At 71.3% G+C, this 55,006-nt stretch carries 53 protein-coding genes and 3 pseudogenes; 24 read left to right on the top strand and 32 right to left on the bottom strand.

The genetic code is table 11. The features are described from left to right. The first annotated feature begins 705 nt into the window (after positions 1–705). From ACWBNA_RS03660 to ACWBNA_RS03670, 3 genes are all read left to right on the top strand, one after another. Complete coding sequence (locus ACWBNA_RS03660) at positions 706–1,671, top strand: zinc-binding dehydrogenase (RefSeq protein WP_482702200.1); 966 nt, start codon at positions 706–708, stop codon at positions 1,669–1,671. A 109-nt stretch (positions 1,672–1,780) separates the two neighbouring features. After that, positions 1,781–1,990, top strand: coding sequence for an HTH domain-containing protein (locus tag ACWBNA_RS03665; RefSeq protein ID WP_004925761.1), 210 nt, complete (start codon positions 1,781–1,783; stop codon positions 1,988–1,990). Then, positions 1,990–2,565 carry a Clp protease N-terminal domain-containing protein gene (locus ACWBNA_RS03670; RefSeq protein WP_482702202.1) on the top strand — a complete coding sequence of 192 codons (576 nt, stop codon included), beginning with the start codon at positions 1,990–1,992 and terminating at the stop codon, positions 2,563–2,565. The genes ACWBNA_RS03665 and ACWBNA_RS03670 overlap by 1 nt, the downstream gene beginning before the upstream one ends. A gap of 87 nt (positions 2,566–2,652) precedes the next feature. On the opposite strand, the gene ACWBNA_RS03675 is transcribed toward ACWBNA_RS03670, so the two are convergent. Together ACWBNA_RS03675 and ACWBNA_RS03680 are read right to left on the bottom strand one after the other, a co-directional pair. Next, the gene (locus ACWBNA_RS03675) at positions 2,653–3,702 is read right to left on the bottom strand and encodes a helix-turn-helix transcriptional regulator (RefSeq protein WP_482702204.1); all 1,050 of its coding nucleotides are present in this window, start codon (positions 3,700–3,702) and stop codon (positions 2,653–2,655) included. Position 3,703: 1 nt separating this feature from the next. Continuing rightward, entirely contained in the window at positions 3,704–4,660 is a 957-nt protein-coding gene (locus ACWBNA_RS03680) for a DUF4097 family beta strand repeat-containing protein (protein ID WP_482702206.1), read from the bottom strand. A 147-nt stretch (positions 4,661–4,807) separates the two neighbouring features. On the opposite strand from ACWBNA_RS03680, the gene ACWBNA_RS03685 reads away from it, so the two are divergent. After that, a complete protein-coding gene (locus tag ACWBNA_RS03685) occupies positions 4,808–5,659 on the top strand; it encodes a hypothetical protein (protein ID WP_482702208.1) in 852 nt (283 codons plus the stop codon). A 60-nt stretch (positions 5,660–5,719) separates the two neighbouring features. Here the strand turns inward: ACWBNA_RS03685 and ACWBNA_RS03690 are convergent, their stop codons facing one another. The 6 genes and pseudogenes from ACWBNA_RS03690 to ACWBNA_RS03715 form a co-directional block, all read right to left on the bottom strand. After that, positions 5,720–5,905, bottom strand: coding sequence for a DUF6104 family protein (locus tag ACWBNA_RS03690; RefSeq protein WP_007266501.1), 186 nt, complete (start codon positions 5,903–5,905; stop codon positions 5,720–5,722). Between the two features lie 46 nt (positions 5,906–5,951). Further along, positions 5,952–6,047, bottom strand: a pseudogene (locus ACWBNA_RS03695) (DUF6104 family protein); the annotation flags it as partial. 85 nt (positions 6,048–6,132) lie between these two features. After that, on the bottom strand, positions 6,133–9,954 hold the full coding sequence (locus ACWBNA_RS03700) for a multifunctional oxoglutarate decarboxylase/oxoglutarate dehydrogenase thiamine pyrophosphate-binding subunit/dihydrolipoyllysine-residue succinyltransferase subunit (protein WP_482702211.1): 3,822 nt from the start codon (positions 9,952–9,954) through the stop codon (positions 6,133–6,135). Positions 9,955–10,235: 281 nt separating this feature from the next. Then, positions 10,236–11,342 carry a HAMP domain-containing sensor histidine kinase gene (locus ACWBNA_RS03705; protein WP_482702213.1) on the bottom strand — a complete coding sequence of 369 codons (1,107 nt, stop codon included), beginning with the start codon at positions 11,340–11,342 and terminating at the stop codon, positions 10,236–10,238. After that, entirely contained in the window at positions 11,339–12,076 is a 738-nt protein-coding gene (locus ACWBNA_RS03710; RefSeq protein WP_383874191.1) for a response regulator transcription factor, read from the bottom strand. Before ACWBNA_RS03710 ends, ACWBNA_RS03705 begins: the two co-directional genes overlap by 4 nt. A 124-nt stretch (positions 12,077–12,200) precedes the next feature. Continuing rightward, complete coding sequence (locus ACWBNA_RS03715; protein ID WP_482702215.1) at positions 12,201–12,878, bottom strand: spermine/spermidine synthase domain-containing protein; 678 nt, start codon at positions 12,876–12,878, stop codon at positions 12,201–12,203. 146 nt (positions 12,879–13,024) lie between these two features. Between ACWBNA_RS03715 and ACWBNA_RS03720 the strand changes: the two genes are divergently transcribed. Beyond that, positions 13,025–13,303, top strand: coding sequence for a hypothetical protein (locus ACWBNA_RS03720; RefSeq protein WP_482702217.1), 279 nt, complete (start codon positions 13,025–13,027; stop codon positions 13,301–13,303). Here the strand turns inward: ACWBNA_RS03720 and ACWBNA_RS03725 are convergent. Next, positions 13,300–13,467 carry a hypothetical protein gene (locus tag ACWBNA_RS03725; protein WP_482702218.1) on the bottom strand — a complete coding sequence of 56 codons (168 nt, stop codon included), beginning with the start codon at positions 13,465–13,467 and terminating at the stop codon, positions 13,300–13,302. The genes ACWBNA_RS03720 and ACWBNA_RS03725 overlap by 4 nt on opposite strands. Before the next feature lie 82 nt (positions 13,468–13,549). Between ACWBNA_RS03725 and ACWBNA_RS03730 the strand changes: the two genes are divergently transcribed. Beyond that, entirely contained in the window at positions 13,550–13,780 is a 231-nt protein-coding gene (locus ACWBNA_RS03730) for a TetR family transcriptional regulator C-terminal domain-containing protein (protein WP_482702220.1), read from the top strand. Positions 13,781–13,886: 106 nt separating this feature from the next. Further along, positions 13,887–14,747 (top strand): rhomboid-like protein, encoded by an 861-nt coding sequence (locus tag ACWBNA_RS03735; protein WP_482702222.1) that lies wholly within the window; start codon positions 13,887–13,889, stop codon positions 14,745–14,747. A 109-nt stretch (positions 14,748–14,856) separates the two neighbouring features. On the opposite strand, the gene ACWBNA_RS03740 is transcribed toward ACWBNA_RS03735, so the two are convergent. Further along, complete coding sequence (locus ACWBNA_RS03740; protein WP_482702224.1) at positions 14,857–15,477, bottom strand: GNAT family N-acetyltransferase; 621 nt, start codon at positions 15,475–15,477, stop codon at positions 14,857–14,859. Positions 15,478–15,610: 133 nt separating this feature from the next. Here ACWBNA_RS03740 and lon point away from each other — a divergent pair, with 133 nt between their 5' ends. Then, positions 15,611–18,034 carry an endopeptidase La gene (lon, locus tag ACWBNA_RS03745; protein WP_482702226.1) on the top strand — a complete coding sequence of 808 codons (2,424 nt, stop codon included), beginning with the start codon at positions 15,611–15,613 and terminating at the stop codon, positions 18,032–18,034. A 111-nt stretch (positions 18,035–18,145) separates the two neighbouring features. Here the strand turns inward: lon and ACWBNA_RS03750 are convergent, their stop codons facing one another. Then, entirely contained in the window at positions 18,146–18,913 is a 768-nt protein-coding gene (locus tag ACWBNA_RS03750; RefSeq protein WP_482702445.1) for a lysozyme, read from the bottom strand. 342 nt (positions 18,914–19,255) lie between these two features. Between ACWBNA_RS03750 and ACWBNA_RS03755 the strand changes: the two genes are divergently transcribed. Next, positions 19,256–19,768, top strand: a complete 513-nt coding sequence (locus ACWBNA_RS03755; protein WP_482702228.1) for a MarR family winged helix-turn-helix transcriptional regulator — start codon at positions 19,256–19,258, stop codon at positions 19,766–19,768. A 25-nt stretch (positions 19,769–19,793) separates the two neighbouring features. Here ACWBNA_RS03755 and ACWBNA_RS03760 read toward each other — a convergent pair whose 3' ends face one another. Further along, the gene (locus ACWBNA_RS03760) at positions 19,794–20,582 is read right to left on the bottom strand and encodes a hypothetical protein (RefSeq protein ID WP_482702230.1); all 789 of its coding nucleotides are present in this window, start codon (positions 20,580–20,582) and stop codon (positions 19,794–19,796) included. 366 nt (positions 20,583–20,948) lie between these two features. Between ACWBNA_RS03760 and ACWBNA_RS03765 the strand changes: the two genes are divergently transcribed. Genes ACWBNA_RS03765 through ACWBNA_RS03785 form a run of 5 tightly spaced genes read left to right on the top strand, consistent with a single transcriptional unit; the run spans position 20,949 to position 26,598 of the window. Beyond that, complete coding sequence (locus tag ACWBNA_RS03765) at positions 20,949–23,783, top strand: sensor histidine kinase (protein ID WP_482702232.1); 2,835 nt, start codon at positions 20,949–20,951, stop codon at positions 23,781–23,783. Next, positions 23,780–24,289 (top strand): roadblock/LC7 domain-containing protein, encoded by a 510-nt coding sequence (locus ACWBNA_RS03770; protein WP_482702234.1) that lies wholly within the window; start codon positions 23,780–23,782, stop codon positions 24,287–24,289. Before ACWBNA_RS03765 ends, ACWBNA_RS03770 begins: the two co-directional genes overlap by 4 nt. Beyond that, positions 24,286–24,705, top strand: a complete 420-nt coding sequence (locus ACWBNA_RS03775; protein ID WP_482702236.1) for a DUF742 domain-containing protein — start codon at positions 24,286–24,288, stop codon at positions 24,703–24,705. Before ACWBNA_RS03770 ends, ACWBNA_RS03775 begins: the two co-directional genes overlap by 4 nt. Beyond that, positions 24,686–25,321 carry a GTP-binding protein gene (locus tag ACWBNA_RS03780; protein ID WP_482702238.1) on the top strand — a complete coding sequence of 212 codons (636 nt, stop codon included), beginning with the start codon at positions 24,686–24,688 and terminating at the stop codon, positions 25,319–25,321. The genes ACWBNA_RS03775 and ACWBNA_RS03780 overlap by 20 nt, the downstream gene beginning before the upstream one ends. A 14-nt stretch (positions 25,322–25,335) precedes the next feature. Beyond that, entirely contained in the window at positions 25,336–26,598 is a 1,263-nt protein-coding gene (locus tag ACWBNA_RS03785; protein WP_482702240.1) for a styrene monooxygenase/indole monooxygenase family protein, read from the top strand. Here the strand turns inward: ACWBNA_RS03785 and ACWBNA_RS03790 are convergent. The 4 genes from ACWBNA_RS03790 to ACWBNA_RS03805 all read right to left on the bottom strand — a co-directional run bounded on the left by ACWBNA_RS03790 (position 26,562) and on the right by ACWBNA_RS03805 (position 29,818). Further along, positions 26,562–27,707, bottom strand: coding sequence for a C40 family peptidase (locus tag ACWBNA_RS03790; protein ID WP_482702242.1), 1,146 nt, complete (start codon positions 27,705–27,707; stop codon positions 26,562–26,564). The two genes, ACWBNA_RS03785 and ACWBNA_RS03790, sit on opposite strands and share 37 nt — an antisense overlap. 103 nt (positions 27,708–27,810) lie before the next feature. Continuing rightward, positions 27,811–28,104 (bottom strand): hypothetical protein, encoded by a 294-nt coding sequence (locus tag ACWBNA_RS03795; RefSeq protein WP_482702244.1) that lies wholly within the window; start codon positions 28,102–28,104, stop codon positions 27,811–27,813. A 12-nt stretch (positions 28,105–28,116) separates the two neighbouring features. Continuing rightward, a complete protein-coding gene (locus ACWBNA_RS03800; protein WP_482702246.1) occupies positions 28,117–28,770 on the bottom strand; it encodes a TetR/AcrR family transcriptional regulator in 654 nt (217 codons plus the stop codon). A 109-nt stretch (positions 28,771–28,879) separates the two neighbouring features. Further along, positions 28,880–29,818 carry an AurF N-oxygenase family protein gene (locus tag ACWBNA_RS03805; RefSeq protein WP_482702248.1) on the bottom strand — a complete coding sequence of 313 codons (939 nt, stop codon included), beginning with the start codon at positions 29,816–29,818 and terminating at the stop codon, positions 28,880–28,882. Between the two features lie 153 nt (positions 29,819–29,971). Here ACWBNA_RS03805 and ACWBNA_RS03810 point away from each other — a divergent pair, with 153 nt between their 5' ends. Further along, on the top strand, positions 29,972–30,775 hold the full coding sequence (locus ACWBNA_RS03810) for a hypothetical protein (protein ID WP_482702250.1): 804 nt from the start codon (positions 29,972–29,974) through the stop codon (positions 30,773–30,775). A gap of 33 nt (positions 30,776–30,808) precedes the next feature. Here the strand turns inward: ACWBNA_RS03810 and ACWBNA_RS03815 are convergent, their stop codons facing one another. Then, positions 30,809–31,315 (bottom strand): DUF3291 domain-containing protein, encoded by a 507-nt coding sequence (locus tag ACWBNA_RS03815; RefSeq protein WP_482702252.1) that lies wholly within the window; start codon positions 31,313–31,315, stop codon positions 30,809–30,811. A gap of 251 nt (positions 31,316–31,566) precedes the next feature. Here ACWBNA_RS03815 and ACWBNA_RS03820 point away from each other — a divergent pair, with 251 nt between their 5' ends. Then, positions 31,567–33,444, top strand: coding sequence for a sensor histidine kinase (locus ACWBNA_RS03820; protein WP_482702254.1), 1,878 nt, complete (start codon positions 31,567–31,569; stop codon positions 33,442–33,444). 54 nt (positions 33,445–33,498) lie between these two features. Here the strand turns inward: ACWBNA_RS03820 and ACWBNA_RS03825 are convergent, their stop codons facing one another. The 6 genes from ACWBNA_RS03825 to ACWBNA_RS03850 form a co-directional block, all read right to left on the bottom strand. Next, complete coding sequence (locus ACWBNA_RS03825) at positions 33,499–34,974, bottom strand: peptidoglycan D,D-transpeptidase FtsI family protein (RefSeq protein WP_482702255.1); 1,476 nt, start codon at positions 34,972–34,974, stop codon at positions 33,499–33,501. Next, positions 34,971–36,332 carry an FtsW/RodA/SpoVE family cell cycle protein gene (locus ACWBNA_RS03830; protein WP_482702257.1) on the bottom strand — a complete coding sequence of 454 codons (1,362 nt, stop codon included), beginning with the start codon at positions 36,330–36,332 and terminating at the stop codon, positions 34,971–34,973. The genes ACWBNA_RS03825 and ACWBNA_RS03830 overlap by 4 nt, the downstream gene beginning before the upstream one ends. A 43-nt stretch (positions 36,333–36,375) precedes the next feature. Continuing rightward, positions 36,376–37,695, bottom strand: coding sequence for an SH3 domain-containing protein (locus tag ACWBNA_RS03835; RefSeq protein ID WP_482702259.1), 1,320 nt, complete (start codon positions 37,693–37,695; stop codon positions 36,376–36,378). A 184-nt stretch (positions 37,696–37,879) separates the two neighbouring features. Beyond that, positions 37,880–39,115, bottom strand: a complete 1,236-nt coding sequence (locus ACWBNA_RS03840) for an ATP-binding protein (protein WP_482702261.1) — start codon at positions 39,113–39,115, stop codon at positions 37,880–37,882. Further along, complete coding sequence (locus ACWBNA_RS03845) at positions 39,112–39,900, bottom strand: hypothetical protein (protein ID WP_482702262.1); 789 nt, start codon at positions 39,898–39,900, stop codon at positions 39,112–39,114. The genes ACWBNA_RS03840 and ACWBNA_RS03845 overlap by 4 nt, the downstream gene beginning before the upstream one ends. A 78-nt stretch (positions 39,901–39,978) precedes the next feature. Then, positions 39,979–40,485 (bottom strand): protein-tyrosine phosphatase family protein, encoded by a 507-nt coding sequence (locus tag ACWBNA_RS03850; RefSeq protein WP_482702264.1) that lies wholly within the window; start codon positions 40,483–40,485, stop codon positions 39,979–39,981. A gap of 136 nt (positions 40,486–40,621) precedes the next feature. On the opposite strand from ACWBNA_RS03850, the gene ACWBNA_RS03855 reads away from it, so the two are divergent. After that, positions 40,622–41,425, top strand: coding sequence for a nuclease-related domain-containing protein (locus ACWBNA_RS03855; RefSeq protein WP_482702266.1), 804 nt, complete (start codon positions 40,622–40,624; stop codon positions 41,423–41,425). A 32-nt stretch (positions 41,426–41,457) separates the two neighbouring features. Here ACWBNA_RS03855 and ligD read toward each other — a convergent pair whose 3' ends face one another. Further along, entirely contained in the window at positions 41,458–42,339 is an 882-nt protein-coding gene (gene ligD, locus ACWBNA_RS03860) for a non-homologous end-joining DNA ligase (RefSeq protein ID WP_482702268.1), read from the bottom strand. Between the two features lie 81 nt (positions 42,340–42,420). Between ligD and ku the strand changes: the two genes are divergently transcribed. Next, positions 42,421–43,452, top strand: a complete 1,032-nt coding sequence (gene ku, locus ACWBNA_RS03865) for a non-homologous end joining protein Ku (protein WP_482702270.1) — start codon at positions 42,421–42,423, stop codon at positions 43,450–43,452. A gap of 63 nt (positions 43,453–43,515) precedes the next feature. On the opposite strand, the gene ACWBNA_RS03870 is transcribed toward ku, so the two are convergent. Together ACWBNA_RS03870 and ACWBNA_RS03875 are read right to left on the bottom strand one after the other, a co-directional pair. Beyond that, positions 43,516–44,016: a peptidylprolyl isomerase gene (locus ACWBNA_RS03870; RefSeq protein WP_482702273.1), complete on the bottom strand. Its 501-nt coding sequence runs from the start codon at positions 44,014–44,016 to the stop codon at positions 43,516–43,518. 92 nt (positions 44,017–44,108) lie between these two features. Beyond that, the gene (locus tag ACWBNA_RS03875; RefSeq protein WP_482702275.1) at positions 44,109–45,407 is read right to left on the bottom strand and encodes an acyltransferase family protein; all 1,299 of its coding nucleotides are present in this window, start codon (positions 45,405–45,407) and stop codon (positions 44,109–44,111) included. A gap of 236 nt (positions 45,408–45,643) precedes the next feature. Between ACWBNA_RS03875 and ACWBNA_RS03880 the strand changes: the two genes are divergently transcribed. Continuing rightward, complete coding sequence (locus tag ACWBNA_RS03880) at positions 45,644–45,826, top strand: hypothetical protein (protein WP_482702277.1); 183 nt, start codon at positions 45,644–45,646, stop codon at positions 45,824–45,826. 103 nt (positions 45,827–45,929) lie between these two features. On the opposite strand, the gene ACWBNA_RS03885 is transcribed toward ACWBNA_RS03880, so the two are convergent. The 3 genes from ACWBNA_RS03885 to ACWBNA_RS03895 form a co-directional block, all read right to left on the bottom strand. Next, positions 45,930–46,478, bottom strand: a complete 549-nt coding sequence (locus tag ACWBNA_RS03885) for a phosphatase PAP2 family protein (RefSeq protein ID WP_482702279.1) — start codon at positions 46,476–46,478, stop codon at positions 45,930–45,932. 9 nt (positions 46,479–46,487) lie between these two features. Beyond that, positions 46,488–47,537, bottom strand: a complete 1,050-nt coding sequence (locus ACWBNA_RS03890; protein ID WP_482702281.1) for a YihY/virulence factor BrkB family protein — start codon at positions 47,535–47,537, stop codon at positions 46,488–46,490. A gap of 65 nt (positions 47,538–47,602) precedes the next feature. Next, complete coding sequence (locus ACWBNA_RS03895) at positions 47,603–47,926, bottom strand: hypothetical protein (RefSeq protein WP_482702283.1); 324 nt, start codon at positions 47,924–47,926, stop codon at positions 47,603–47,605. A gap of 103 nt (positions 47,927–48,029) precedes the next feature. Here ACWBNA_RS03895 and ACWBNA_RS03900 point away from each other — a divergent pair, with 103 nt between their 5' ends. Continuing rightward, positions 48,030–48,236 (top strand): hypothetical protein, encoded by a 207-nt coding sequence (locus tag ACWBNA_RS03900; protein WP_482702285.1) that lies wholly within the window; start codon positions 48,030–48,032, stop codon positions 48,234–48,236. 242 nt (positions 48,237–48,478) lie between these two features. Here the strand turns inward: ACWBNA_RS03900 and ACWBNA_RS03905 are convergent, their stop codons facing one another. Continuing rightward, on the bottom strand, positions 48,479–49,135 hold the full coding sequence (locus ACWBNA_RS03905; RefSeq protein WP_482702287.1) for a hypothetical protein: 657 nt from the start codon (positions 49,133–49,135) through the stop codon (positions 48,479–48,481). A 686-nt stretch (positions 49,136–49,821) separates the two neighbouring features. Between ACWBNA_RS03905 and ACWBNA_RS03910 the strand changes: the two genes are divergently transcribed. Together ACWBNA_RS03910 and ACWBNA_RS03915 are read left to right on the top strand one after the other, a co-directional pair. Beyond that, on the top strand, positions 49,822–50,385 hold the full coding sequence (locus ACWBNA_RS03910) for a hemerythrin domain-containing protein (RefSeq protein ID WP_482702289.1): 564 nt from the start codon (positions 49,822–49,824) through the stop codon (positions 50,383–50,385). 325 nt (positions 50,386–50,710) lie between these two features. Beyond that, positions 50,711–51,782 (top strand): annotated as a pseudogene (locus ACWBNA_RS03915) (DNA topoisomerase IB). Between the two features lie 20 nt (positions 51,783–51,802). Here the strand turns inward: ACWBNA_RS03915 and ACWBNA_RS03920 are convergent. Both ACWBNA_RS03920 and ACWBNA_RS03925 read right to left on the bottom strand, forming a co-directional pair. After that, positions 51,803–52,090, bottom strand: a complete 288-nt coding sequence (locus ACWBNA_RS03920) for a DUF5133 domain-containing protein (RefSeq protein ID WP_482702291.1) — start codon at positions 52,088–52,090, stop codon at positions 51,803–51,805. A 645-nt stretch (positions 52,091–52,735) separates the two neighbouring features. Then, positions 52,736–53,425, bottom strand: coding sequence for a hypothetical protein (locus tag ACWBNA_RS03925; protein WP_482702292.1), 690 nt, complete (start codon positions 53,423–53,425; stop codon positions 52,736–52,738). A gap of 26 nt (positions 53,426–53,451) precedes the next feature. On the opposite strand from ACWBNA_RS03925, the pseudogene ACWBNA_RS03930 reads away from it, so the two are divergent. After that, positions 53,452–54,098: pseudogene (locus ACWBNA_RS03930) on the top strand (tyrosine-type recombinase/integrase); the annotation flags it as partial. A gap of 166 nt (positions 54,099–54,264) precedes the next feature. Further along, positions 54,265–54,561: a GYD domain-containing protein gene (locus ACWBNA_RS03935; RefSeq protein WP_482702294.1), complete on the top strand. Its 297-nt coding sequence runs from the start codon at positions 54,265–54,267 to the stop codon at positions 54,559–54,561. The last annotated feature ends 445 nt before the right edge of the window (positions 54,562–55,006 follow it).

Consider the following 55,006-nt stretch of genomic DNA (forward strand, 5'->3'; position numbering starts at 1 on the left):
GGGTCGGGGCCGTGTCGGGGGGTGTCCGTCCTCGGAACGGCGCGGAATCGGTTCCTTGGAGAGGTGCCGGCGTTGACGCGCCAACCGCTGCGGGCGGACACCCCCCGACACGGCCCCTTGCCGCCGTACGCGGGTGCGGGTGCGGGTGCGGTGCGGGGGCGGGTGCGGAGCGAGCGCGCACCTTGCGACGTCGGTGACGCCGGCTGAGGCCACCTCGCGACCGAGCGACTGACCGAGTCGGGCGGGCCCTCGACCTCCTGCTGGGGGTGCGGCCCGGTGGCCGTTGCGGCTCGTTGACCGGGCGGATGGGTGGAGGCCGTCCCGAGTCCTCACCTGCTGGGGGTGCGGCCCGCGCGGCGAGGGTCACCTATCGATCCACCGGGTCGGGTGATAGGTGAAGGCCATCCCCAATCCTCGTCCACCTGTTGGGGGTGCGGCCCGCGTGGCGAGGGCCACGTCTTGACCCACCGGCTCCGGCGATAGGTGGAAGGCCATCCCAATCCCCGTCCACCTGCTGGGGGCGCAGGCCCACGGCGAGGGTCACCTTTCGGCCGACCGAGTCGGGTGGTGGGTGGGCGTGGGGCGGGGGTTTGGGGGCGGAGCCCTCAGCAGGGCCGCGGGCGGTGCCGGGGGTGTTGGCAAGAGGGTGTGTGTCACAGGGGGCAACGGTTCCACCCGCTCGCACTCGGCCCTATCGTCAAGGTCATGTTCGCTGTCTACGCCGCCCGAATCGACCGCGACCAGCCGCTCTCCGGCCTGGAGTCGGGGGAGCGCCCGGCCCCCGATCCCCGCCCCGGCTGGAGCGTCGTCGACGTCAGGGCCGCCTCCCTCAATCATCACGACCTCTGGTCCCTGCGCGGCGTGGGCCTCGCAGAGGACAAGCTGCCGATGATCCTCGGCTGTGACGCCGCCGGCGTCGACCAGGACGGCAACGAGGTCGTCCTGCACTCCGTCATCGGCCAGACCGGCCACGGCGTCGGCCCGAAGGAGCCCCGCTCCATCCTCACCGAGCGTTACCAGGGCACCTTCGCCGAGCAGGTCGCCGTACCGACGTGGAACCTGCTGCCCAAGCCCAAGGAGCTCTCCTTCGAGGAGGCCGCCTGTCTGCCGACGGCGTGGCTGACGGCGTACCGGATGCTGTTCACGAACGCCGGCGTACGTCCCGGCGACTCGGTTCTCGTGCAGGGCGCCGGCGGTGGTGTCGCCACGGCCGCGATCGTGCTCGGGAAGGCCGCCGGGTTGCGGGTCTTCGCGACCAGCCGGGACGAGGCGAAGCGGAAGCGGGCCGTCGAGCTCGGGGCCGTGGAGGCGGTGGAGCCGGGTGCGCGGCTGCCGCAGCGGGTCGACGCCGTGATCGAGACCGTCGGCGCGGCCACCTGGTCGCACTCGGTGAAGTCCCTGCGGCCCGGCGGAACGCTCGTGATCTCCGGCGCGACGAGCGGCGACCGTCCCTCGCACGCCGAGCTGACCCGGATCTTCTTCCTGGAGCTCAAGGTCGTCGGCTCCACGATGGGCACCAAGGACGAACTGGAGGACCTGCTCTCCTTCTGCGCCGCCACCGGCGTACGTCCCGTCATCGACGAGGCGTTCCCGCTCGACCGGGCCCGCGAGGGCTTCGAGCGGCTGGAGTCCGGGGACCAGTTCGGAAAGATCGTCCTCACGAACGGCTAGCGGGCTCTCGTTTTTCGGTGGCCGGTCCGGGTTCCGGGCCGGCCGTCGTCGTGTCTCAGGTGTCAACGTTGGTTGACACGTGGGGGCTTGTCAATCTAAGTTGACAGGCATGACCGAAGCAACGGATCTCGCCGAGCGCGCGGGCGACCGGGACCCCCGGGTCGGCCTCAGGGCCGTCGCCGCGCTGCGCAGACTGCTGGAGCAGCTGGAGGCCGTCCAGGTCCGCAACGCGCGCAATCAGGGCTGGTCGTGGCAGGAGATCGCCGCGGAACTCGGTGTGAGCAGGCAGGCCGTGCACAAGAAGTACGGGAGGCATTGATGTTCGAGCGGTTCACGAAGGACGCCCGGGACGTGGTGCGAGGGGCCGTCGGGTACGCGGAGGGGGCGGGCGTGCGGTCCGTGGAGGCGGAGCACCTGCTGCTCGCGCTGCTGGACCAGGAGGCCTCCCGCGCCTCCTTCGGGCTCGCCGCACTCGGGCTCACCGAGCGCAGGGAGTCCGTACGGCTGGCCCTGACCGAGGCGCGGCGACGTGCGGGCCTCACCCAGGCCGAGACCGACGCCCTGGCGGGACTGGGCATCGACGTCTCGGAGATCGTCGCCCGGGTGGAGGAGGTGCACGGCGTCGGCGCGATGTCCGGCGACCGCAAGGACAGGGGCTGGTGGTCGGGGCGCCGGACCTTCGGACGGGACGCCAAGGAGGTTCTGGAGAGGTCCCTGCGCATCGCCGTCGCCCGCCGCGACCGCCATGTCGGCGACGAACACCTCCTGTTGGCTCTTACCGCTCGCCCCGGCGTACCCGCGGAGGTCCTCGCCGATCACGGCGTGACGTACGAGGCACTGACGCGGGTCCTGTACGGGGGCAGGGGCGGGGACGGGGTGGCGAAGGCGGGTTGAGCGGGGCCCGTGGGGGGCATGGGCGTCGGCTGGAGGTCGTGGGTCATCGGCGGCCGGTGGCCGGGGCCCCCGGCCGACTCGTGTCGCTCATGCCCTTGGCGTCCGCAGCAGCGACCCGATGTGTGCCGCCGCCGTCGAGAGGTGGCGGCGGGCGTCGCGGAGTTGGTCCGGTGTGACTCCGTGGTCCCGGGCGGCGTCGCGGACGTCGTCCCGGAAGCGGTCGAGCAGGCGGTCCAGGTCGCGGGCCGGGTCGCCGGTGGGGTCCTCGTGGGCCCACGTCGGTTCGTAGTCGGCCGGGAAGTCCTTAGGGGTGTGCGCGTACTCGGGGGCGGGCGCCGCCTTCTCCGCGTTGCCGTAGCCCCGTCCGAATCCGAAGTCCTTGCCGTACTCCTTCCCGAACTCACCGAACTCCTTGGCCAGTTCGGTCAGTCCCTCGCGGACTCCCGTCGGCCAGTCGCCCCGTGTGAAGTGGTCCTGGACTTGTTCCTGGACGCGGCGGGCGATGCGCTGCACCTCTTCCTGTGCCTGCTCACGGGCCCGGTCCTGGGCCTCCTTGGCCTGACGGCGGGCGCGCTGGGCCTCCTCGCGGGCTCGCCGGCTCTCGTCCTTGGCGCGGCGGGCCTGTTCCTTCCACTCCTGCTTGACGCGGCGCATCTCCTCCCTGGCGGCGCGCCACGCCTCCTTGTCGGTGTACTCGCCGAAGTCCCCGGTGGGGCCCTCCTGTTCACCGCCGCCGGTCGCGGTGCCCCGGCGTGCCTCGGAGGCCGCCGCCCGCATCTCGCGGCGCAGGTCGCCCGCCGCACCGCGCACGTCGGCCCGGATCTCGGCGGCGAGCTCCGCGACCGACTCCCGGATCTCCAGCTCCAGATCGGCCAGTTCACCGCTGCGGTCGGCCAGTTCGGCGCGGCCAGCGTCGGTGATGGCGTACACCTTGCGGCCGCCCTCGGTGGTGTGGGTGACCAGGCCCTCGGTCTCCAGCTTGGCCAGCCGCGGGTAGACGGTGCCCGCGGAAGGCGCGTACAGCCCCTGGAAGCGCTCCTCCAGGAGGCGGATCACCTCGTAGCCGTGACGCGGGGCCTCGTCCAGCAGCTTGAGCAGGTAGAGGCGGAGGCGGCCGTGGGCGAAGACGGGGGGCATGTCAGAGCACCTTCTTGTCGGTCGTACCGTCGGCCGGGGTGCTGGTCGAGCCGCCGCCCGGGCCGGAAACGGAATTGTCCCCCGGGTCGCTTCGCGGGCCGTCCGCCGGGTCGTCGGCGTGCGGGTCCATGACGTCGTCCCACGGCTCGTCCTCCCGGGGCGGCCTGCGCAGCAGGGCGATCGAGCCGGAGACGGTCGTGGCTCGCAGCTTGCCGTTGCCCGTGCCGAGGCGGCCGGTGATCTTGTGGGCGCCCCACTGGCCGTGCACCCGGAGGCCGTCGAAGGCGTTGGAGATCGTGCCGCTCGCCGTGTTGGCCTCGACCTCGGCGTCCGCCGGCTGGGGCAGCCGGATGGCGATCTCGCCCGAGACGCTGGTCAGCCGGATGTCGGTGGGCCCGGCCGGATCGAGGTCGACGATCATGGAGCCGCTGACCGAGTCGGCCCGGACGGAGGAGCCCGAGCCGTCGACGACGGTGAGGTCGCCGGAGACGGAGTTGAACCGGAGGTCGCCGGTGACGGACTGGGCCTCCAGGTTTCCGGAGACCGTGTCGGCGCGGACCGGGCCGGAGAGCCCGACGAGTGTGGTGTCGCCGGTGACGCCCTTGACCACGGACGGCCCGCGCATCCCGGAGACCACGGCCGCGGCGCTCACCACGCCCACCTCGACGTGCGTGCCGGCCGGTACGGCGAGGGAGACGACGGCGCTGCGGCGCCACCCCTTGCGGTCGAGCCACTTGAGGAAGCCCTTCCAGGGCAGGTCGTCGTACGCCACGGTGAGCGTGCCGTCCTCATGGGTCACGGCCAGGGGTGGTCCCTCGATCTCGGAGACCTCCAGGCGGGCGGAACCTTCGTCCGTGCCCACCACGTTCACTGTTCCGTCGACGATGCGTACGCGGAGGGTGGTGACGGGATCGTCGAAGGTGAGCTTCCTCGGCTCTGTGACGGACCACTCGGACATCGGTGCAGACCTCCCCGTAGCAACGCGCCATATCGCGTCTCCTGGCATTCACGATATATCGCGGCAACGGAAAGTCAAGACACTCGTTCCGGGGATCCTTGGCCTGGCAAAAGTGCTCAAATGGGTTTATCGCCCTAGCGTGTGACCATGTCGACGGAAGCCTCCCGCCCCGGTCCGGCCGGTCCCGCCGGCCGAGCCCCCGGCGCCCTGCTGCTCTGCCGGTCGGAGCCGGAATCCGTCGCCCCCGCGGCCCGGCTGCTGCGCGAACGCATGCTGCTCACGCGCGCTGGCGACGGCTGGAGCGTCCTCGTCCCCGAGGGCAGGCCCTGGCTGCACGGCGGCGAACCCGTCGACCGCGTCCTCACCGGCTGGGCCACCGCCCTGGCCGTCGGCGCATCCTGGCCCGTACTCGCCCTGTGGTGGGACGCGGACGGGGCCGGCTACACCCTCGCCGCCGGCTTCCGCCGCCCCGTGGGCTACGTCTGGATGGCCAACGGCACCCCGGTGGGCGAGGACGAGGCCATGCGCACCTTCGCAGCCCGTCTCGGCCTCGACCCGCTCCTCGACCTGCAGAGCCTCGGCCGGCTGACCGAACCGGCCCCCGCGACCGACGCCCGCGCCCGCCTGCGCGCCCTGCTCGCCGTCCTCGCGCGCGCGGGAGTCACCCTCCCCGCCGGCCTCACCCCCGGCGAACCCGCCGACCGCCTCCACGAGGCCGCCCGCGCCCAGCCGGACGCCCACCCGGTCGAGTGGCCGGGCCCGCGCGCCGCGGGCCGCACGGAGATCGACGCCGTGGCCCGTCCCCGCCTCGGCCCTTGGCTGCCTTGGTCCAAAGACCCCAGAGCACCCCTCCTGGCCCTCGCCCAGATCACGGCCGGCCTCCCGCTCACCGCGTGGGGTGTACGGCGCCGCAGCGCCGGGTGGATCACGGCCGGCACCCTGCTCCTGGCGCACGGCGCCCTGGGCCTCGCGTACGGCCTGTCCCACCCACCCGACTGAGAGCACGCAAAAAGGGGCGCCACACGGGCGCCCCCACGCGTGCGCGTACTCGTTCGCGTCCTACTCGTCGTCCTCGTCCTCGTCGTCCAGCCGCGCCAGCCACGTGGCCAGCCGCTCCACCGGCACCTCGAAGTCCGGGTTCAGATCGACGAACGTCCGCAGCTGCTCGGCAAGCCACTCGAAGGTGACCTCCTCCTCGCCGCGCCGCTTCTCCAGCTCTTCGATGCCTCGGTCCGTGAAGTACATGCCTCAAGGATATGTGGGTGCGAACGGGCCGGGGCGGGCCCCCCNCGAACGTCCGCAGCTGCTCGGCAAGCCACTCGAAGGTGACCTCCTCCTCGCCGCGCCGCTTCTCCAGCTCTTCGATGCCTCGGTCCGTGAAGTACATGCCTCAAGGATATGTGGGTGCGAACGGGCCGGGCCGTACCCCCGGAGAGGGGGTACGGCCCGGCCCGTACGGCCTGCGAGAGCGGTTACGCCTCGAACACCTCACGCACCAGCTGCTCCTGCTCGGCCTGGTGCCGCTTCGCGGAACCCACCGCCGGCGACGAGCCGTGCGGGCGGGAGATGCGACGCAGGCGCTCCCCGTGGGGGACGTCCGCGCCGACCGCCAGGTCGAGGTGGTCGATGAGGTTGAGGGCGATGAACGGCCAGGCGCCCTGGTTGGCCGGCTCCTCCTGGGTCCAGAGGTACTTCTCGGCGTTCGGGTACTTGGCGATCTCGGCCTGGACCTCGGCACCCGGCAGCGGGTACAGACGCTCGAGGCGGATGATCGCCGTGTCCGTGACGCCGCGCTTCTGACGCTCGGCCTCCAGGTCGTAGTAGACCTTGCCGGCGCAGAAGACGACCTTCTTGACCGCGGCCGGGTCGACCGACGCGTCGCCGATGACCGGGCGGAACTGGCCCGTCGTGAACTCCTCCGCCTTCGAGGCCGCGGCCTTCAGGCGCAGCATCGACTTCGGGGTGAAGACGACCAGCGGCTTGTGGTGCGGGTTGTGCACCTGCCACCGCAGGAGGTGGAAGTAGTTCGACGGGAGCGTGGGCATCGCGACCGTCATGTTGTTCTGCGCGCACATCTGGAGGAAGCGCTCGGGGCGGGCGGACGAGTGGTCCGGTCCCTGACCCTCGTAGCCGTGCGGGAGCAGCAGGGTGACGCCGGACGTCTGGCCCCACTTCTGCTCCGCCGACGAGATGAACTCGTCCACGACCGTCTGCGCGCCGTTGACGAAGTCGCCGAACTGGGCCTCCCACAGCACGAGCGCGTCGGGGCGGGCCAGCGAGTAGCCGTACTCGAAGCCCATCGCCGCGTACTCGCTGAGCAGCGAGTTGTACACGTTGTAACGCGCCTGGTCCTCGGCGAGGTACATCAGCGGCGTGAACTCGTCGCCCGTCGCGCGGTCGATCAGCACCGCGTGGCGCTGGCCGAAGGTGCCGCGCTGCGAGTCCTGGCCCGCGAGCCGGACCGGGACGCCCTCCAGGAGGAGCGAGCCGACCGCGAGCGTCTCGCCCATGCCCCAGTCGATGGTGCCGTCCTCGACCATCGTCGCCCGGCGCTGCAGCTGCGGCAGCAGACGCGGGTGGACGGTGATGTGGTCGGGGACGCTGACCTGGGACTCGGCGATCCGCTTGACGACCTCGGTGGAGATCGCGGTGTTCACGGCGACCGGGAACTCCGCCTGCGGGTCCGCCGGCTCCGCGGACAGCGGCTGCGAGGTGGCCTCGCGCACCTCCGTGAAGACCTTCTCCAGCTGGCCCTGGTAGTCCTGCAGGGCCTGCTCGGCCTCTTCCAGGGTGATGTCGCCGCGACCGATCAGGGACTCGGTGTACAGCTTGCGCACTGAGCGCTTCTTGTCGATCAGGTCGTACATCAGCGGCTGGGTGAAGGCCGGGTTGTCGGACTCGTTGTGACCGCGGCGGCGGTAGCAGATGAGGTCGATCACCACGTCCTTGTTGAACGCCTGGCGGAACTCGAAGGCCAGACGGGCCACGCGGACCACGGCCTCCGGGTCGTCGCCGTTCACGTGGAAGATCGGCGCCTCGATCATGCGGGCCACGTCCGTGGCGTACATGGAGGAGCGGGCCGACTCCGGCGCGGCGGTGAAGCCGACCTGGTTGTTGATGACGATGTGGACCGTGCCGCCGGTGCGGTAACCGCGCAGCTGCGACATGTTCAGGGTCTCCGCGACCACGCCCTGGCCCGCGAAGGCCGCGTCGCCGTGGAGGGCCACCGGCAGGACCGTGAAGTCCGTGCCGCCCTTGTTGATGATGTCCTGCTTGGCGCGGGCGATGCCCTCCAGGACCGGGTCGACCGCCTCCAGGTGGGAGGGGTTCGCGGCCAGGGAGACCTTGATCTGCTCGCCGTCGAGACCGGTGAAGGTGCCCTCGGCGCCCAGGTGGTACTTCACGTCGCCGGAGCCGTGCATCGACTTCGGGTCGAGGTTGCCCTCGAACTCGCGGAAGATCTGCGCGTACGACTTGCCGACGATGTTGGCGAGGACGTTCAGGCGGCCGCGGTGGGCCATACCGATGACGACCTCGTCCAGGCGGGACTCGGCGGCCGAGTCCAGCACCGCGTCGAGCAGCGGGATGACGGACTCGCCGCCCTCCAGGGAGAAGCGCTTCTGGCCGACGTACTTCGTCTGCAGGAAGGTCTCGAAGGCCTCCGCCGCGTTCAGGCGGCGCAGGATGCGCAGCTGCTCCTCGCGCTCCGGCTTGCTGTGCGGGCGCTCGATGCGGTCCTGGATCCACTTGCGCTGCTTCGGGTCCTGGATGTGCATGAACTCGACGCCGGTGGTGCGGCAGTACGAGTCACGCAGCACACCGAGGATGTCGCGCAGCTTCATCATCGACTTGCCGGAGAAGCCGCCGACCGCGAACTCGCGCTCCAGGTCCCACAGGGTGAGCCCGTGCTCGGTGATGTCCAGGTCGGGGTGCTTGCGCTGGCGGTACTCCAGCGGGTCGGTGTCGGCCATGACGTGGCCGCGGACCCGGTAGGAGTGGATCAGCTCGAAGACGCGGGCGGCCTTGGTGACGTCGTCGTCGTGCGAGGCGTCGATGTCCTTGAGCCAGCGGACCGGCTCGTAGGGGATGCGCAGCGCCTCGAAGATCTCGTCGTAGAAGCCGTTCTCGCCGAGGAGGTAGTTCGCCACGACGCGCAGGAACTCGCCGGACGCGGCGCCCTGGATCACCCGGTGGTCGTAGGTCGACGTGAGCGTCATGACCTTCGCGATGCCGAGCTTGTTCAGGGTGTCCTGGGAGGTGCCCTGGAACTCCGCCGGGTAGTCCATCGAGCCGACGCCCATGATGACCGACTGGCCGGGCATGAGGCGGGGCACCGAGTGGACGGTGCCGAGGCCGCCGGGGTTGGTCAGGGAGACCGTGACACCGGTGAAGTCGTCCATCGTCAGCTTGCCGTCGCGGGCGCGGCGGACGATGTCCTCGTAGGCCTGCCAGAACTCGAAGAAGTTCAGCGTCTCGGCCTTCTTGATGCCGGCGACGACGAGCTGGCGGTCGCCGTTGGGCTTCACCAGGTCGATGGCCAGGCCGAAGTTGACGTGCGGCGGCTTGACGAGGGTGGGCTTCCCGTCCTTCTCCGCGAAGTGCCAGTTCATCGACGGCATGGCCTTGATGGCCTGCACCATCGCGAAGCCGATCAGGTGCGTGAAGGAGATCTTCCCGCCCCGGGCCCGCTTGAGGTGGTTGTTGATGACGATGCGGTTGTCGAACAGCAGCTTCACCGGGACGGCGCGCACGGACGTGGCCGTGGGCAGTTCCAGCGAGGCGTTCATGTTCTTGGCGACCGCGGCGGCGGGGCCGCGCAGCGTCACGAACTCCGGACCCTCCGAGGACGCGGCGGGAGCCGCGGCCTTCGGCGCGGCGGCAGCGGCGGGCTTCGCGGCCGGAGCCGGAGCCTTGGCCGGTGCGGCGGCCTGCGCGGGCGCCGGAGCGGCGGCCGCGGGCTTCGGGGCCGCGGGGGCCGGTGCGGCCGGAGCCGGAGCCTGGGCGGGCGCCTGGGCCTGCGCCGGCGGGGCGGCAGGCGCGGGCGGGGCCGTGGTGGTGGTCTCTGCGGCCCCCGCGGCCGCAGTACCCGCCGGAGCCGAGGCGGCGGCCGCCCCCGGCTTGTAGTCGGCGAAGAAGTCCCACCAGGCTCGGTCTACGGAATTCGGGTCCTGGAGGTACTGCTGATAGATCTCGTCGACGAGCCACTCGTTCGGACCGAAGGCCGCTGCGGGGTTCTTACCCGCTTGGTCTGCGTCGGTGGAGATGCTCGAGTTACTGGGGGACTGTGGCGACACGGCGGCAACCGCCCTCTTCCGCTTCACAAGGTGATGGACAGCGGGAATAAAGGCTACGCCTCCAAGACCGAGAAGGTCAGGCCGGGTCCGTCCATCGTCGTGTAAGTCACATCGAACAGCGTGTTTCAGGGCTGGAAATGGCGGGAAACAAGCGAGGTTCCGCTTAGTCCGGGATGAGCTGAGCGGGCCCAGGCGCGACAACGGCGCGGGCCTCTGCCTGATCACACGTGTCCGCCAGGACGGACGCCCGTGGATCTTGTGGCTCCGCTTCGAACTTTACGTCAACTTGGCAAAGAAGGAAGTCCCGGAAGAGTGACAAGAATCCGGCAACCCCGCTCGGATTCGGCCACTCCGATCAGACCGCCGTGCAGATCGACCGCCCATCGGGCGATCGCCAGACCGAGGCCCGTGCCGCCGTCGCTGCCGGGACCGTGCGGCCGGTTGACGCTGCCGCGGTTGAACCGCTCGAAGACCCGGTGCCACTCCGACCGGGGAATGCCGGGACCCTCGTCGAGAACCTCCAGCTCGAGCGACTCGGGAGCGGTCCCGCGCCGCGCCTTCACCGTGACCCGGCCGTGCGGCGGACTGTGCTTGACCGCGTTGTCGATGAGATTCGCCACCACCTGGTGGATCCGCTCCGGGTCCGCGTGCGCGGTCAGCTCCGGAGGGGACACGTCGAGGTGCAGATGGACGTCCGTCCGCGTGTGGCTGCCGGATCCGGAGGCGATGCCCGCGCGCGCCGAGGCGACCATGTTGGCCTCCTTCAGCACGCCCGACAGGTACGGCCACACCTCGAACCGCCGCCTGCGCAGCGGTACGACCCCGTTGTCCAGCCGGGACAGGTCCAGGAGCGTCTCCACGAGACGGCCCAGCCGCTCCGTCTGCTTCAGGGCCGTCCGCATCGTCTCGGGATCGGCCTCCGTGAAGCCGTCGACGATGTTCTCCAGGACCGCCCGCAGACCCGCGATGGGCGTACGCAGCTCGTGCGAGACGTTCGCCACGAGCTCCTTGCGCTGCCGCTCCTGGGCCTCCAGGTCGTCCGCCATGCGGTTGATCGTCTGGGCCAGGTCGCCCAGCTCGTCCCGGCGGTTCTCCCGTACCCGGCGGGTGTAGTCGCCGTGCGAGATGGAACGGGCCACCGCGTTCATCTCGTCCAGCGGCGCGGTGAGCGAATGCGCCACGAACTGCGTAATCAACAGGGTGGCGATCATCGAGAAGACCGTGATGAAGCGCAGTTCCGTCTTGGTGTGCACCGCGATCATCAGCAGGCCGGTGGTGATCAGCACCGAGATGACGACCAGGGCGCCCAGCTTGGTCTTGACCGAGAACGGGCGTACGCCGCCCCAGGGCTCCCCGGGGCGTCTTGGTGCGGCCGGCCCGTCGCTCATGGCGTCGGCGTCTCCAGGGCGTAACCCACGCCGTGCACCGTGCGGATCCGCTCGGCACCGATCTTCCGCCGCAGCGCCTTGATGTGGCTGTCGACGGTCCGGGTGCCGGAGGCGTCCGCCCAGTCCCAGACCTCGGCCAGCAGCTGCTCACGGGAGAGCACCGCGCGCGGGGTGTTGGCCAGGCAGACCAGGAGGTCGAACTCCGTGGGCGTCAGGTGGACGTCCTCGGAGCGCACCCGTACCCGGCGCTGCGCGTGGTCGATCTCCAGCTCGCCGAGCCGCAGGATCCCGCTGCGCGGGGTCGACGCGGCGATCGCGGCCCGCTCCACGCGGCGCAGCAGGACGTGCACGCGCGCGGCCAGCTCCCGCATGGAGAACGGCTTGGTCATGTAGTCGTCGGCGCCGACGCCGAGCCCGACCAGCATGTCGGTCTCGTCGTCCCGCGCGGTGAGCATCATGACCGGCACCGGCCGGGCGGCCTGCACGCGACGGCAGACCTCCAGACCGTCGAAGCCGGGCAGCATGATGTCGAGGATCAGCAGGTCGGGCTGCCATGCCTCGGCCGTGTCGACCGCGGACGGACCGTCGCCCGCTGTTTGCACGAGGAATCCCTCGGCGCGCAGGCGGGTCGCGATGGCGTCCACGATCGTCGGATCGTCCTCGACGACAAGCACCCGTCGCTGTGCGCCCGGGGTCGTCGCCGTGCCGTTGTGGGAGGTGTGTGTCTGCTCCATCGCCCGCCCCTGAGGTGTGCAATTCCGGAACCAGTGGGGTGATCCCTTGTCCGCGCATGACTGCGCTTGACGCTTGAATGATCGGCGTCAGGGAAGCAGAGTACGGGGAGTTACCTCGGCTTTGCTATCCAGGTCGGACGGCGAGGTGCACGACGTCCGGAACGCCCCGGGCAACCGGGATCTCTTCGGTACGCACCTGTTGGAACCCGGCATTCCGGAGGGTTCCTTCAAATTCCGGAGAGGGCTGGGCGGACCACACCGCCAGCACCCCTCCTGGCCTCAACACCCTTGTGCAGCTTGCCAGTCCGGCCGCGGAGTACAGACCGTGGTTGCCCTCGGTGACCGTCCAGTCGGGCCCGTTGTCGATGTCCAGGCACAGCGCGTCGAACGTGTCGCATGTCTCATTGACGAAAGCGACAAGATCCGTTTCCACAATGCCGGTGCGCGGGTCGGCTAGGGCCCGCTCCGAGAGCGCGGACAGCGGCCCGGCACGGTGCCAGTCGATGACGGCGCGTTCCCGCTCGACCACGGTGATCCGGCCCCAGCGGGGATCGGCCGCGGCGTGCGCGAGCGAGAAGCCGACGCCGAGGCCGCCGATGAGCACGCTCGGCTCCACGCGCTCGCCGAGCGCGTCCAGCGCCGCGTCCACGAGCCGCCGCTCCGAGCGGCCGTCGGAAGTGTCCATGAGGAAGCAGCCGTTGGCGATGATCTGCAGCAACTCGCCGTGCCGTCGCAGCACGACCTCGCCGTGCGGACCCTCGCGCCGGTCCAGAACCTGCGGGATGTCGTACGAGGTGGGCATCGGCCCATCCTGCCAGGTGGGAGAAGGACGAGCCGAGCGATTAAGCGCCGAACGGACGGTCGTGGACGGTGAGCCCGTGGCCGTACGGGAAGACCGATTCAGCCGTGTAGTTCGGGACGTCCGGCCGTGCCGCCCCCACCGCCGCCATGGAGCGCGGGAGTTCGCAGGGCAGCCGGCCTTCCGCCCGCGCCCGGCCGAAGGCCACGTCGAGCAGGGCGGCGTCCGAGGACGAACCTCTCGCGCAGCAGCCGCCGTACGGACCGGTCGAGGCGCTTCTCGGAGACGTGGCCGCAGCGGACGAGTTCCACGACCACCTCGGGGCACTGCTCGCCGCCGAACCGGTCGACGCCCGCGTCCAGCGCCTTCGCCGCGCGCTCGACGACGGTCAGGTGCTCGACGCCCCGGGCGCGGCCGGAGCGGGCTAGCCGAGGATCTCCGCGTCGGTGAGCTGGCCCCAGTGGGTGCACACGATGCCCTGGTAGCCGAGGCGTTCGTGCAGCAGGCCGGTCAGGACGTCCCTGTCGAAGCCGAAGCGGACCTCCTCCCAGTCGGTGCCGACTGGCATGCCGTAGTACGGCATCAACGGCATCAGCTGCGAACACCCGGCCTCGATCGCGGCCTTGAAGGGCGCGAGGTGGTGCTCGCGCTTCGTTCGCCGCTACACCGAGCACGTGCGGGTCACCTCCGGGCCCCTCCAGCGCGCCGTGGACAGCGGTGAGTTGAAGCCCGGCACGGACACCGTCGCGATCTGCGAGGAGACGGCCGCCATGATGGACGGCCTCCAACTCCAGTGGGTCCTGGACCCCACGGGCTTCGACGTGGTCGGCCGCTTCCGCCAGTACGCCGACCGGCTGCTGCGATCCGCCACGACCGCGGGCACCGGACTGCCCGTGGACGCGTGACCGTTCCTTGGGAAGCGGCTGTGAATCAGCGCCAGGGTGGCGCCGGTCACAGACAGCGGCCCCGCGCGGCGCGGAGTGTGGGGCGCAACGGAAGGAGCGCCTCATCGTGGAACGGACTGCGCCAGGGGGTACGACGGACTCGTCGGCGCCCGCGGACGTGTCTCCGTCCCCTGACGCGCCCCCTCCTCCGCGCTACGACGCCCGCATGCCCGACCTGTCCGGGCTGCTGGACGGGATGCCGCGCCAGCGAGGGCCGTCGGCGAACGTGCCGGATGCGCCACCTGTGCAGACCGCGCCGGCCGCGGTCCCCGCTGACGAGCCCTCGGAAAGCCGCCCCCGCCTCCGGCTCCGCCCCTGGCGGCTGCTGCCCACGCCCACCGGGACACCGTTCACCTTCGGCTACGGTGCCGTCCTCGCCGTCACCTCGCTGGTCACCGCGTATGCCGACCCCGCCCTCGTGCACCACCTCCACCAGGCCTCCAGCACCGATGTGGCGCACCTCGTGCGGGTGCCCGCACTCGTCCTGCCGGCCAGCGCGCTGTGGATCGCGGGCGGGATCCTCTCGCCGTACGCGATCGGCTTCCTGCTCGTGCTCACCGCGCTGGAGCGCCGCACAGGCGGGCTGCGCACGGCCGGTGTCTTTCTCCTCGGGCACGTCCTCGCCACCCTCGCGACCGAGGTCCCGGTGGGCCTCGCGGTGCTCGCCGGCCACCTGCCCGACAGCTCGCTGCACCGACTCGACTACGGCGTGAGCTTCGGTGTCGCCGCGGCGCTGGGCGCCCTGGCCGGACTCCTCACCCCGTGGCTGCGCCTGCCGCTGCTCGCCCTGTTCGGCGGGATGCTGGTCCTGGACCTGTACGCGTTCACCGACCCGCTGACCAACTGGGGCCACCTGATCGCACTCGCGATCGGCATCGCGACCTGGCCGGTGACGCGGGCCTCGCACCGGGCGCGGGCCGCCGCGTAGGGCGGCGTCTCCAGGAGCCCGGGAGCCCGACCGCCGAGGGCGTGGCGAGCTCTCGCGCGAGCGAGGGAATGCCCAGGAATGCCCAGGTGGTGTGTTCGCGTCGGAACCGTCAGCCGCGGCCGCCCGGGTCGCTCGTCGCCTCGTGCACGTCGCCCCGCACGCGCGCGTGCAGGTGCTGGTCGTGCCAGCCGTCCGCGTGCAAAGGGGCGCCGCGCATGGTGCCCTCCAGGGTGAACCCGGCCTTGGCGGCGACGCGGCAGGACGCCGGGTTGGCCACCGAGTGGCACAGCGTGAGCCGGTGCAGGCCCAGGTCGTCCAGGGCCCACCGGCTGAGGCGCCGCGTGGCCGCCACGGCGACACCGGCGCCGCGTCCGGCGGGCAGCACCCAGTACACGATCTCGGCACAGCCGCCCTTGAGGTCGATGCCGGTCCACCCGGCCAGGCCGACGACCTCGCCGCCGTCAACCGGCGCGACCGCCCAGACCGCGGCGGTCTCCGCCGCCCAGCGCTCGTGCATCCGCTCCACGCGCACGCGTGCCTCGTCCTCGGACAGCGCGGGCAGGAGGTTCCACTGACTGATCGCCGGATCGTGACCGGCGGCGACGAGCGCACCGGCGTCCGCGGGCCGCCATGGCCGGAGCTCCAGACCGGTATCGGGAAGGTCGAGGACCGGTTGGGCGTTGTCGCAGATGCGGCCGGCGGGGACGACCGGAGGTATCGGATCGACCATCGGCGCATCATGACATGCCTGGTCAGACGGCAGTTGGCCGGTGATCGCTCACAGCGAACGCGGGCCGGGGAACAATCCCGGCCCCCTGCGCATTGAGTCGGCATAGCTCAACTTGACTGCCGAAGGGGAGATCATGGCTGCTGAGTCCACGGCGTTCACACCGCTCGCCCTGCCCGTGCTGCCGCTCGACGACGAGGTCGTGCTGCCCGGGATGGTGGTTCCGCTGGATTTGAACGACGCCGATGTGCGCGCCGCGGTGGAGGCGGCCCAGGCCGCCGCACGCTCGGAACCCGGGAAGCCCCGGGTTCTGCTGGTGCCACGCATCGACGGGACCTACGCGAGCACCGGAGTGCTCGGCACCGTCGAGCAGGTCGGCCGGCTGGCCGACGGCGACCCGGGTGCGCTGATCCGCGGTCGTGACCGCGTGCGGATCGGTGCCGGAACCACGGGGCCGGGTGCGGCGCTGTGGGTCGAGGGGACGAGGATCGACGAAAGCGTGCCCGACCCGCTGCCCGGTCACGTCACCGAACTGGTCAAGGAGTACAAGGCCCTTGCCACGGCCTGGCTGCGCAAGCGCGGTGCCTGGCAGGTCGTCGACCGGGTGCAGGCCATCGACGACGTGTCCGCCCTCGCCGACAACTCCGGTTACTCGCCCTTCCTGACCACCGAACAGAAGGTGGAGCTCCTGGAGACGGCCGACCCGGTCGCCCGCCTGAAGCTCGCCACCCAGCATCTGCGCGACCACCTCGCCGAGCAGGACGTTGCCGAGACCATCGCCAAGGACGTCCAGGAGGGCGTCGACAAGCAGCAGCGCGAGTTCCTGCTGCGGCGTCAGCTGGAGGCCGTCCGCAAGGAACTGCGCGAGCTCAACGGCGAGCAGGAGGGTGAGGAGTCCGACGACTACCGCGCCCGGGTCGAGGCCGCCGACCTGCCCGAGAAGGTCCGCGAGGCCGCCCTCAAGGAGGTCGACAAGCTGGAGCGGTCCAGCGACCAGTCGCCCGAGGGCTCGTGGATCCGGACCTGGCTCGACACCGTCCTCGAACTGCCGTGGAACGAGCGGACCGAGGACCAGTACGACATCCAGGGCGCCAAGGAGATCCTGGACGCCGAACACGCCGGCCTGCAGGACGTGAAGGAGCGGATCACCGAGTACCTGGCGGTACGCAAGCGCCGGACCGACCGAGGGCTGGGCGTGATCGGCGGGCGCCGTGGTGGCGCCGTGCTCGCGCTGGTCGGCCCGCCCGGCGTCGGCAAGACCTCGCTCGGCGAGTCCGTCGCGCACGCCATGGGGCGGAAGTTCGTCCGGGTCGCCCTCGGTGGCGTCCGGGACGAGGCCGAGATCCGCGGTCACCGCCGTACGTACGTCGGTGCGCTGCCCGGCCGGATCGTCCGGGCCGTCAAGGAGGCCGGGTCGATGAACCCGGTCGTGCTCCTCGACGAGATCGACAAGGTGGGGTCCGACTTCCGGGGTGACCCGGCCGCCGCCCTCCTTGAGGTCCTGGACCCGGCGCAGAACCACACCTTCCGGGACCACTACCTGGAGGTGGAGCTGGACCTGTCGGACGTCGTCTTCCTGGCCACCGCCAACGTGCTGGAGGCCATCCCGGAGGCGCTGCTCGACCGTATGGAGCTGGTCCGCCTCGACGGCTACACCGAGGACGAGAAGGTCGTCATCGCGCGCGACCACCTGCTGCCGCGTCAGCTGGAGCGGGCGGGACTGGAGAAGGCCGAGGTCACGCTCGACGAGAGCGCGCTGCGCAAGCTCGCCGGCGAGTACACGCGCGAGGCGGGCGTCCGCACCCTGGAGCGGTCGATCGCGCGCCTGCTGCGCAAGATCGCGGCCCAGCACGAACTGGGCGAGCGGAAGCTGCCGTTCACCGTCGGGGACGAGGATCTGCGCGCCCTGATCGGCCGGCCGCACCACGTGCCCGAGTCCGCCCAGGACCCGGCGGAGCGCCGCACCGCGGTGCCGGGCGTGGCGACGGGCCTCGCGGTCACGGGAGCGGGCGGTGACGTCCTGTTCGTCGAGGCGTCGCTGGCCGACCCGGAGACCGGCGCGGCGGGGCTGACCCTGACCGGCCAACTGGGTGACGTGATGAAGGAGTCGGCGCAGATCGCGCTGAGCTTCCTGCGCTCGCACGGCGCCGAGCTCGAACTGCCGGTGGCCGACCTGAAGGACCGGGGCGTGCACATCCACTTCCCGGCGGGCGCGGTGCCCAAGGACGGCCCGAGCGCGGGCGTCACGATGACGACGGCGCTGGCGTCGCTGCTGTCGGGGCGTCTGGTCCGTACGGACGTGGCGATGACCGGCGAGGTCTCGCTGACCGGTCGGGTCCTCCCGATCGGCGGCGTGAAGCAGAAGCTGCTCGCCGCGCACCGGGCAGGGGTGACCACCGTCGTCATCCCGAAGCGCAACGAGCCCGACCTGGACGACGTCCCGGCGGAGGTGCTGGACAAGCTCGACGTCCACGCCGTCACGGACGTCCGCCAGGTCCTGGAGCTGGCGCTGTCCCCGGCGACGAACGGGGCCGAGCCGGAGGTTCCGGTGGCGGCGTGACGGACGCTGCCGGATGAGGCGAGGCCCGGGTCCCTGTGAGGGAGGCCCGGGCCTTTGCCTGTCCGCCGTCTGTCCGTCCGTAGGCCGGTGTGTCGGTCCGTCTGCCCCGGATCAGCCGTTGGCGAGGCCGACGACCCGGTCGAGGGGGCCGTTGAACCGGTCGTGGTCGCCGACGGTCGGGCCGGACGATGTGTACTGCCACATGGTGTGGCTGCTCCAGCCGGCCGGCAGGGTCCCCACGGACGACGCGTACCGTGCGATCCACAGCGGGTTGGCGGCGGCGAAGCCGGAGTAGTCGCCGGTGCACTGCACCCACCAGTTGGTGGCGGTGTAGATCACGGCGTCCCGGCCCGTGCGCGCCTTGTACTGCTTGAGGAAGCCGCGGATCCAGGTGACCATCGCGCTGGGGGTCTTGCCGTAGCAGGCGTCGCCGTACGGGTTCCACTCGATGTCGAGCACGCCGGGCAGCGTCCTGCCGTCCTGGGACCAGCCGCCGCCGCGGTCGACGAAGTAGTCGGCCTGCGTTGCGCCGGACGTGGTGTCCGGGGTGGCGAAGTGGTACGCGCCGCGGATCATGCCGACGTTGTAGGAGCCGTTGTACTGCTGGGCGAGGTAGGGGTTCGTGTAGTACGTCCCCTCGGTCGCCTTCGCGTAGGCCCACCTGACCCCGCTGCCCCACAGCGTCGGCCAGTCGACGTTGCCCTGATGGCTGGAGACGTCGACGCCCTCGGTCTGGGCGGCGCGGGTGGCGGCGGGGACGCCGCTCTGGCCGTCGTGGGCGAGGACGCCCATGCCCATGTGGGCGGTGCCGCGGGCCGGACCGGGGGAGGTCTCCGCCGAGGCCGGGGCGGTGAGGGCGAGAGGCAGGGCGGTGAGCAGGAGGCCGGCGAGGAAGCGACGCCGGGGACGGCGGGGGCGGAGGGCGCGCGATGCGCGGAGTGAACCGGGTCTGAGCACGTACACAGCGTGCCTGGGATGGCTCGGTGGTGCTCGGTGACAGGGGGAGGCGGGTGACGGGGCATGACCCGCCCCCGAGCAAGCTACTGGCGCGGACATGCCAATCAGGGGCTTCGTGAACACGCTACGCGCGGAGAACTCCAGGCCGGAAGGAGGCCCGGACGCTGCCGTTGGGCCGACCCTGCGAAATACTGGCGGAGCTGCGGCGATGAAGGCGCTCGGCGGAGACTTTCAGGACCGGGGAAAACCGAGGCAGGGGCTGACGTGCACGAAGACGGAAACGGCGCCGGACGTGGAGTCGCGTCCGGGGGTGCCCCCTCTGGGGGAGTGTCCGCGAGCGGTGTGGACCAGCCCGCGTTCCTGGCGCTGGAGCGCGAACTGACCGTCCTGCTGCGGCGTGCCCGTGCCAACCAGGGCGAGATGGCCCGCGAGGTCCACCCCGACCTGGAGTCGGCGGCGTACGGCCTCCTCGTCCGCCTCGACGAGTTCGGCCCCCAGCGCGCCACCGAACTCGCCGCCTACATCGGCGTCGGCAAGGCGACGATGTCCCGCCAACTGCGCGCCCTGGAGGACCTCGGCCTGGTGGCCCGGGAACCCGACCCGGCCGACGGGCGGGCCTGGCTGGTCGCGCTCACCCAGGAGGGCCAGGACCGGGTACGGCGGGTGCGCGAGGCCCGTCGGGCGCGGTACGCGGGGCGGCTCGCCGACTGGGATCCGCGCGAGGTGGGGGAACTGGCGCGGTTGCTGCACGAGTTGAACCGGGGAATGGAGAAGTAGGGGCGGATCCTCTGGCGAGTCCGCGTCACAGCTCCACGTACACCACCGTCGCGTCGTCATGCGTCTTGCTGCGGCCGAGGAACTCCCGGGCCCGCGCGTCCCCCCGCTCCAGCTCGCGCACCCGCTCCACGAGTGCCCCCGCCCCCTCCTTGCGTACGAACGTGAAGCAGTCCCCCCAGTCCCCCTCCCGGAACCGCTCCACCCACCGCGTCGCCCCGTCCGTCAGGGCGGCCAGCGCGCGCACCTCCGAGCGCCGGCGCGTGCCGGTCACCGCCCGCTCGGCCACCGACGGATCCGCCGCCGCCGTGAAGAAGCCGCCCTCCTTGTTGCGGATCGTGGCGTCGACCAGGGCGTCCGTCGCGAGGGCGGAGCGCGGGAGGCGGGAGAGGCGGTCGTCCAGCTCGGCGGTCACCGTGCCGTCGGGGGACTCGATCAGCAGCGCCGAGTCCGACAGGACCAGGTACTCCACCGACTCCTGCGACCAGCGGGCCACAACCACCGTCGCCTGCGGGGTGCGTGGGTGAGAAAGATCACAAGTGGTGTGATGGGCCTCGGCTGTTCGAAGAATCGCCCGCGAGAGGATCTCCGGCAGCGTCAGATCTCGGCAGGAAACGGACAGTTCGGTCAGCGCTCCGCCGAGGCGGGACGTGAACCAGGGCACCGAATGCAGACAGCCCGTCGCGTCCCGCGGAGGCGTCACGCCGTCCAGGGCTACGAGCACGCCGCCCAGCCCGGAAGCCGGTAGGGCGACGCCGGCGAAGTCCTCGTTGGGGCGGGCCGGATCGCCGGGCTCCGAAACAAGTTCCGTACGCATCAGGCCAGTCTGCACGAGCCCTTCACAAGGTGCGCAGAAGTGTGGCATCAGTCGCCGAATTTATGCAGCCGCGCAGGTCAGGCGCCTGGTTTGGGGTGGAATGGTTCGCTCCGGGAAGGCGTGGCGGCGAATACTGCCACCGCCCGCCGCCGACGTCCAACCGGCCCACCGCCCAAGGGCACGGCGGAAGCCGGAGGAACTTGCCCGCCAACTCCCGTCCGAGGTTCACTCCTTCGGGTGGCGGGTATAGCGATGCGCGGCCACCGCCCACCGGCACTGGGAGGGTCGGGGACCGTACTGGGCGTACGCAGAGTCGACGCCCGGTGACGGAGCGTAACCCGGCCCATGGGTACTCACGAGTCAGGAATGCGAGCACCGGTGCAGAAGACGCGGCCTCGTCGTACAGGCAAGAAGGCGGCCTCCGAAAATGGCGTGGAGCGCACGCCCGGCACCCCCGCCCCCGGTCCGTCCGGCACTCCGAGCACCGCCGTCGGCAAGGGCCGGCCCACGCACGTACGTACCCGGCTCATCCTCGCGGTCACCGTCGTGGCCGCCGCCATCGCCGGGGCCGGCGTGCCTTCCCTGGTCACCGCCTCCGGGGAGCTCAGCGACTCCCAGGACCTGGTCACCCTCGCCGGGCAGACCCAGGACGCCCTGGCGCTGGCCCACTCGCTCGCCGACGAGCGCGACGAGGTGACGCCGTACATCGCCGCCGGCCGCCCCAAGTCCAAGGCGCCCAGCGAGCAGCGCAGCGTCCGCGTCGACCGGCAGGTGGAGGAGCTGCACGCCGACACCGACCTGCCCGCCGGGCTGCGCGACGACCTCAACGGCATAGCGGCCGTCCGCCGGGCGGCGCTCAGCGGCAAGAGCAGCGCCCTCGAAGCCCACCAGGCGTACTCCGCCGCCATCACCGACCTGCACCGGCTCGCCGAGCGACTGGCCGAGCAGCTGCCGCCCCGCGCCGGCTCCGGCGGGTACGCCCTCGCCGAGCTGGACTCCGCCGTCCAGCAGGCCGCCGCCACCCGCGGACTGCTCCTGGCGGCCCTCGCCGTGCCGACGACGACACGGACCGTGATCGACCCGATCACCGGCTTGCCGGCCACCGAGACCACCTCCTCGGGCGCCGACGCCAAGCAGCGCGCCGCTCTCGTCGCCGCCGCCCAGCAGGCGCGCCTCCGCTCCGACGCCGCCCTCGCGGACTTCGCCGACACCGCGCCCGCCGACGCCAAGGCGCGCTACGACGCCACGGTGACCGGCCCCGAGGTCAACTCCGCCGAGAAGTACCTCGCCACCCTCACCGACCAGCCGAACCTGTCCGACGGCGAGCTAGCCACCAGCGCCACCAAGGTCGACGCCGCCCTCTCCGCCCGCATCGACGCGATGCGCGGCGCGGAGGCCGCCCTCTACGACCGCCGGGTCAAGGACCTCGCCCAGCTGCGCGACGACGACGTCACCGCGCTGGAGATCCGCATCGCCGTCCTCGGCGCCCTGATGCTGCTGGCCGTCGGCATCGCCACCGCCATGGCCCGTACGCTCACCCGGCCGCTGTCCGTCCTGCGGCGCGGCTCGGCCCGCCTCGCCGGGGCCGAGGACCCGACCGCCGAGGAACCGGTCGCCTTCACCGGCCGCAACGACGAGTTCGCCCAGGTCGTCCGCTCGGTCAACGCCCTGCACGCGCACGCGGCGGCGCTCGTCGAGCGCGTCTCCACCCTGGAGGCCGACCGCAAGCACCTGGTCGGCCAGCGGCAGAAGATGGCCGACGCCCGCGAGCAGCTCCAGGCCGAACTCGCCGAGTCGGCCGCCCACCTGGAGCGGCTGCGCACCAGCATCGGCGCCACCTTCGTCAGCCTCGCGCTGCGCACCCTGGGCCTCGTCGAGCGGCAGCTGGCCGTCATCGAGGGCCTGGAGGAGCGCGAGCAGGACCCGGAGCGGCTCGCCACGCTCTTCAAGCTCGACCACTTCGCCACCGTCATGCGCCGGCACAGCGAGAACCTCCTCGTCCTCGCCGGCACCGAGCACGTCCAGCAGACCGCCGGCCCGGTCCCGCTCGTCGACGTCGTGCGCGCCGCGGTCAGCGAGATCGAGCGCTACGAGCGGGTCCGCATCGCCGCCCTGCCGCCGCACGCCCACATCGCCGGGTTCGCCGCGGACGACCTCTCCCACCTGCTGGCCGAACTCATGGAGAACGCCACCTCGTTCTCCCCGCCCGACCGGCCCGTCGAGGTCTCCGCCTGGCTCCTGGAGAGCGGCGAGGTCATGCTGTCCGTCCAGGACGAGGGCATCGGCATGACCGGCGACCGCCTCACCCAGCTCAACGCCCGCCTCGCCGACTTCGACCCCGAGGCGACGTACGACTCCTACGACCAGGACGACGAGGAGGGCCTCGGTCTCGGCCTGTACGTCGTCGCCCGCCTCGCCCACCGGCACGGCGTCCGGGTGCAGTTGCGCGAGCAGAAGCAGGGCGGCATCGCGGCCGTCGTCGTCCTGCCGAAGACCCTGCTGGCGCCCGCGCCGACCGCCGCCGTTCCGTCCGCGTCCTCGACCGTGGGCGACGGCGGCACGCACACCTTCTCTCTGCCGGGCGCGGACGCGGAGGTCAACTCCAACGTCCTGCACGGCCGTTCGGAGCACGACGACCCACTGGTCGCGCTCGCGGAGACGGTCGTACGGCAGCGGGAGGGGGAGAGGGAGGCTCCCGTCGAGACCACGATGGAACTCCTGATCCCCGAACCCACCGCAGCGGGCGACGACAGCGCTGCGGCCGGCGCCGACGAGACCGCGTCCCTCGACGCCGAGGCCCAGTCCCGCGACGTCGAGGCCCAGTCCCGCGACGTCGAGACCGAATCCCTCGACGCCGAGGCCCAGTCCCTCGACGTCGAGGCCGAATCCCTCGACGTCGAGACCGAGACGGAACACGAGCGAGTCCCCGACGAACCGGAGGAACTCGTCACGGACAAGGGGCTGCCCAAGCGCACCCCGAAGATCACCGCCCCTGCCCCAGCGCAGCGGCAACGCGGCGGTTCCGTGGACGCCGAAGCGCTCCGCCGCCGCCTGGGCGGCTTCCGCCGGGGGGCGGAGGCCGGCTACCGAGACGTAGAGACGGAGATCTCCGAACAGACGGGCCAGAACAAGGCGCCCGTCAGGGAATCCGCAGCATCCGAAGAAGTCACGGGGGGCACAGCCGAGGAGGCAAGCAGTTGACCGCGCCCAGTACCTTCGGACTGAGCCGTGAGGCCCGCAATCTTCATTTCCTGCTGACCAATCTCGTCGAGGAGGTGCCCGGCATCCGGTCGGTCGCCGTCGTCTCCTCCGACGGCCTGCTCCTGCTCTCCTCCGACCCCGGCCGCAACGCCGAGGCGCGAGAGCCCCGGGAGGACAAGCCCACCGGCCCGCGCGGCTCCTCCGCCGACCTGGCCACCATCGTCTCCGGCGTCGGCAGCCTCACCATCGGCGCCGCCAGGCTGATGGACTCCGGCCCGGTGAAACACACCATGGTCGCGATGGACGAGGGCAGCCTGTTCGTCATGTCGATCAGCGACGGTTCGCTGCTCGGTGTGCACGGCGCCGCGGACTGCGACATGAGCGTGGTGGCGTACCACATGGCGCTGTTCGTGGGCCGGGCCGGCCACGTCCTGACGCCCGAACTCCGCAGCGAGCTGCGGCAGTCCCTGGAGCACGAGTCGACGCCGACGGGGAGCACCCGATGAGCAGTACGCCGAACAGGCTCCCCGTGCGCGGCTTCGACCGCAAGCCGGCCCGCGTGCGCCCCTACTCGCTCACCGGCGGCCGTACCCGCTTCGGGCACGTCCTCCTCGTGGAGACGTTCGTGGCCACCACCGCCGCGATCGAAGCCGCCGAGGAACGCAGGGAACTGACGAACGGCTCCCTCCACACCCGGGTCATGCCGGAGATGCGGGCCATCGTCGAACTGTGCCGCCGTATGCGCACGGTGGCCGAGATCGCCGCACTGCTGAAGATGCCGCTCGGCGTGGTCCGGGTGCTCCTCAGCGATCTCGCGGACCAGGGAAAGATCCGCGTGTACGGAACAGGAACCGGTCACGGCACGGGGCGGCCGGACCGGGCTCTGCTGGAAAGGGTGCTGAGTGGACTCCGTCGTCTCTGACGCCGTTGGCGTCTCCCCGCTCCTCGACGAAGAGGGGCCCGAACAGCCCTGGCAGACGGACCGCACCCGCGCCCCGATAGCCACGAAGATAGTCGTGGCGGGCGGCTTCGGCGTCGGCAAGACCACGCTGGTCACCGCCGTGTCCGAGATCACGCCCCTGCAGACCGAGGCGCTGATGACCGAGGCGAGCGAGGAGCACGACGACCTCACCGGCACGCCCGGCAAGCTGACCACCACCGTGGCCATGGACTTCGGCCGCCTCACGCTCGACGACGACCTGGTGCTCTACCTGTTCGGCACGCCGGGCCAGCAGCGGTTCTGGTTCATGTGGGACGACCTGGTGCGCGGCGCGATCGGCGCCGTCGTCCTCGCGGACACGCGGCGCCTGAAGGACTGCTTCCCCGCGCTGGACTACTTCGAGAGCTGCGGACTGCCGTACGTCGTGGCGGTCAACCACTTCGACGGCAGCGAGCGGTTCGAGCCGGAGGACGTGCGGGAGGCATTGACGATCCCCGCGCACATACCTGTAATGATCATGGATGCGCGCCGCCGGATTTCGGCCATCGAGACCCTCCTGGCTCTGGTGGGCCACGCGCTGGACGTCACACCCGAGTAGGAGAACAGCCCCGTATGCGGAAGATACTCGTCGTCGGAGCCGGTCAGTCCGGACTCCAGCTCGCCCTCGGACTCCAGTCGAACGGGTACGAGGTCACCCTGATGTCCAACCGGACCGCGGACGAGATCCGTACCGGCCGGGTCATGTCGACGCAGTGCATGTTCCACACGGCACTCCAGCACGAGCGCGATCTCCAGCTGAACTTCTGGGAGTCCCAGGCCCCGAAGATCGAAGGACTCGGCGTCTCGGTCGCCGCCCCGGGCTCCTGGGAACAGGGCCCCGCGGCACGCGCGATCGACTGGGTGGGCACGCTCGACGGGTACGCGCAGTCGGTCGACCAGCGGGTGAAGATGGCCGGCTGGATGGAGACGTTCGCCCAGCGTGGCGGCCAGCTGGTCATCCACGGCGCGGCGGTCGGCGACCTCGACTACTTCTCCCGTACGTACGACCTGGTGCTGGTCTCGGCGGGCAAGGGCGAGCTGGTGTCGATGTTCGCCCGCGCCCCCGAGCGGTCCCCCTACAGCGAGCCGCAGCGCGCCCTCGCCGTCGCCTACGTCCACGGCCTGGGTCCGCGCCCGGAGCACCCGGACATGGAGGCGGTCCGCTGCAACCTGGTCCCCGGCGTCGGCGAGATGTTCATCATGCCGACCTTCACCACCTCCGGCCGCGCCGACATCCTCTTCTGGGAGGGCATACCCGGCGGGCCGCTGGACGTCTTCAACGGCGTCAAGGACCCGGCGCGGCACCTCTCCCTGACCCTGGAACTCATGGAGAAGTACCTCCCCTGGGAGTACGCGCGCGCCACCAAGGTCGAGCTCACCGACGCGGGCGGCACCCTGGCGGGCCGTTACGCCCCGACCGTCCGCAACCCCGTCGGCCGGCTCCCCGGCGGTGGCCTGGTCCTCGGCGTCGCCGACGTGGTCGTCGCCAACGACCCGATCACCGGGCAGGGCTCCAACTCGGCGTCCAAGTGCGCGGCGGCGTATCTCGCGTCGATCCTGGAGCGCGGGGACAAGGAGTTCGACGAGGAGTGGATGCGGGCGACGTTCGACCGGTACTGGGACACCGCGCAGCACGTCACCAAGTGGACGAACGCGATGCTCGCGCCGCCGCCGGAGCACGTGCTGAACCTGATCGGGGCGGCGGGGCAGCTGTCGCCGGTGGCTGATCGTTTCGCCAACGCGTTCGACGACCCGGCCGACTTCGAGAACTTCTTCTACGACCCGAGGAAGACCGAGGGCTACCTGATGGAGGTCTCGGGGGCCGCGGGCGCGTAGCCCTCGTCCGATCCCTCCAGGGCGTTCTCGGGGAGCTCAGGCGGTGTGTACCGCCGCAGGGGCTCCCCGTCCGGATCGGGCCGCACCGCCCCGAGGACCGGGTTGGCCGCGATCGGCGACACCTTGACCTTCGCGCCCGGCCGCGGCGCCTGCACCACCATCCCGTCGCCGAGGTACATCGCCACGTGGGTGGCCTCGCGGAAGTAGACGACGAGGTCCCCGGGCCGCAGTTCGTCCAGCGGGATCCGCTCCAGCTCGGCCCACTGCTCCTGGCTGGTCCGGGGGATGGGTGCCCCGGCCCGTCCCCAGGCCTGGGAGGTCAGCCCCGAGCAGTCGTACGACGCGGGCCCCTCCGCACCCCACTCGTACGGCTTCCCCAGTTGCCGCACGGCGTACCGCACCGCCCGGTCGCCCGCCGGCGTCGGCTTGCGTTCGCTGCTGAGGGCCCCGGACGCCATGAACGCGTCCTGGGCCTTCGTGATGCCGTTCTTCTCGAACTCGGCCATCGCCGCGAGCTCTTGCGTGCTGAGCGAGGCGAGCAGCTCCTCGACGTCCTTCAGACGCTGCTGTACGGCGTCCCGCTCCTTCTTCTGCCGGGCGGCGAGGGTGAGTTGGTCGTCCAGGGCCTTGCGGGCCCGGCGGGCCAGGTCGTCGGCCCGCTTCTCGCTGCCGGTCAGGCGGCCCACCGTCTCGGCGCGCTCGCGCGCCAACTGGCCGAGCACATGGCCCTGGTCGAGGGCGTGCTGGGGGTCGCGGGCGAGGAGCAGCCGGACGTAGGGGGAGAGGTCGGTGCTGTTCTGGTACTGGTGCCGGGCCAGTCGGCCGGCCGCCCTGCGGCTGTCGTGCAGCGCGAGCCGGGACCGGGACAGCGCGGTGTCCAGGCGCCTCACCTCGGCGCGCCGCTTCTTCAGCTGCTCCTCGGTGGCGTTGTACGTCTCGGTGGCCCGCTCGGCCTCCTGGTACAGCCCCTGAAGGTCCGTCAGCAGCTCGGCGACGGAGCGCCGGGCGGGTTGCGGAGGCTCGGGCGCGGCCAGGGCGGGCAGCGGCGCGAGGACGGTTCCGGCCGCCATCGCCGCCGTACAGACGAGACGCAGGAGCCTTCCTGACACGCCATCACCTCCGGTGCGGGGCAGTACTTCCGCTCCGCACCGCGAGCATGGGACGTGGGCGGCGGGTCCGCGCGCCGAGTGTGCGCGGTTCGGCGCAACGGGGTCACCCGTCGGTGGCGTCCGGCTTGGACCAGGGCCACTTGCGGCGGCCGGCCCGTCCCGTCGGGTCGTACGCGTACTTCCATCCCTGATGAAGCCCGAGGCGCTTGCTGTGCGCGCGCGGGACCCGGCGGTAGACCAGCACGGTGGGCGGGCCGCCGGCGGCGTCCGGGACGGGGATGCGGTACGTCTTGGGCGGGTGCCCGGTGGCGCCCAGCAGGACGGGCAGCACCCGTCCGTCCATGGGGCCGCCCTCGAAGGGGGTGTCTTCGCTCTTCACGGCACCAGTGTCGGCCATCCGTCGCCGGGCTCAGCCACCGGCGGCCAGGGTCTCCACCAGCGCCGAGGTCTGCGGGTCGCGCCGCGCCGTCACCGACAGGACCGCCACGAACTGTTCCACGAGCCAGTCCCGCAGCTCGCCGGCGGGCGGCTGTTTGTCCTCGTCCAGCCAGATGAGCGAGGCCGCCTCGACGGCCGTGATCCACATGCGGACGGTCATCCGCAGCCGGGGGCCGGGTTCCGTGACCTCCAGGTGCCGCATGATGTGCTCGGCGGCGGCCCGCCGTACGCCGTCCACCGTGGCCGTCGTACGTGAGGTCTCGACGACGCTGCCGCCCTGGAGGAGGGCGCTGAAACCGGCGTCGTGCTGGTCGACGAAGTCGAGGTAGCGGTCCAGGGCGCGGGCGAGGCGGGGGAGCGGGGGGCCCTCGCGCGGCTCGTCGAAGCACTTCTGGAGTTCATCGGCGGCGGACCGGAGGGCGGCCTCGTACAGCTGCTGCTTGCCGCCCGGGAAGTACCGGTACACCAGCGGGCGCGACACCCCGGCCGCCTCCGCCACGTCGTCGAGCGACACGTCCTCGGGGAGCCGGTGCGCGAAGAGCGACAGCGCGGCGTCGAGCAGCTGGCTGCGTCGCTCCTCGACGCTGAGGCGGCGGTAGGCGGGGGTGGGGGCGGAGGACGTCATGACGGGCAGCGTAACCGGCGCGCCCCCGCCGGTAACCGGGCGAACCGGTCGGTACCGGCCGAGTCGGCCGGTACCGGTCCTCCGGCCGGCCGCGTCCTGGCGGCCGCCGCTAGGCCAGCAGGCCGGAGGACTTCCACAGTCGTCGTCCGGCCCCGCGCAGCACCCCGATGTCGTCGAGGAAGTCGGTCAGCCGCTTCGCGCCCGTCTGCATGACCTCCCGCCGGTGCCCGCTCGCCTTCACCTGCGCCAGGGCCTCCCGCCGGTCCAGTCCGACGTTCGTGTAGACCTCGGGGTTCACGAACGCCACCGAGAACACCCGGGCGAACTCGCCGGAGGTGACCCGGGTGAACTCCTGCGACCACTTGGGTGCCGTCACCATCTGGCGCCGCAGCTCCTCGCGGGCGTACCGCACGTGACGGGCCTCCTCCACCACGTGGATCCGGGTCACCCCGCGGATCAGGGTCTGCACCCGCTCGTCCGGGAAGGTCAGCCGCTGCATCCAGTCGAGGACCTCCTCGCCGAGCAGGGTGGCGGTGAAGGAACCCGGGGTGGTGGAGATGGTCTTGAAGAGGCGTCCGAGGTGCTGGTGGGCCCGGCTCACCGGGTACCAGGGTGTCCCGCCGTGCGAGATCAGCCGGGCGAACATCTTGGAGTGGCGGCACTCGTCCTCGATCTCGGTGAGTGCGTACCGCACGTGCGCGCTCGTCGCCGCCTTGTCGTAGACGTGCCGTACGAGCAGCTGCATCAGGATGAGCTCGAACCAGATCCCGAGCGAGGCGAGCGCGGCGGCCTCGTGCCGTGAGAGCAGGATCCGCTGTTCCTCGCTCATCCGCTTCCACATCGGGGTGTCGTAGAGCGACACCAGCTCCGGCGGCCAGAACCACTTGCCGTCCTCGAAGGGCGCGTCCCAGTCCAGCTCCTTGTCCGGGTCGAAGGAGTGCTTGGCGGAGGAGGCGAGCAGCCGCTCGGCCACCTGCTCCCGGTCCTTGAGCAGCCCGAGCGCGTCACGCAGCCCGTCGAGCGTGTCGGCTTCGGTCAGGGTCGTCATGGCTGGTCCACCTCGTCGTCGGCCTCGTCGTGGGTTACCGGCGGTTCACTCCCGCGCGTCTTATGAGACTGCCTGTCAGCAAGCCCGTCAATCCCCCGCGCACGACTTGTTGACGCGGCGTCTACGTCCACAGGGGTGCAGTAACGTTCTGACGTGTCCACACCCACGCCGCCGCAGAGTCCGTATCCACCGCAGAACCCCTACGGCGGGCCGCCGCCGCAGTCTCCCTACGCGGCCCCGTTCCCGCAGCAGCAGCCGTACGGCCATCAGCCCGCCCCGCCCTACGGAACCCCGTACCCGCAGCAGCCGGGCGGCTGGGTCCCGCCGACCCCGAAGAAGACCAGGGTCGGGCTCGTTCTCGGCATCGTGGGCTCAGTCGTCGCCGTGATCGCGGTGGGTGTCGGCGTGAAGATCAGCGGCGGTTACCCGGCGTCCGAGTACACCCTGACACTGCCCGGGACGCTGCTGGACGGCCGTTACCGGCTGACCGAGGACCTCTCCGACGCCGAGGGCCAGGCGGTCGAGGACGAGATGGACGGTGCCTGGGACGCCAAGGTCGTCGACGCCAAGGTCGGCACCTACGGCGCGGGCGGCGACGAGACCAAGGGCGCCTTGATGATCTCGGGCATGTACGGCCAGTTCAAGAACCCCGACGGCGACCGCGACAGCATGCTGAAGGGCGCCGCCGAGGCCGAGAGCGCGAGCCTCGCCGCGTCGCCGCGGGACTTCCGGCCCGGCGGCTCGGACATCACCGTCTCCTGCGAGGTCGTCACCCAGCAGCGGCTCGGTACGACGATGACCTACCCGGTCTGCGCCTGGGCGGACGGCAACACGGCGGCCGTGGTCGCGGAGGTGGCCGCGGACACCTACACCCAGGACCCCTCCGACATCGACCTGGAGGCGGCCGCCGAGACCACACTGCGGATCCGCTCCGAGATGCGCAAGCCGGTCGGCTGACCCGAACGACCGGGCGGCTGACGCGAACAGGCCCTACACCGAGCACCCCAGGCCCTCGGGAACCTCTCCGGCCACCGGGTCCACCGCCCCCGGCGGGAACGACGTCCGCAAAGTGAAGGCGTACGGCGTAGGGCCGTTCGCCCGCAGGTGCAGCAGACGGGCCTCCGCCTCGGCGATGGTCGGGCGGTGGCCCGCCGGGACCCACCACAGGGTGGTCATCGCCTCCGTCGGGCGCTCGAACCACTCATTGCGCCGAGCGAGCATCGCGCGGTGGTCGCCCTGGTACATGAACGCCGTCAGCGCGTTCGTGTCCCGCCACACGGTCATGTTGATGATCAGCCAGTCGTCGTCGAAGACCCGGAGCTCGGTCGCGTTGCCGGAGTCGCTCTTCAGCCGCCAGACGTAACCGTCGGCGGCCTCGGCGTCCGCGTTGACGGAGTCGAGGGCGTCCACGAAGTCCTTCAACTGCGGTGAGTCCAAAGGGGCCTTGAGTCGGGAGATGTTCACCTGGGCGAGTTCGTACGTGGCGGCTGTCGTCATGGACCGAACGATAGGTCGGGAGCGTGGGGGCGGCCTAGACCCTGTCTCATCAGATGGGCATTGTCCGTCTTTCACAACCCGGTCACCGTCCGAGTGAGTACCTGTGCACCGGCGGCTTACCACCCAGAAACCGCCCTCTGACCTGCGCGCCCGTAGCCTCACGGGACATGACGGGGAACGTATCGACCACCCATCGTCCGAGCCGCCCGAGGCCGTCCGCGCTTCTGGGCTGGAACACCATCCGCGGTCGTATGGCCATCGTGCTGGCCGTCCCGACCTGCCTGCTGCTCGCCCTCATCGGAATCGGCGCCGCCGACCGCGCCGCCGACTGGTCCGACGCCCGGGCGACCGAGGCACACGTCGGCGTCCTGCTGCGCGTACAGGACCTGGTACGCGAGGTGCAGCGCGAACGCGGCCTCACCAGCGGGCTGTTGGGCGGTGCCGAGGAGTACCGCGACGACGTCCGCGCACAACGTGACCGCACCGAGAAGGCCCGCGGGGAGCTGCGCACGGCACTCGACGAGGAGCGCGGCGACCTGCCCGGCGCCACCGTCGCCGCCCTCGACGCCGCCGAGGGGCCCCTCGCCGCGCTCACCTCGACCCGCGCCGACGTCGACGACGGCGACGCCGGCCGTACCGCCACCCTGACCACCTACACCAAGGCCGTCACCGCCCTGATCGACGCCGAGTCGGGCGGCGCGCCCGACGGCGACCGCCACATCGCCCAGGGAGTGCAGGCGCTCCAGGCCCTGGCCCGCGCCACCGAGGCCGTCGCCCTCGAACGCGGCTCCCTCAACGGCGTGTTCGCCGCCGGACGCTTCCGCTCCGGTGAGTACCTCGACTTCACCGAGATCCGCGCCGCCCGGCTCGCCGCGCTCGGCCAGTTCCGTGAACTCGCCACCGACGGGCAGGAGTCCGGCCTCGACGACGCCTTCGCGACCGCCGCCGCCCGCCGGGTCACCGGCTACGAGCAGCAGGCCGAGGGCGGTGCCGACGGCTCCGCCCTCGCCGTCACGCCCGCCCGCTGGTGGGCCGACATGACCACCCTCGTCGACGATCTGCACGGTGTGCAGAAGCAGACCGGCGACGGCGTGCGGGCCCGCGCCGAGGACACCGGGGACGCGGCCACCCGGCAACTCGTCGGCTTCCTCGCCCTCGGCGCGCTGATCCTCGCCGTGGCCACCGCGCTCGCCCTCTTCTCGGCCCGGTCCATCACCCGCCCCCTGGGCGCCCTCGCCGACGAGGCGGACGCCGTCGCCGGCTCCGGGCTGTCCGCCGCCGTACGGCGCATCCAGGAGGCCGACCCCGACGCCCCACTGCCGCCCGAGCCCGAGAAGCCCGAACTTCCGGGCAGCGCACGGGAGATCACCCGTCTGGCCGCCGCCCTGCGCAATGTCGAGCGGACCGCCGTCGACCTCGCCGCGGAACAGGCCGTCCTGCGCCGCAACAGCACCGAGTCCCTGACCAGCCTCGGGCGCCGCAACCAGGCGCTGCTCAACCGCCAGCTCGGTCTGATCACCGCCCTGGAGAGCCAGGAGCTCGACCCGGAGGCCCTCGCCGAGCTCTTCGAACTCGACCACCTGGCCACCCGGATGCGGCGCAACGCCGAGTCGCTGCTCGTGCTGGCCGGAGCGGAGTCCCCGGCCCGGGTCTGGCGGGGCACGGTCGCCGTCCACGAGGTCGTGCAGTCGGCCGTCTCCGAGGTGGAGCAGTACCAGCGCGTCGCCGTCACCGACGTCCAGCCCTGCCGGGTGCGCGGCCACTGCGTCGCCGAACTCTCCCACCTGATCGCCGAGTTGGTGGAGAACGCCCTGATGTTCAGCCCGCCCAAGCAGCCCGTCGAGGTCTACGGCTGGCGGGACGGTGCCGAGTACTGCCTCGCCGTCGTCGACCGGGGCATCGGCATGACCGCCGCCCGCATGACCGAGGCCAACGCCGTGCTCTCCGGCCGTGATGCCTTCCTCAAGGCCCCCACCCGCTTCCTCGGCCACCACGTCGTCGGCGCCCTCGCCGCCCGCCTCGGCGCCCACGTCGAACTCCGGCCGACCCAGGGATCGGGAGTGACGGCCTACGTGGCCCTGCCGAGCCAACTGGTCCAGGAGGTGTCGACGGCGGCGGCCGCGCGCTGACCGCGGGAGGCGTCCCGCCGCTGTTCGCGGGCGGGCCCTGCCGCGCGCGGTGCGTCAACTTCCGCCCACGCGCCCCGAATCCAGCACCGCCTCCATCACCGCCCGGGCGATCGGCGCCGCGTCCCCGCCCCCGCTGATCTCCCCCCGGTCCGCCTCCGCGTCCTCCACCACCACCGCGACCGCCACCTTCGCCTCCAGGTCGCGGTGGTCCTGCGCCCAGGAGACGAACCAGGCGTACGGCGTCCCGGAGTTGCCGATGCCGTGCTGGGCGGTGCCGGTCTTGCCGCCGACGGTGGCGCCGGGGACGGCGGCCTTGGTGCCGGTGCCCTTGGTGACCACCTCCGTCATCAGCTTCCGCAGCTGGGCGGCGGTCGCCGGGTACATCGCCTGCCGGACGGGACGCGGCCCGGCCGTCGACACCGTGGCGCCGCTAGGCCGGGTGATCCGCTCCACCAGGTACGGCTGGCGCACCTGCCCGCCGTTGGCGACCGCCGCCGAGACCATCGCCATCTGCAGCGGCGTGGCCCGCGTGTTGTACTGCCCGATCGACGACAGCGCCAGCTGAGCCCTGTCGACGGAGGTGTCGAAAGTGCTCTGCGCCACCGAGAAGGGGATCCTGAGCGCCGTGTCGTTGAAGCCGAAGGCCTGCGCGGTGGCCGTCATGTCGCCGACACCCACCCGCACACCGAGCTTCGCGAACACCGTGTTGCACGACCACTTGAACGCCTCCCGCACCGACAGGTCCTCGCAGCCGTCCGACGCGTTGGTCAGGCGCGTCGTCGTCCCGGGCAGCCGGTAGGGGGCCGGCGAGTCGGTCGGCGCGTCGACGTCCGTGACCACGCCCGCGTCCAGCGCCGCCGCCGCGGTCACCACCTTGAAGGTCGAGCCCGGCGGATACGTCTGCCGTACCGCCCGGTTCAGCATCGGCTTGTCGGCGTCGCCGTTCAGCCGCGCCCAGGACCGGCCCACCATCGCGTCGTTCCCGGAGAGCGCGGCCGGGTCGTACGACGGCGTCGACACCAGCGCCAGGATCCGCCCGCTCGACGGCTCGATCGCGGCCACCGCGCCCTTGCGCTCACCGAGTCCGTCGTACGCCGCCTGCTGCGCGGCCCGGTTGAGGGTGGTCACGACGTCACCGCCCGAGGGCTTGGTGCGCGTGAAGTCGTTCCACAGCCGGATGCCCGACAGCCTCGGGTCCGCCCCGGACAGGATGCCGTCCTCGGAGTGCTCCAGAAGGGTCGTTCCGAACTCCTGGGAGGCGAACCCGGTGACGGGGGCGTACAACGGCCCGTCCTCGTACGTCCGTTCGTAGCGGAGCTGCTCGCCGGTGTCGCGGGAGCCGGTCACCGGGTCGCCGCCGACCAGGATGTCGCCGCGCGGCTGGCCGTAACGGGAGATGCCGTGACGGCGGTTGGCCGGGTTGTCGTCGTAGGAGCGGGCCTGGAGGACCTGGATGCGGGCGGCGTTGACGAGGAGCGCCACGAGCAGCAGGGCGCAGAAGCAGGCGGAGTGCCGGATGTAGCGGGTCACGGGCCCACCTGCCCGTCGTACTGGCGGCGGGCCGAGTCGCTCACCCGGATCAGCAGCGCCACGATCGCCCAGTTGGTGACGACCGAGGAGCCGCCCTGGGCGAGGAACGGCATCGCCATGCCGGTCAGCGGGATCAGGCCGGTCACCCCGCCGGCGATCACGAACACCTGGAGCGCCACGATCGAGGCGAGGCCGACCGCGAGCAGCCGTCCGAAGGGGTCACGCAGGGCCAGACCCGCCCGGTAGCCGCGCTCCACCAGGAGGGCGTACAGGAGGAAGAGGGCCGACAGGCCCGCCAGGCCCAGCTCCTCGCCCGCCGTGGCCAGGATGAAGTCCGACTTGGCGGCGAAGCCGATGAGGATGGAGTGGCCGAGGCCGAGGCCGGTGCCGAGGATGCCGCCGGCGGAGAAGGAGAAGAGCGACTGGGCGAGCTGGTTCGGGCCCTGGCCCGCCTCGATCGACGCGAAGGGGTGCAGCCAGTCCTCGACCCTGCTGTGCACGTGCGGCTCCAGCCAGCCCACCGCGACCGCGCCCAGCGCGGCCAGCAGCAGGCCGACGGCGATCCAGCCGGTACGGCCGGTGGAGACGTACAGCAGGACGACGAACAGGCCGAAGAACAGCAGCGAGGTCCCCAGGTCGCGTTCCAGGACCAGGACGCCCACGCTCAGCAGCCAGACGGCGACGATCGGGCCGAGGACGCGGCCGGTGGGCAGTTGCAGCCGCCACACGCGGCGGCCGGCGTACGCCAGCGCGTTGCGGTTGGCCGCCAGGTACGCGGCGAAGAACACCGCGAGGAGCACCTTCGCGAACTCGCCCGGCTGGATGGAGAACCCGGCGACGCGGATCCAGATCCGGGCGCCGTTCACGGCCGGGAAGAAGATCGGCAGGATGAGCAGGACCATCGCGGCGGCGACGCAGACGTACGCGTAGCGCGTGAGGACCCGGTGGTCGCGCAACAGGAGCACGACCACGATGAAGAAGGCGATTCCGAGCGTGGACCACACGAGCTGGGTGGGCGCCGCCCGGTCGCCGGGCGTCTCCAGGTCGAGCCGGTAGATCAGGACCAGGCCCACCCCGTTGAGCAGGACGCCGATCGGCAGCAGCAGGGGGTCGGCGTCCGGGGCGCGCAGCCGCACCGCGAGGTGCGCGAGCAGCGCGAGCACGCCGAGCCCGGCACCGTACCCCGCGGCGCCGGGCGGGACGGTGCCGGTCTTGGCGAGGCCGACGTCGCAGTAGCCGTACACGGACAGCAGGACGGCGAGGACGATGAGGGCCAGTTCGATGCCACGGCGCCGGGGGAGGCGAACGACGGGAGCGGGGGCGTTCGCCTGTACGACGGTGGTTCCGGCCTTGATCATGTCCGGAACCTACCCAAATAGGGCACCTTGTTTCCCTCCGGCATCAGCACCAACGGGGAGTGGGCCCGATGGTGTCGATGTAGCGGGCCGCACCCCAGGCCCAGATGTCGTCCGCGATCTGGTACCACAGGGGGTCGCCCTCGACGGTCTGGCCGCGGGTCTTGCAGAAGATCGAGAGGATCTCGCCCCTGCTGGCGTACCGGATGACCTGGGAGCCGCGGGTCGGAGCGCTGCGCAGGGCGAGCGAACTCGCGGTGACGACGCCCCTGGAGAAGCGCTGGTCGTCGTTGTGGCCCCAGTCGCCGCTCTGGTTCTGTTGGCTGCTCTGGTTCTGCCCCGGGTTGTTGTTCTGGTTCTGTTGGCTGCTCTGGTTCTGCCCCGGGTTGTTGTTCTGGTTCTGTTGGCTGCTCTGGTTTTGCCCCGGGTTGTTGTTCTGGTTCTGTTGGCTGCTCTGGTTTTGCCCCGGGTTGTTGTTCTGGTTCTGTTGGCTGCTCTGGTTTTGCCCCGGGTTGTTGTTCTGGTTCTGTTGGCTGCTCTGGTTTTGCCCCGGGTTGTTGTTCTGGTTCTGTTGGCTGCTCTGGTTTTGCCCCGGGTTGTTGTTCTGGTTCTGTTGGCTGCTCTGGTTTTGCCCCGGGTTGTTGTTCTGGTTCTGTTGGCTGCTCTGGTTTTGCCCCGGGTTGTTGTTCTGGTTCTGTTGGCTGCTCTGGTTTTGCCCCGGGTTGTTGTTCTGGTTCTGTTGGCTGCTCTGGTTTTGCCCCGGGTTGTTGTTCTGGTTCTGTTGGCTGCTCTGGTTTTGCCCCGGGTTGTTGTTCTGGTTCTGTTGGCTGCTCTGGTTTTGCCCCGGGTTGTTGTTCTGGTTCTGTTGGCTGCTCTGGTTTTGCCCCGGGTTGTTGTTCTGGTTCTGTTGGCTGCTCTGGTTTTGCCCCGGGTTGTTGTTCTGGTTCTGTTGGCTGCTCTGGTTTTGCCCCGGGTTGTTGTTCTGGTTCTGTTGGCTGCTCTGGTTTTGCCCCGGGTTGTTGTTCTGGTTCTGTTGGCTGCTCTGGTTTTGCCCCGGGTTGTTGTTCTGGTTCTGTTGGCTGCTCTGGTTTTGCCCCGGGTTGTTGTTCTGGTTCTGTTGGCTGCTCTGGTTTTGCCCCGGGTTGTTGTTCTGGTTCTGTTGGCTGCTCTGGTTTTGCCCCGGGTTGTTGTTCTGGTTCTGTTGGCTGCTCTGGTTTTGCCCCGGGTCGTCGTTCTGGTTCTGCCCCGAGGCGTTGCTCTGGCCCTGCCCCCAGTCGTCGTTCGCGACGGCGGGGGCGGCGGTGGTGGCGGTGGTGAGGAGAGCGCCGACGGCGACGGCTATGGCGCAGCGGGAGCGCAGGGTCATGGCGGTACCTCCATGAAGGGGGGGGCGAAGCTGACTAATCGCCACATTAGGAGTGCTGTCCCGCGGTCGCCCGTCACGCTGGTCCATAGGAGCGCGCCCCACAGGCCCGCGGGGAACCGCGCGACCGACCCCCACCAGCCGCAGTCGGCGAGCTACCCGGAACCCCGAGCCCTGCTCCGACGACCTAACCCAACGTCAGCGTCGCGACCGCCCCGCCGTCCACCGCGTTCGAGAACACCAACCGTGCCCCCAAGACCTCCGCCTGCCCCAAAGCGATGGTCAGCCCCAGCCCGTGCCCCTTGGACCCACCCTCCGTCCGGAACCGCTGCGGCCCGTGCTCGACCAGGTAGTCCGGATACCCGTCCCCGTGATCCCGCACCGTCACCACAGGCCCGTCCACCGTCAGCACCACCGGCCCCCGCCCGTGCCGGTGCGCGTTCACCACGAGATTTCCGAGCACCCGCTCCAGCCGCCGCCGGTCCGTCTCCACCGCCACGTCCCGTACGACGGCGATCTCCGTGTCGGTCCCCGAGGCCCGCACCACCCGCTCGGTCAGCGCGGCCAACGGCTCCCGGTCCAGCTCCAGCCGCTCCCGGCCGGTGTCGAGGCGGGAGATCTCCAGCAGGTCCTCGGTGAGGGTGCGCAGTGCCGCCACCCGGTCCTGGACCAGCTCGGTGGGCCGGCCCGCCGGCAGCAGTTCGGCCGCCGCGTGCAGCCCGGTCAGCGGTGTGCGCAGCTCGTGCGCCACGTCCGCGGTGAACCGCTGTTCGGCGAGCAGCTTGCCCTGCAGAGACGCGGCCATGGAGTCGAGCGCGGCGGAGACCGCGGCCACTTCGTCCTCGGGGCGCGTCGGATCCTTCGTACGGGGATCGTCGACGCGGGCGTCCAGGTCGCCCGCGGTGATCCGCCGCGCCACCCGCGCGGTGGTGTGCAGCCGCCGGGTCACCCGGGTCACCGCGAACGCGCCCACCAGCAGAGTCGCCCCGATCGCCAGCCCCGACGACCACACGATCGCCCGGTCGAGTCCGTCGATCGTCCGCCGCCCTTGCGAGTAGTCGACCTCCACCGCCAGCGCCCGCCCGCCGTCGACCGGTCCCGCCGCCCACATCGTGGGGCGCCCGCGGTGCTCGCCGACCATCGTGCCGCGTTCCCCGGCCGCCGCCAGCTCCCGCAGCGGCCCGGGCAGGTCCGGGGGATCGACGCCGACATCCCGGGCCGGCGAGTCCCCGGCCTCGAAGGCCGCCGTCGCCTCCGTCAGCCGGTCCAGGGCGAGGTCCCGGGTCTGGCCGACGGTCTGGTTCGTCACCGACACGTGCACGAGGATGCCGAGCAGGGCGGCCAGCGCGCAGCACATCACCGTGATGAAGGCCGCGGCCTTCACCGCGAGCGTCCCGGCCCAGCGGGGGAGCACGAGCCTCATCCGCCACTCGCGGACGAAGAGACGGACGCGGAACCGGACGCTGAACCGGACGGAGAGCCGGACGGTGACCGGGAGGAGGACGGGGAAGCAGACGGCCGTTTCGAGGCCGCGCCCTTCTTGTTCTTGCCGCCCGTGCGCAGCATCTCGTCGTGGGTCAGCAGCATCAGTCGCTGGTCCGGGTCCCAGGTCCACTGGAAGCGGTACTCGTAGCCCGCGATGTCGGACGGCGAACGGATGATCACCGACCGTCCGGCCAGCTCCACCCCGGCCACCGCGTCGTCGTTGGACATCACCCGCACCAGCCGGCCCGACGCGAAGGTGTAGACGCGTACGGCCGTCTGGTTGCCGGGCAGCAGCTGGAAGCCCAGCGTCAGGTCGTCGCGGCCGTCGCCCGTGAGGTCGCGGTAGTACGGCTTCAGGACGGGACACCGGCCCTTCGCCGCGCCCTCGTCGCAGTCGGCCATCCGGCGGGCGGTCTCGTAGTAGGGCGCCTTGACGCCGGTGTAGGAGTCCGGGTGCTGGGCGATCTCCGCTCGGACGACGGCCACCGGGTCCACCTGGTGGATGTCGTCGCCCGGAGCCGTCAGGCCCCGCACGGTCTCGGCCTCGCCGTCGTCGTAGTCCCAGGCGGGGCTGGCCGCGGGGGTCAGATCCGGCCACAGCCGGTCCGGGCTCATCGCGGTCGTCGTGGGTCCGGCGCCCCGCAGCCCGCCCGCGTCACCGCAGGCCGCGCACGACAGCAGCAGGGCGACACCGAGGACGGTACGGACGGGGGTGAGGGGCACGCCGTACACCCTATTCTTCGGGAAGTCCGTTTTTTGCGCCCCGGTCGGTCACGCCCCGACGCGTCCGAGGAGAAACGATTATTCGGCCAGCTCCTCAAGGAGCCGGGCCGTCGGCAGCCCGGCTTGCAGGTACTCGACGAAGAGCTCGTTGTGCAGGGCCCAGGGCGAGCGGCGGGACCGGATCAGCCGTATCGCCTCGTCCGCGGAGTGCCCCTGGCGGACCAGGGCGTGCGCGACGACCAGCCCCGAGCGGTTGTACCCGTGGTAGCAGCGGACGAGGACCTTGCGGCCCGCGTCCAGCGCGTCGCACGCGGCCCGTGCCAGCCGGATCACACCCGCGAGCTGGGTGCCGTCCAGCGGTCCGTCGGGAATCGGCCACACCTGGTGCTCGACCCCCTCGTCGGGACCGTGCCCCGGCAGCCTCAGCAGCGTCTGGACCACGTCGAACTCGTCCCGTACGACGGCGAACTCGACCTGCCCGGACGGCCCCCTGAACTCGTGCCCGCCCATCCACAGCCCCGGCACGACCTCGTTCCACGCATGCTCCGGAGCGGGTACGTCGGCCTGCTTCCTGCGCGTCCGCAACGGCGCCTCCCCAAGACCCCACCAACTCACCCATGGCTACCCGGGCCGGCTCCCCTTCAAAGGTGACCGGCAAAGGCAACCGGCTTCTTGCCCCCGGAGCGCCCCGCCTGTTCCCATGGTCGTGGGGTGATGGTGCATGAGCGGACTGCGTGTCGTGCCGACGTGGCGCCACGGTCAGGAACGGCTGTACGTCTGCCTCACGGACGGCAGGAACATCGCCTGGTTCGACCGTGAGGCATCCCGGGTCAACCTGCTGAGCGAGGACCGCAGACAGGACGTCCTCGACGTCCTCGGGCCCTTCCTGACCGGACCGGTGGAGATCGGCCCGCCCCCGGTGCCGACCCCGGCGGAACTGGCCCGGCTGTCCCTGCACCCGGACGACGACCTGGCGCCCAACCGCCCCGGCGAGGCGCTCCAGATCGCCCTGGACCGGGACCCCGGCCCCGCCCACCGGCTCCGCCCCGACCCCCGCCGCCGCGCCCTCACGGCCGAACAGGCGGTGGGGGAGGCCCTGGACCGTCTCGACGGCGCCGGCTGGCACGCCCTGCACTCGGTACCGCTGCCCGGCGGTGACCACGTCCACCACCTGGTGATCGGCCCCGGCGGGCTCTTCGCGGTCCACACGCTGTACGCCCGCAGGCAGCGGGTCACGGTCACCGACCCCATGGTCGCGCTGGGCCGCCGCGAACCCCGCCCGGTGCTGCGCCGCGTCCGCGCCGACGCCGCCCGCGCCTCCTACGCCCTGACCGCCGAGGTCCACCCGGTGCTGGCCCTCTTCGGTCCCGCCGGCGTGACGGTCACCGTCCCGCTGCGCGAGGCCCGGATCGTCACGGACCTGGACGTCGAGGGCCTGGCCCGGCTCGGCGGCGTCCTCAAACCGGCGGACGTGGAGGCGCTGCACGCGATGGCCCGGGACCGGCAGACGTGGGTGCGGGTGTGACCCTTCCCGTGAAGTGATCCCGGCGGGGTCGCTCAGGGCAGCGACCCCGCCGCGTCCGCGTCGAGGAGCGGGGCCAGCAGATCGCCGTGGTCCCGCACGCGCGGCGCGATGTCCGGTGCCTGGAACACCAACTGCTCGGGCGCCCCGCACTCCTCGACCTCGCCCCAGGTCACCGGCGCCGACACCAGCGGCCGCGCCCGGGCCCGCAGGGTGTACGGCGTGGCCGTCGTCTTGCGGGCGGCGTTCTGGCTCCAGTCGACGAACACCTTCCCGGGCCGCAGGCTCCGCGTCATGCGGTGGACGACCAGGCGGGGCATCGCCTTCTCCGCCTCCACGGCGAGCCGCTTGGCGTACTCGGTGGCGGCGTCGGAGGAGACCGGCCGCAGGGCGGCCAGCAGATGCAGTCCCTTCGACCCGGCGGTCTTCGGGTACGCCTCGATCCCGTCCGCCGCCAGCCGCCCACGCAGCCACAGGGCGACCTCGCAGCACTCGACGATGCTCGCCGGCGCCCCGGGGTCGAGGTCGAAGACCAGCCGGTCGGCCTCGCCGGGCGCGTCCAGGACCCACTGGTGGGTGTGGAACTCGGTGACCAGGTTCGCCGCCCACACCAGGCTCGCCAGGTCCTGCACCAGCACCATCCGGGCCGGCCCCTCCGACCGGGGCACCTCGGCGGTGGTGACCCAGTCGGGCGTACCGGGCGGCACGTTCTTGGCGAAGAACACCTGCCCGTCGGGCCCGTCCGGATAGCGCAGGAAGGACACGGGCCGATCCCGCAGATGGGGCAGCATGACCCCGGCGGTGGTCGCGTAGTAGTGCAGCACCTCGCCCTTGGTGAACCCGGTCGCGGGATACAGCACCTTCTCCAGATTGCTGAGCGCGAGCCTTCGCCCCTCCACCTCTGTGATCGGCGTCATACGATGAGAATCCCAGAGATTTCGTCGTAAGTGTCGTCAATACTGACAAGACCCCGCAAACCGATCGAAAGGGTGCTGCACGTGCGATCCATATGGAACGGCGCCATCTCGTTCGGCCTGGTGAGCATCCCCATCAAGCTGGTGAACGCCACCGAGAGCCACTCGATCTCCTTCCGCCAGATCCACCTGGACGACGGCGGCCGCATCCGCTACCGCAAGGTGTGCGAGCTGGAGGACCGCGAGGTGACCACGTCGGAGATCGGCAAGGGCTACGAGGACGCGGACGGCACGATCATCCCGATCACCGACGACGACCTGGCCCACCTGCCGCTCCCCACGGCCAAGACGATCGAGATCGTGGCGTTCGTGCCCGCCGACCGGATCGACCCGCTCCAGATGGACGCCGCGTACTACCTCGCCGCGGGCGGTGCCCCGGCCGCCAAGCCGTACACCCTGCTGCGCGAGGCCCTCAAGCGCAGCCAGAAGGTCGCCATCGCGAAGTTCGCGCTGCGGGGCCGCGAGCGTCTCGGCATGCTGCGGGTGGTGGGCGACGCCATCGCCCTGCACGGCCTGCTCTGGCCGGACGAGGTCCGCGCCCCCGAGGGCCTCGCCCCCGACACCAACGTCACGGTCAACGACAAGGAGCTCGACCTCGCGGACGCCCTGATGGACACCCTCGGCGAGATCGAGCTCGAAGACCTGCACGACGAGTACCGCGAGGCCCTGGAGGAGGTCGTCGCCGCGAAGGCGGCCGGCGAGGCCCCGCCCGAGTCCCCCGAACCGGCCAAGGGCGGCAAGGTCCTCGACCTGATGGCGGCGCTCGAGAACAGCGTGCGGGCGGCGAAGGAGTCCCGCGGCGAGGAGGAGGCCGGCGAGCACGCGGAGGTCAGATCGATGCCGGCCCGGAAGTCGGCGCGGGCCACGCCCAAGGAGGCGGGCGGCAAGAAGTCGACGTCCACGGCGAAGAAGACGACGGCCGCCAAGAAGACGACCGCGGCGAAGAAGTCGACGGCCAAGTCGGCTCAGGGCACGAAGAAGACGACGGCGGCCAAGAAGACGCCCGCGAAGAAGACGGCGGCGAAGAAGGCGACGGGCCGCAAGAGGTCCGCGTGACCTGCGTACCGCGTGGGCCGGTGCGCCCCGCAGCCGCAGGTCCCGGCAGACCGCCGGCTCTCGTCAGTCGAGAACCTTGGCGCCCTCGATGAGGACGGTCTGGGTCGGCACGTCGCCGTGCCCGCGGCTGCTGCCGGTGCGGACACCCTTGATCTGGTCGACGACCTCCTTGCCCTCGGCGACCCGGCCGAAGACGGTGTAGCCCCAGCCGTTCGGGGTCTTCCCCGTGTAGTTGAGGAAGTCGTTGTCCGAGACGTTCACGAAGAACTGGGCGGTCGCGGAGTGCGGGTCGCTGGTGCGCGCCATCGCGACGGTGTAGGCGGTGTTCTTCAGCCCGTTGTCGGCCTCGTTCGGGACCGGGGCGGAAGTCGGCTTCTGGACCATGTCCGCGGTGAAACCACCGCCCTGGACCATGAAGCCGTCGATGACGCGGTGGAAGATGGTGCCGTCGTAATGCCCGTTGCGGACGTACGTCAGGAAGTTCTCGACGGTCTTGGGGGCCTCGGCGTCGTGCAGTTCGAGAACGACTCGGCCGAAGTTCGTGGTCAGCTCGACCCTGGACATGGAATTCGTCCCTTTCTGGTGGGGCTTGGCCGGAGCATCTTGTCACACGCCCCTTCAGCGGCCCGATGGCCGGGCCGACGGCCGCCCCGGCGTCAGGCGGCCTCCTCCAGGGCGTCGTTGGCCGCCTTGTGCCGCTCCACGCCCGCCCGCCACCCGGAGAACACCACCAGCGCGAGGCCCAGGCCGAGCCCCGCCGCGGGCACGCCCGGAAACCCTCCGTCGGGGGCGAACCCCTGCACGGCGAACCGGCTCAGCGCGGCGACGCAGGTGGCGAGCCCGAGCCACAGCGGCCACGCCGGTCGCGGTCGGGCCTGCGGCCGGACCCGCTCGTACACCGTGCCCAACACCCGCTCCAGCGGCCGCAGCGCGAACACGACCCCGGCGAGCACGCCCGCCAGAACCAGCAGCCAAGGCGCCCTCAGCCACCACCAGGCCGCGGACCCGAACCCGGGATCGGGCGCGAGACCGGGCAGGTAGAGGACGGCGGCGACGACCAGCACCGGCACCATGTGCCACAGGTACAGGGTCATGCTGACCCCGCTCACCACCCGCACCCGCCGCCACACCCGCTCCCGCGCCAACACCCGCCGAAGCAGCGGCGCGAGCAGCAGACAGGCCCCCGTCTGGGCCACCACCCAGGCGAGCATCGCCGCCGACGGCGGATCCGTGTTGCTGAGGTCCTGCCCGGTCACCAGGATCAGACTGACGGGAAACGGACCGAGCCCGACCAGCAGCGCGAAGGCCAGAGCGCCGCCCGCCGCCATCAGGGCCGGCACCCTCGGCCGCGCGTCCAGCAGCCCGTCCCGCCAGCAGAACCCCGACTGGTAGGCGACGCCCCACACGAGCACGTAGTTGAGCGGCCCGGCGTCGAGAGCACCGGCCCCGAGAGCGACCGCACCCATCGCGACGGGGACGAGCACCCCCCAGCGCCGATGCGCCGCGTGCAGCACCGGAGTCAGGGCACTGAGCACGAGATACAGGGGCAGGAACCAGAACTGCATGGCCAGCGCCCAGCCCACGAGTTCAAGGGTGTCCGGGTCCACGCCGACGGCCGCCGAAACCCCCACGGCGGCCAGCACCAGCCCGCTGTACACCCCGGCCGGCAGCAACAACCGCAGCGCCCGCCGCCCCACCCACCCCGCGGCCGTGCCACCCGCATCCCGGTCCCGCTCCCAGGACCCGCCCGCGGCATGTCCGCCGGCGAGGAAGAACAACGGCATGACTTGGAACCCCAGCGTCAGCCACTGGGTCCAGGGCACCACCGCCAGCAACTCCGGCGCGCCGATCGCCCCGTCGTCCCCGCGCACCAGCCCGGTGATCAGCCAGTGCCCGAACACCACCGCCCCGATCGCCCACGCCCGCAGGAAGTCGACGTACCGATCTCTGCTCATGGCCGCGATGCTGCCGCAGCACCCCGCGCCGCCGAGCCGAAAAGCCCGTGCCGCAACCAATCCGTGCCCGGTACGACACCGGGTGCCGACGCGGAGCCCGGGTACCGGCCGGCGCCGGCCCGCCGTCAACGCGGCCGGGCGAGGGACCCGTGGGCGTGGAAGCCGTTCGAGCGCCGCTCCCTGCTGTCTACGGCCGGTGCCACGGTGCGGTACGGCGAGGGCGCGGAGGTGGGTGGATGGCCGGACGAGTGCGCGGCGCGGTCGTCGCCGCGGTCCTTGCCGCCGCGGTCAGCGCGTGCGACACGGTGTCGGAGCGCGGCGACGAGGTGCGGGGACGCCACGGCCTGCGCCAGCGCGGCTCACCGGAATCCAAGCCGGTCGGAGCCGCCCACAGCGCCACCGATGTGGCAGGCGGCTGACGACGCCGCTCCCGTGCACCTGACGGGCAATCCGTTCGACGCGACGGCCGGCGGGCCGCCCCCGAAGAGCGGCCGCGAGGTGCGGCTTTGACCGGCCCTGTCGTCACAGCAGCACGTGCCGCACCACACGCGGAGCCTGGCAGGCCAGGACGGACGAGCCCAGCCCGATCAAGGCCCCCGCCGCGACGTCGGAGGGATAGTGCGCGCCGGAGTGCACGCGTTCGTAGGCCACCAGGGCCGTCGGCAGCGCGCACGCCGCGCCCGTCCACGGCCACACCCACGCCACGGCGGCCGTGAACCCCACGGCCGCCGCCGTGTGCCCGGAGGGGAAGGACGACGAATCGGGCCGCTCCCGCACCTCCTCCTGGGAGATCCACTCCTCGGGCGGCCGGCGCCGCCGCCACAGGCGCTTGACCACACCGTTCGACACCGTCTGCGCCACGGCCATGCTCACCACGCCCGTGACCGCGGCCCGGCGCCCCCGCCAACCGCCGACGGCGGCCATCAGCACGGCGGCGCCCCACCACAGCTTGGTGTGCTCGGCGGCCTCCTCCACAGCGGGCAGCAGCCGCCGGGCGCCCTCAGACGGCGCGGACGACACCTGCCGTCCCAGCCGGTGATCACCGTGGTGAAGAGACTCGAACACGTCCATGACCTGCCCTCATTCCGTGCGGTGTGCCATCCGACGCTGGTCCTCCTCGCTCCACTTGCGGGTGTCCCGGGGCGGAACGTAGGGCTCCTCACCGTCGGGCAGGCCGCCGACGACAGCCCGCTGACGAGTCATCTCCGCGTCGAACTCGAGACCGAGCAGGATCGCGATGTTGCTGATCCACAGCCACACCAGGAACACGATCACGCCGGCGAGTGTCCCGTACGTCTTGTTGTACGAGGCGAAGTTCGCCACGTAGAACGCGAACCCCGCCGACGCGATCATCCAGATCACCAGGGCCAGGAAACTGCCCGGCGTGATCCATGTGAAGCCGCGGCCCTGCACGTTCGGTGTCGCCCAGTACAGGATCGCGATCATGATCGTGACCAGTACGACCAGCACCGGCCACTTCGCGATCGACCACACCGTCAACGCCGAGTCGCCGATCCCCAGCGCCGTTCCGGCCTGGCGGGCCAGCGCGCCGGTGAACACCACGATCAACGCACTGACCACCGCCAGCACCAGCAACACCACCGTCACGCCGACCCGGACCGGCAGCAGCTTCCACACCGGACGGCCCTCGGGCATGTCGTACACCGCGTTCGCGCTGCGGATGAAGGCCGCGACATAACCGGAGGCCGACCACACGGCCAGCACGATGCCGACGACCGCCATGAGGGAGCCGACACCGCCGCGGCCCTGCAACTGCTGCACGGCATTGCCGATGATGTCCCGGGCGGAACCCGGGGCCAGCTGCTGGAGGTTCTTCAGCACCTGGTCGGTGGCCGACTTCCCGGCGACGCCGAGCAACGACACCAGCACCAGCAGCGCCGGGAAGAGCGACAGCACTCCGTAGTACGTCAGCCCCGCGGCGCGATCGGTGAGCTCGTCGCGCTGGAACTCGCCGACCGTGCCCCTGAGTACGGCCCACCAGGACCGTTTCGGCATCTGGGTGGGCTCGTCCGGTGCCCGTCGCTCCACGTCCTCGCCCGGCCCGACCCGCTGCCGTCCGGGCGCCGACGGGTCACTGGTCAGGTGATCGGATTTCGATGTCCGTGCCATAGGACCTGGGGTAACCACAATCCCCGGGAAAATTCGCCGGCCGCCCTACACGCGGGGCGGCCGGTTCAGGACGGCCGCGGTGATCTCGGCCAGGGTCCGTCCCCTGCGAAAGGCCTCCGCGCACCAGGACCGGGGGTGCCCTCCGCCGCAGCGGTGACGCAGGGACCTTCCGCCGCGGTGAACTGGACTTCCTCCAGGCACAGAGCTGTCGCGTCGGAGGCGCACAGCAGTTGCCGCGAGGGCGTGTCCGTCAGCAGGGACAAGGTCGCCCCGTCCACGTCCAGGGCCTCACACACCGTCCGGCACAGGGCCCGGGGCACTTCGGAGAACGGGCTGGAGCGGGCGGCGTCCAGCACCGTCTGCGCCGCCGTCGATCGCTGGGCCCCCATCCGCAGTCCTTCCTGACATCGCCCGCTGGTGCCCGTCTCGGGTGCCGCGTCTGGCGGCGCCCATGGGCGGGTCGGCCAGGGCCGTCGGCGCAGGTTCTTCCCGGTGGGTGGCAGCCCGGGCGCCGACGGTGCGGTGCGGTGCGCCTGCCGCAAGGCCGGCACGGTCTTCGTCCTCGGCGTCTTCGCCGGCGCCGTCGACAAGTTCCCCCTGGGCGCGGTGAGCAACAAGGGCCTGACCGGCCGAGGCGTCCAGATGCACGGCCGGCGCTACATCCCGATGCCGCTGGAGCGCATGCGGCCGGGGAGCTGAGCACGTCCCACCTGGCGACCCACACCGTGTCCCTCGACGAGGCACCGCGGGCGTACGAGCTGTTCAAGCACAAGACCGACGGCTGCGTCCGCGCGGTCATCCGGCAGGGCGCCTGAGCAGAGGAGTGCGGGTGGGGATCCGGCTGCCCATGAGCATGCTGGCGAGGAGCACGTCGGGAAGGGGGCACGCTGCCCAGGGACACGTTGGCCGTCAGCACGCTGCCCGTGAACACACGGGAGCCCTCACTTCGGACCGAGCACCACGGTCGTCGCGACCCGTGTGAGGGTGGGCGTGCGCGGCACCGAGCCGAACCCGAAGCGCACGGGCGGTTCGACGGGCGCCAGCACGCCGAGATCCTGGCCCTCGAAGACCGCCGACACCGCGGTGATCGGCCGCAGATCACGGGCCCCGTACCACTCGCGGCGGCCCCCGCCCGCACTCCCACGGGTCCGCACGCCGGCCAGCAGCATCCGGGCCGGCCGGTCCGTCAGCGCGCTCCATGCCGGACGGCGGGCGAGCGCGCCGGGAACGGCACGCAGCAGGAACCCCAGAAGCCCTCGACGGCCGGTGGAGAAGCGCAGTTCGAGGGATCCCCCGCCCCCGGTGACGGTCCAGGTGCCGTCTGCGACGCTCACGTCGACCCGGGCGACGCGTACGGCGTCGAAGGCGTAGGTGGCGCGGATGAAGTCCGCCGTCTCCTGCGTGGGGGCCAGCAGCAGCCGTTCCCCGTCGGCCCGCTCCAGCATCACATCGCTGAACGCTCCGAACGGCGACCGCGGCCAGTGCCCGAGCACGATGCGCGTCCCTTCGGAGGTGCCCATGCCGGCGATCCAGCCGTCGAAGCGCAGCCTCGGGCGCCGCGCGGCTCCGCACGCAATCCGGCTCGGGCCGGTCTTCATACGTGACTTGCTCCTCCGAAGTGGTGCACCAGGGGCTCGCCGAGGGGCGGGGAGGCCCTGGTACAGCGGTCTGCCTCTCCTCAGGCGCGCCGACTGCGGCGCCGGACAGCGCCCCGGCTCACAGGCGCCGAGTCCCCACACGGGAGTCCACAGAACGTGCGAGGTGCACGGTCGCCGCGCGGGATGGCGTCCCCCGCCTGTCGAGTCGAGACGCGCCCGAAGCGAGGCCGGGACGGAGCCGGACTCCTGACCGCTCCAGCACACGGGCCGCGCCGTACCCGTGCCACCGCTGAGTGCGGACGGGCGGCGAACACACCGGCCTGGCCCGCCACCTCGGGCGAGCCGCTCTCCCGGCCGACCGGCCGACACTGCCGCACGGCGACGTGACCGGGACCGTCACGGCGATCCGTCGTCCAGAGGCACATGGGGTAATTCCTCCGCGCTAGCGGCGGGATCCTGTCGGCCACCGGAGTGAAGTGGCACACCAGCGTGAGGTCGTCGGTGCGCGCGTGGCAGGTATCGGTGCTGGGTGGCGAGCCGGAGGAGCGCTGGACATCGACCGCTCCTGGATCGGCCGGAGGACGCGGCTGCTCGCGGGACGCAGGCGGCCCCGACGCACGGCACTGAACGGAGCCGGTCGACCCCCGGCCTCGGCAGGACTCAGCACGACAAGGAGTGGAGATCCCATGGGACACGGCGGAAATGTCATCCAGGAACTGACCGCGGACCACCGCGAGGTGGACGACCTCTTCTCGCAGATCGAAGCGTTGCCCGGTCCGGACCAGCAGCGACGCGAACTGGCGGACCGGCTCACCATGGAGCTGGTCCGGCACTCGGTGGCCGAGGAGGAGTACCTGTACCCGGCGGTGCGCCGGTACGTCGACGGGGGAGACGACCTCGCCGACAAGGAGATCGCCGACCACGGAGAAGTCGAGCGCATGCTGAAGGAACTCGAAGGCTGCCAACCCGGGGACGGGCGCTTCGACACGCTGATCCTGCGGCTCAAGAACTCCGTCAAGGCGCACGTCAGCGACGAGGAGAACCGGCTCTTCCCGATGCTGGCCGACGTCTGCTCCGCCGATGCCCTGGAGGAACTCGGGGAGAAGGTCCGCTCGGCCAAGCAGCACGCTCCCACCCGGCCGCACCCGTCCGCGCCGGACACCCCGCCCGCGAACAAGCTCCTGGCCCCCGGTGCCGGCATGGTCGACCGTCTGCGCGACATGCTCACCGGGCGCGGAAAGCAGGACTGAGGGGGCCGCGGAAACCGGCGCCGCGCGGTCGCCACGCAACCTCCCGTCATCCTGTTCGGTCCCGTGCCGCTCATGCGGTCCCGCTGGGCTCCGCCAGCCCACCCCCACCACCACCAAAACCAGTCACTCCTGCGCACCCTCGGCCGTCGCCTTGCCCGGCGTGTGGCGGATGCGCGTGGGTACCAGCACGACAGGGCCTGGTTCCGGATCCGGACGCGATCGGTCGCGTCCGGCCGGGCACCGAAGGGCGGAGCAGGGACGGTCGGCACCATCAACTCCGCGGAGCCGGAGCCGGAGCCGAAGCCGGAGCCGTTCGGGAGGTTGGATGCGTCTTCACCACAGCCGCCCTACCGACGACGGGTTCCGCCGCCTGCGACATGGACGCGGCTTCCGTTACCTCGACGCACGGGGGGAGCCGCTGCGCGATCCGGCTGAGCCGGCGCGGATCCGGGACCTTGTCATACCCCGGGCATGGCGGGACGTGTAAATCTGCACTCGGGCCAACGGGCATCTGCAGGCCGTCGGTACGGACGCCGCCGCCGGCAGCACCTGTACCACCCACAGTTCCGCGCGGAGCAGGAGCCGGCCAAGCACGACCACGTCCCCGACGTCGCCGAGGCTCTGCCCGCGGTACGAGAGGCCGTCGAGGGGCAACTGCATGACCGCGGACTGACCCGGCAGCGGGTCCTGGCCACGGCCGTACGACTGCTCGACCTCGGCTTCTTCCGCATCGGAAGCGACCGCTACACCGAACTGAGCAACAGCTACGGCCTCACCACGCTGCTGCGCGAACAGTGCCGCTGCCGGGCCGGGCCGGTGCGGTCCTGTTCACCTACGTCGGCAAGCACGGCACGGAGATCATCCAGACCGTCGCGGACCCCGCAGCCTGCCGCTGCCTCAAGGCGCTGTTGCGGCGCCGAGGCGGCGACGACCGGCTCCTGGCCTACTGGGAGCAGCGTTCCTGGCACGCGGTGACCGGCGATGACGTCAACGTGTATCTCAAGGAACTGGCCGGCCTCGAGATCACCGCCAAGGACTTCCGCACCTGGCACGCCACCGTCCTGGCCGCCGTGGCGCTGGGCGTGTCGCACCCTGTCGCGCGCAGCGAGACCGCCCGGCGCCGGGCGATCGCCAGGGCGGCCCGCAAGGTGTCCGGGTACTTCGGCAACACACCGGCGGTCTGTCGCGCCTCCTACATCAACCCGCGGGTGATCGAGTTGTACGAGGAGGGCGTGACGGTCGCCGCCGCGCTGCCTCACCTCGGCGATGAGGGCGCGTACGGCGTACCCGCCACCCACGGACCCGTCGAACGGGCGGTGCCGCGCATGCTCCGGAACGGACAACCGCCGCAGGGGAGTCGGAAGCATGCCGCCGCCGCGTCGGTGCCGCGGCGGTAGCTCTCCGCCGCGTTCACGCGTCACGGAACGGCCAGAGGGGCTTCCTCCTGCGCGATGCGCCGGTTTGCGGCAGCCTGGCTTTGGGCCGCCGGGAAGCCGCCGGTAGCGCCGGTAACGGCTGAGAGTTGACGGCGGGCCGCGGCCAGGGCCGAGCGCACCTCGCGGGTGCCGGTCGACACGCAGAGCGTGTAGGTCAGGTCCTGCAGCCGCTGGTCCAACTCGCCCTGAGCACCCAGGGCTTGCTGCGCGGTGAGCGCCTCGTACTCCTCGACGAGCCTGCGCAGCGTTTCAGGGTGGGGCATCAACATGTTCGTACTCCTCGGTCACCTGGTGTCGAGCCCGGCCACGACCGGCAAACGGGCGGGAAGGTGGTTCGGGTGCGAGCGAGGGCGGGCCGTCAGGCGGCCTTCACCGGTCCTCGGTGGTGGCCGAGGCGCGTGGTGGCCCTGACGGTGGTCCGCGGTTCCCGCACCAGCCGGGGAACCTCCAACGCCCAGGTACAGCCAGGCAAGTGGCACTTGACTTCGCCGCTGACGGTCGGCACGGCGGGGCTTTGGCACGCGCCGCGCTCGGGCCCCTCGCCCAGCGAGGCCGACCGCGCGAGAGGCTGCGCGGTATCCGGCGCATCGTCACCAGGCCGCTTCGTGGAAGACCTGCGGCGGGCGAACTCGAGGGAAGGACTTGTCGACTCATCGGTGGGCATGCGACGTCGCTCCTGCACGGTACGGGCTGGTGAGGACCGCGGGAAGCGGTGCTGCCGGTCCGCCGATCAACGGCCGCCGCGACATCCCACTTCCGCCGGCGCGCCTACGGTCCGAAGCACGAAATCCGGTTGCCCTGCCATCCCGCGGTCAAACAACAACGCCCACACCGAAGGGGCCGGCCTCGTGCGAGACGGACCTGACCTCCCCGCAAAGTGTCTCGACGAACGGCAAGGAGTCCCTCAACCACGCTCAGCCCAGCGGATAGCCGGTCTCCGCGGCGTCCTCCACGAGATCCGCCAGAACGCTCTCCGGGTTCAACGCGCTGACCACCCCTTCGGTCAGAGGACGCGAAGAGAACACGTGACGAACGGCCTCCATGTCGACCGGGACTTCGTAGTAGTCCTCGGCCCACCCCTGAAACGCCTCCGGCGAGCGGTCCACCAGCAGCTGGAAGAGGTACCCGGCACCGTCCGGGTCCCCGTCCTCCGCCGCGGCGCGGGGAAAGTCGATCGTCCCCGTCTTCCAGCCATCGTCTCCCGTCTCCCGCCATATGCACGCGGTGGCGAGTGGCATCCCGTCCTCATCCGAGAACGCGGGCTCCTCGACATACGGCCGGAAGACGTCGGGAACGTCATCGAGCACTCCGGGCCATGGCCCGTCCTCTGCATAAGGACTCATAGGTGATTCATGATCGAACCCACGGACGTAGGCGCCGGAGGCCGAGAAAACGATGGAGTACTCGTCGCCCGATCCGTTCCGCATCGACGCCATCGACTCCTTCTCGGACCAGTGATCGTCGAAACAGTGGTACCGGTCGGCCAACTCAGGGCACAGGACCGCCTCCAGGATGGCCAGTGAACGGCAGTGCTCACGGAGGACGGCTATCTCAGGCAGCTGTCGAGCAACGTCTTGTACGGTCACCAGCTCATCCAAGCGCACGCCTCTGACATGCCAGCCTCACGCCTCGGGCTCTGCTGGCCGCAGTCTCCTACGTCGGCGGCTATGGCCGGGCTCGCGGTCGGCGACTGGTCGGCCTCTTCGCCTGCATGTACTACGGCGCGTTCCGTCCGGCCGAAGCTGTCGGTCTCAAAGAGGCGGACCTGAAGCTGCCGGAAAAGGGCTGGGGTACGGCGCTGCTCAATAGCACTCGTCCCAGCGTCGGCAAGCGGTGGACCGACTCCGGCGAAACGCACGACGATCGCGGCCTGAAGAACCGGCCCGTGGAAGAGGTCCGGCCTGTGCCGATTCCGCCTCATCTCGGCGCGATCCTGCGGGAGCACATCGACACCTTCGGCGTAGCGGACGACGGGCGCCTGTTCACCAACGAGCGTGGGGGAGTGGTCGGCTCGTCGACGTACTTCCGGGTCTGGCAGGAGGCTCGCGCGCTGGCGCTCCCGCCGGCCGTTTTGGCCTCCCCGCTTGCGGCCCGTCCGTACGACCTCCGCCATTCGGCGCTGTCGACGTGGCTCAACTCCGGGGTGGACGCGACCGAGGTCGCCGAGCGTGCGGGCAACAGCGTCGAGGTCCTGCTGAGCCGCTACTCCAAGTGCTCGACGGCCGCCAGGAGGTCGCCAATCGCCGTATCGAGGATCTGTTACGTGAGTACGAATGACACGCCCACTGCGGCATGTCCCGAGGCTTCTGGGTCTGCCCTTGACGAGTTCCATCGCTCATCGCACGTCTCACTCGTCCGGCCTGCCTGTAAATGCGCATTTCGCGTGATGGTGCTCAGCATTGATCGACGATGTGTTGTGTCTTCTTCATAGGGGTGAAAGACCATGCCGACGTATGTCTCGTTGCTGAACTGGACCGATCAGGGGGTCCGGGGCTACAAGGACACCCCGCAGCGCGCCGAGGCCTTCGCGGCTGCGGCACAGAAGCTGGGGGTGAAGGTCCTGAACCTCTACTGGACCGTCGGTCCGTACGACATCGTGGCCGTCGTAGAGGCGCCCGACGATGAGACCGCCACTGCGGTGCTCCTCCAGGTCGCCGGGTTGGGCAACGTCCGTTCCACCACCCTGCGGGCCTTCGGGCGGGAGGAGATGGACAGCATCATCGCCAAAGCCGCTGGCTGAGGCCTTTCAGATCAGGACCCGTCTCACGAGTACGAGTGACCCGCGAGGGCGGGACGCTCCGAAGCCCCTGGATTCGTCCGGGGGCCTTCGTTTTTGTTAGGTCTGACCAGGGCGGATGGCCCAAGATCCTGTCCACGAATAGTCCACAGACCCCGTCATAGGGCCGCTCAGGACTGCATACGGCTGCACATACGCGAAGACCCCGGCCTCAGCGTTTCCGCTGGTGTCGGGGTCTTTGGGCACCGTATGAAGGGTGCCCCCGGCAGGATTCGAACCTGCGCACACGGCTCCGGAGGGCATGTCTCGTCTTGTCGTGAAACCCCGGTTGAGCTGGGCGTTCACTCTTCGGCACCTGCCGAAGTGCTGATCTCTATCGCATGTCTTGCACGATGCCTCCCACGCGGGGTTGCCCGTCGGCCGCCGGCCCCAGACGTGACCCGTCTAG

The sequence above is a fragment of the Streptomyces sp. Q2 genome (assembly GCF_056820935.1).

Bases quoted from the DNA above. Each gene is read 5' to 3' on its own strand.
- ACWBNA_RS03660 (WP_482702200.1), top strand. From the start codon at position 706: ATGTTCGCTGTCTACGCCGCCCGAATCGACCGCGACCAGCCGCTCTCC.
- ACWBNA_RS03665 (WP_004925761.1), top strand. From the start codon at position 1,781: ATGACCGAAGCAACGGATCTCGCCGAGCGCGCGGGCGACCGGGACCCC.
- ACWBNA_RS03670 (WP_482702202.1), top strand. From the start codon at position 1,990: ATGTTCGAGCGGTTCACGAAGGACGCCCGGGACGTGGTGCGAGGGGCC.
- ACWBNA_RS03675 (WP_482702204.1), bottom strand. From the start codon at position 3,702: ATGCCCCCCGTCTTCGCCCACGGCCGCCTCCGCCTCTACCTGCTCAAG.
- ACWBNA_RS03680 (WP_482702206.1), bottom strand. From the start codon at position 4,660: ATGTCCGAGTGGTCCGTCACAGAGCCGAGGAAGCTCACCTTCGACGAT.
- ACWBNA_RS03685 (WP_482702208.1), top strand. From the start codon at position 4,808: ATGTCGACGGAAGCCTCCCGCCCCGGTCCGGCCGGTCCCGCCGGCCGA.
- ACWBNA_RS03690 (WP_007266501.1), bottom strand. From the start codon at position 5,905: ATGTACTTCACGGACCGAGGCATCGAAGAGCTGGAGAAGCGGCGCGGC.
- ACWBNA_RS03705 (WP_482702213.1), bottom strand. From the start codon at position 11,342: ATGAGCGACGGGCCGGCCGCACCAAGACGCCCCGGGGAGCCCTGGGGC.
- ACWBNA_RS03710 (WP_383874191.1), bottom strand. From the start codon at position 12,076: ATGGAGCAGACACACACCTCCCACAACGGCACGGCGACGACCCCGGGC.
- ACWBNA_RS03715 (WP_482702215.1), bottom strand. From the start codon at position 12,878: ATGCCCACCTCGTACGACATCCCGCAGGTTCTGGACCGGCGCGAGGGT.
- ACWBNA_RS03720 (WP_482702217.1), top strand. From the start codon at position 13,025: ATGGAGCGCGGGAGTTCGCAGGGCAGCCGGCCTTCCGCCCGCGCCCGG.
- ACWBNA_RS03725 (WP_482702218.1), bottom strand. From the start codon at position 13,467: ATGCCGTTGATGCCGTACTACGGCATGCCAGTCGGCACCGACTGGGAG.
- ACWBNA_RS03740 (WP_482702224.1), bottom strand. From the start codon at position 15,477: ATGGTCGATCCGATACCTCCGGTCGTCCCCGCCGGCCGCATCTGCGAC.
- lon (WP_482702226.1), top strand. From the start codon at position 15,611: ATGGCTGCTGAGTCCACGGCGTTCACACCGCTCGCCCTGCCCGTGCTG.
- ACWBNA_RS03760 (WP_482702230.1), bottom strand. From the start codon at position 20,582: ATGCGTACGGAACTTGTTTCGGAGCCCGGCGATCCGGCCCGCCCCAAC.
- ACWBNA_RS03765 (WP_482702232.1), top strand. From the start codon at position 20,949: ATGCGAGCACCGGTGCAGAAGACGCGGCCTCGTCGTACAGGCAAGAAG.
- ACWBNA_RS03775 (WP_482702236.1), top strand. From the start codon at position 24,286: ATGAGCAGTACGCCGAACAGGCTCCCCGTGCGCGGCTTCGACCGCAAG.
- ACWBNA_RS03785 (WP_482702240.1), top strand. From the start codon at position 25,336: ATGCGGAAGATACTCGTCGTCGGAGCCGGTCAGTCCGGACTCCAGCTC.
- ACWBNA_RS03795 (WP_482702244.1), bottom strand. From the start codon at position 28,104: ATGGCCGACACTGGTGCCGTGAAGAGCGAAGACACCCCCTTCGAGGGC.
- ACWBNA_RS03800 (WP_482702246.1), bottom strand. From the start codon at position 28,770: ATGACGTCCTCCGCCCCCACCCCCGCCTACCGCCGCCTCAGCGTCGAG.
- ACWBNA_RS03805 (WP_482702248.1), bottom strand. From the start codon at position 29,818: ATGACGACCCTGACCGAAGCCGACACGCTCGACGGGCTGCGTGACGCG.
- ACWBNA_RS03815 (WP_482702252.1), bottom strand. From the start codon at position 31,315: ATGACGACAGCCGCCACGTACGAACTCGCCCAGGTGAACATCTCCCGA.
- ACWBNA_RS03820 (WP_482702254.1), top strand. From the start codon at position 31,567: ATGGCCATCGTGCTGGCCGTCCCGACCTGCCTGCTGCTCGCCCTCATC.
- ACWBNA_RS03830 (WP_482702257.1), bottom strand. From the start codon at position 36,332: ATGATCAAGGCCGGAACCACCGTCGTACAGGCGAACGCCCCCGCTCCC.
- ACWBNA_RS03835 (WP_482702259.1), bottom strand. From the start codon at position 37,695: ATGACCCTGCGCTCCCGCTGCGCCATAGCCGTCGCCGTCGGCGCTCTC.
- ACWBNA_RS03840 (WP_482702261.1), bottom strand. From the start codon at position 39,115: ATGAGGCTCGTGCTCCCCCGCTGGGCCGGGACGCTCGCGGTGAAGGCC.
- ACWBNA_RS03855 (WP_482702266.1), top strand. From the start codon at position 40,622: ATGAGCGGACTGCGTGTCGTGCCGACGTGGCGCCACGGTCAGGAACGG.
- ligD (WP_482702268.1), bottom strand. From the start codon at position 42,339: ATGACGCCGATCACAGAGGTGGAGGGGCGAAGGCTCGCGCTCAGCAAT.
- ACWBNA_RS03870 (WP_482702273.1), bottom strand. From the start codon at position 44,016: ATGTCCAGGGTCGAGCTGACCACGAACTTCGGCCGAGTCGTTCTCGAA.
- ACWBNA_RS03875 (WP_482702275.1), bottom strand. From the start codon at position 45,407: ATGAGCAGAGATCGGTACGTCGACTTCCTGCGGGCGTGGGCGATCGGG.
- ACWBNA_RS03880 (WP_482702277.1), top strand. From the start codon at position 45,644: ATGGCCGGACGAGTGCGCGGCGCGGTCGTCGCCGCGGTCCTTGCCGCC.
- ACWBNA_RS03885 (WP_482702279.1), bottom strand. From the start codon at position 46,478: ATGGACGTGTTCGAGTCTCTTCACCACGGTGATCACCGGCTGGGACGG.
- ACWBNA_RS03890 (WP_482702281.1), bottom strand. From the start codon at position 47,537: ATGGCACGGACATCGAAATCCGATCACCTGACCAGTGACCCGTCGGCG.
- ACWBNA_RS03895 (WP_482702283.1), bottom strand. From the start codon at position 47,926: ATGGGGGCCCAGCGATCGACGGCGGCGCAGACGGTGCTGGACGCCGCC.
- ACWBNA_RS03905 (WP_482702287.1), bottom strand. From the start codon at position 49,135: ATGAAGACCGGCCCGAGCCGGATTGCGTGCGGAGCCGCGCGGCGCCCG.
- ACWBNA_RS03910 (WP_482702289.1), top strand. From the start codon at position 49,822: ATGGGACACGGCGGAAATGTCATCCAGGAACTGACCGCGGACCACCGC.
- ACWBNA_RS03920 (WP_482702291.1), bottom strand. From the start codon at position 52,090: ATGTTGATGCCCCACCCTGAAACGCTGCGCAGGCTCGTCGAGGAGTAC.
- ACWBNA_RS03935 (WP_482702294.1), top strand. From the start codon at position 54,265: ATGCCGACGTATGTCTCGTTGCTGAACTGGACCGATCAGGGGGTCCGG.